The sequence below is a fragment of the Flavobacterium anhuiense genome (genome assembly GCF_050990855.1).
GTDB classification, from domain to species: domain Bacteria; phylum Bacteroidota; class Bacteroidia; order Flavobacteriales; family Flavobacteriaceae; genus Flavobacterium; species Flavobacterium anhuiense_C.
The window spans coordinates 2,674,013-2,731,683 of record NZ_CP158861.1; the positions used below are offsets into that span (position 1 = coordinate 2,674,013).

General features: G+C 33.4%; 53 protein-coding genes (2 of these 53 running past the window's edge). 13 read left to right on the plus strand and 40 right to left on the minus strand.

Annotated elements, in window-relative coordinates:
- The 5 genes from ABTV69_RS11880 to ABTV69_RS11900 all read left to right on the plus strand — a co-directional run.
- A protein-coding gene (locus ABTV69_RS11880) for a PDZ domain-containing protein (RefSeq protein WP_433836608.1) crosses the window boundary here: on the plus strand, positions 1-462 show its 3' portion. Its footprint begins 864 nt before the window's first position; 462 of the gene's 1,326 nt are visible here — the last part of the coding sequence; the start codon falls outside the window, past its left edge; it ends in the stop codon at positions 460-462.
- A 152-nt stretch (positions 463-614) separates the two neighbouring features.
- Positions 615-3,251 carry a gliding motility-associated C-terminal domain-containing protein gene (locus tag ABTV69_RS11885; protein WP_433836610.1) on the plus strand — a complete coding sequence of 879 codons (2,637 nt, stop codon included), beginning with the start codon at positions 615-617 and terminating at the stop codon, positions 3,249-3,251.
- 31 nt (positions 3,252-3,282) lie between these two features.
- A complete protein-coding gene (locus tag ABTV69_RS11890) occupies positions 3,283-4,209 on the plus strand; it encodes a PorP/SprF family type IX secretion system membrane protein (protein ID WP_433836612.1) in 927 nt (308 codons plus the stop codon).
- Between the two features lies 1 nt (position 4,210).
- Complete coding sequence (locus ABTV69_RS11895; RefSeq protein WP_433836614.1) at positions 4,211-6,349, plus strand: OmpA family protein; 2,139 nt, start codon at positions 4,211-4,213, stop codon at positions 6,347-6,349.
- A 66-nt stretch (positions 6,350-6,415) separates the two neighbouring features.
- Positions 6,416-6,901 carry a hypothetical protein gene (locus ABTV69_RS11900; RefSeq protein WP_433836616.1) on the plus strand — a complete coding sequence of 162 codons (486 nt, stop codon included), beginning with the start codon at positions 6,416-6,418 and terminating at the stop codon, positions 6,899-6,901.
- 96 nt (positions 6,902-6,997) lie between these two features.
- Here the strand turns inward: ABTV69_RS11900 and ABTV69_RS11905 are convergent, their stop codons facing one another.
- The gene (locus ABTV69_RS11905; protein ID WP_111377961.1) at positions 6,998-7,378 is read right to left on the minus strand and encodes a DUF1573 domain-containing protein; all 381 of its coding nucleotides are present in this window, start codon (positions 7,376-7,378) and stop codon (positions 6,998-7,000) included.
- Positions 7,379-7,664: 286 nt separating this feature from the next.
- Between ABTV69_RS11905 and ABTV69_RS11910 the strand changes: the two genes are divergently transcribed.
- On the plus strand, positions 7,665-10,298 hold the full coding sequence (locus tag ABTV69_RS11910; RefSeq protein ID WP_433836619.1) for a valine--tRNA ligase: 2,634 nt from the start codon (positions 7,665-7,667) through the stop codon (positions 10,296-10,298).
- 90 nt (positions 10,299-10,388) lie between these two features.
- Here ABTV69_RS11910 and ABTV69_RS11915 read toward each other — a convergent pair whose 3' ends face one another.
- The 7 genes from ABTV69_RS11915 to ABTV69_RS11945 all read right to left on the minus strand — a co-directional run bounded on the left by ABTV69_RS11915 (position 10,389) and on the right by ABTV69_RS11945 (position 20,190).
- Positions 10,389-11,357, minus strand: coding sequence for a GLUG motif-containing protein (locus tag ABTV69_RS11915; protein ID WP_433836621.1), 969 nt, complete (start codon positions 11,355-11,357; stop codon positions 10,389-10,391).
- A 13-nt stretch (positions 11,358-11,370) separates the two neighbouring features.
- Entirely contained in the window at positions 11,371-11,646 is a 276-nt protein-coding gene (locus ABTV69_RS11920) for a hypothetical protein (RefSeq protein WP_433836623.1), read from the minus strand.
- 147 nt (positions 11,647-11,793) lie between these two features.
- Complete coding sequence (locus ABTV69_RS11925) at positions 11,794-13,119, minus strand: APC family permease (protein ID WP_433836625.1); 1,326 nt, start codon at positions 13,117-13,119, stop codon at positions 11,794-11,796.
- A gap of 140 nt (positions 13,120-13,259) precedes the next feature.
- Positions 13,260-15,563, minus strand: coding sequence for a TonB-dependent siderophore receptor (locus ABTV69_RS11930; protein ID WP_433836627.1), 2,304 nt, complete (start codon positions 15,561-15,563; stop codon positions 13,260-13,262).
- A gap of 235 nt (positions 15,564-15,798) precedes the next feature.
- A complete protein-coding gene (locus tag ABTV69_RS11935; RefSeq protein WP_433836629.1) occupies positions 15,799-16,524 on the minus strand; it encodes a hypothetical protein in 726 nt (241 codons plus the stop codon).
- A gap of 108 nt (positions 16,525-16,632) precedes the next feature.
- Complete coding sequence (locus tag ABTV69_RS11940) at positions 16,633-17,787, minus strand: PepSY-associated TM helix domain-containing protein (RefSeq protein ID WP_433836631.1); 1,155 nt, start codon at positions 17,785-17,787, stop codon at positions 16,633-16,635.
- A gap of 78 nt (positions 17,788-17,865) precedes the next feature.
- Positions 17,866-20,190, minus strand: a complete 2,325-nt coding sequence (locus tag ABTV69_RS11945; protein WP_433836633.1) for a TonB-dependent siderophore receptor — start codon at positions 20,188-20,190, stop codon at positions 17,866-17,868.
- Positions 20,191-20,407: 217 nt separating this feature from the next.
- On the opposite strand from ABTV69_RS11945, the gene ABTV69_RS11950 reads away from it, so the two are divergent.
- Positions 20,408-21,568, plus strand: coding sequence for an MFS transporter (locus tag ABTV69_RS11950; RefSeq protein ID WP_433836635.1), 1,161 nt, complete (start codon positions 20,408-20,410; stop codon positions 21,566-21,568).
- Positions 21,569-22,122: 554 nt separating this feature from the next.
- On the opposite strand, the gene ABTV69_RS11955 is transcribed toward ABTV69_RS11950, so the two are convergent.
- From ABTV69_RS11955 to ABTV69_RS11995, 9 genes are all read right to left on the minus strand, one after another.
- Positions 22,123-22,578, minus strand: coding sequence for a hypothetical protein (locus tag ABTV69_RS11955; RefSeq protein WP_433836637.1), 456 nt, complete (start codon positions 22,576-22,578; stop codon positions 22,123-22,125).
- A gap of 25 nt (positions 22,579-22,603) precedes the next feature.
- Positions 22,604-22,969 (minus strand): hypothetical protein, encoded by a 366-nt coding sequence (locus ABTV69_RS11960; RefSeq protein ID WP_433836639.1) that lies wholly within the window; start codon positions 22,967-22,969, stop codon positions 22,604-22,606.
- A gap of 329 nt (positions 22,970-23,298) precedes the next feature.
- The gene (locus ABTV69_RS11965; RefSeq protein ID WP_433836641.1) at positions 23,299-23,802 is read right to left on the minus strand and encodes a DUF6265 family protein; all 504 of its coding nucleotides are present in this window, start codon (positions 23,800-23,802) and stop codon (positions 23,299-23,301) included.
- Between the two features lie 99 nt (positions 23,803-23,901).
- Complete coding sequence (locus ABTV69_RS11970; RefSeq protein ID WP_433836643.1) at positions 23,902-24,378, minus strand: DUF6265 family protein; 477 nt, start codon at positions 24,376-24,378, stop codon at positions 23,902-23,904.
- A gap of 319 nt (positions 24,379-24,697) precedes the next feature.
- A complete protein-coding gene (locus ABTV69_RS11975) occupies positions 24,698-27,007 on the minus strand; it encodes a DNA topoisomerase 3 (protein WP_433836645.1) in 2,310 nt (769 codons plus the stop codon).
- A 172-nt stretch (positions 27,008-27,179) separates the two neighbouring features.
- The gene (locus ABTV69_RS11980) at positions 27,180-27,983 is read right to left on the minus strand and encodes a helix-turn-helix domain-containing protein (protein WP_433829034.1); all 804 of its coding nucleotides are present in this window, start codon (positions 27,981-27,983) and stop codon (positions 27,180-27,182) included.
- 12 nt (positions 27,984-27,995) lie between these two features.
- Positions 27,996-28,643, minus strand: a complete 648-nt coding sequence (locus ABTV69_RS11985; protein ID WP_433829036.1) for an NAD-dependent epimerase/dehydratase family protein — start codon at positions 28,641-28,643, stop codon at positions 27,996-27,998.
- A 4-nt stretch (positions 28,644-28,647) separates the two neighbouring features.
- Complete coding sequence (locus ABTV69_RS11990; protein WP_433829038.1) at positions 28,648-29,688, minus strand: SDR family oxidoreductase; 1,041 nt, start codon at positions 29,686-29,688, stop codon at positions 28,648-28,650.
- Between the two features lie 363 nt (positions 29,689-30,051).
- On the minus strand, positions 30,052-30,546 hold the full coding sequence (locus tag ABTV69_RS11995) for an SRPBCC family protein (protein WP_433829040.1): 495 nt from the start codon (positions 30,544-30,546) through the stop codon (positions 30,052-30,054).
- Between the two features lie 433 nt (positions 30,547-30,979).
- Here ABTV69_RS11995 and ABTV69_RS12000 point away from each other — a divergent pair, with 433 nt between their 5' ends.
- A complete protein-coding gene (locus ABTV69_RS12000) occupies positions 30,980-31,354 on the plus strand; it encodes a GreA/GreB family elongation factor (RefSeq protein WP_433829042.1) in 375 nt (124 codons plus the stop codon).
- Between the two features lie 63 nt (positions 31,355-31,417).
- Here the strand turns inward: ABTV69_RS12000 and ABTV69_RS12005 are convergent, their stop codons facing one another.
- The 6 genes from ABTV69_RS12005 to ABTV69_RS12030 form a co-directional block, all read right to left on the minus strand.
- Positions 31,418-31,894 carry a hypothetical protein gene (locus ABTV69_RS12005; protein WP_433829044.1) on the minus strand — a complete coding sequence of 159 codons (477 nt, stop codon included), beginning with the start codon at positions 31,892-31,894 and terminating at the stop codon, positions 31,418-31,420.
- An 85-nt stretch (positions 31,895-31,979) separates the two neighbouring features.
- Positions 31,980-32,324 carry a hypothetical protein gene (locus tag ABTV69_RS12010; RefSeq protein ID WP_433829045.1) on the minus strand — a complete coding sequence of 115 codons (345 nt, stop codon included), beginning with the start codon at positions 32,322-32,324 and terminating at the stop codon, positions 31,980-31,982.
- A gap of 13 nt (positions 32,325-32,337) precedes the next feature.
- Positions 32,338-32,661, minus strand: a complete 324-nt coding sequence (locus tag ABTV69_RS12015) for a hypothetical protein (protein ID WP_433829047.1) — start codon at positions 32,659-32,661, stop codon at positions 32,338-32,340.
- A 35-nt stretch (positions 32,662-32,696) separates the two neighbouring features.
- On the minus strand, positions 32,697-33,296 hold the full coding sequence (locus tag ABTV69_RS12020; protein WP_433829049.1) for a hypothetical protein: 600 nt from the start codon (positions 33,294-33,296) through the stop codon (positions 32,697-32,699).
- A gap of 202 nt (positions 33,297-33,498) precedes the next feature.
- A complete protein-coding gene (locus ABTV69_RS12025; RefSeq protein WP_433829051.1) occupies positions 33,499-34,371 on the minus strand; it encodes a hypothetical protein in 873 nt (290 codons plus the stop codon).
- Between the two features lie 13 nt (positions 34,372-34,384).
- Positions 34,385-36,271: a phospholipase D-like domain-containing protein gene (locus ABTV69_RS12030; protein ID WP_433829053.1), complete on the minus strand. Its 1,887-nt coding sequence runs from the start codon at positions 36,269-36,271 to the stop codon at positions 34,385-34,387.
- A 391-nt stretch (positions 36,272-36,662) separates the two neighbouring features.
- On the opposite strand from ABTV69_RS12030, the gene prfA reads away from it, so the two are divergent.
- Positions 36,663-37,739, plus strand: coding sequence for a peptide chain release factor 1 (prfA, locus tag ABTV69_RS12035; RefSeq protein WP_125719152.1), 1,077 nt, complete (start codon positions 36,663-36,665; stop codon positions 37,737-37,739).
- A 360-nt stretch (positions 37,740-38,099) separates the two neighbouring features.
- On the plus strand, positions 38,100-39,431 hold the full coding sequence (locus ABTV69_RS12040; protein WP_433829055.1) for a DUF5723 family protein: 1,332 nt from the start codon (positions 38,100-38,102) through the stop codon (positions 39,429-39,431).
- A gap of 345 nt (positions 39,432-39,776) precedes the next feature.
- Here the strand turns inward: ABTV69_RS12040 and ABTV69_RS12045 are convergent, their stop codons facing one another.
- From ABTV69_RS12045 to ABTV69_RS12095, 11 genes are all read right to left on the minus strand, one after another.
- On the minus strand, positions 39,777-40,157 hold the full coding sequence (locus tag ABTV69_RS12045) for a hypothetical protein (RefSeq protein ID WP_433829057.1): 381 nt from the start codon (positions 40,155-40,157) through the stop codon (positions 39,777-39,779).
- A 30-nt stretch (positions 40,158-40,187) separates the two neighbouring features.
- Entirely contained in the window at positions 40,188-40,547 is a 360-nt protein-coding gene (locus ABTV69_RS12050) for a hypothetical protein (protein ID WP_433829059.1), read from the minus strand.
- A 47-nt stretch (positions 40,548-40,594) separates the two neighbouring features.
- Positions 40,595-40,879, minus strand: coding sequence for a YtxH domain-containing protein (locus ABTV69_RS12055; protein WP_263525164.1), 285 nt, complete (start codon positions 40,877-40,879; stop codon positions 40,595-40,597).
- A 59-nt stretch (positions 40,880-40,938) separates the two neighbouring features.
- On the minus strand, positions 40,939-41,091 hold the full coding sequence (locus ABTV69_RS12060) for a lmo0937 family membrane protein (protein WP_290970650.1): 153 nt from the start codon (positions 41,089-41,091) through the stop codon (positions 40,939-40,941).
- Positions 41,092-41,126: 35 nt separating this feature from the next.
- Entirely contained in the window at positions 41,127-41,774 is a 648-nt protein-coding gene (locus ABTV69_RS12065; RefSeq protein WP_433829061.1) for a porin family protein, read from the minus strand.
- A 36-nt stretch (positions 41,775-41,810) separates the two neighbouring features.
- Positions 41,811-42,380, minus strand: coding sequence for a DUF4142 domain-containing protein (locus ABTV69_RS12070; protein WP_433829063.1), 570 nt, complete (start codon positions 42,378-42,380; stop codon positions 41,811-41,813).
- 292 nt (positions 42,381-42,672) lie between these two features.
- Positions 42,673-44,457 carry a CHASE3 domain-containing protein gene (locus tag ABTV69_RS12075; protein ID WP_433829065.1) on the minus strand — a complete coding sequence of 595 codons (1,785 nt, stop codon included), beginning with the start codon at positions 44,455-44,457 and terminating at the stop codon, positions 42,673-42,675.
- 9 nt (positions 44,458-44,466) lie between these two features.
- Positions 44,467-44,916, minus strand: a complete 450-nt coding sequence (locus tag ABTV69_RS12080; protein WP_125719171.1) for a response regulator — start codon at positions 44,914-44,916, stop codon at positions 44,467-44,469.
- Between the two features lie 21 nt (positions 44,917-44,937).
- Positions 44,938-45,489: a helix-turn-helix domain-containing protein gene (locus ABTV69_RS12085; RefSeq protein ID WP_433829067.1), complete on the minus strand. Its 552-nt coding sequence runs from the start codon at positions 45,487-45,489 to the stop codon at positions 44,938-44,940.
- 158 nt (positions 45,490-45,647) lie between these two features.
- Positions 45,648-45,833, minus strand: a complete 186-nt coding sequence (locus ABTV69_RS12090; RefSeq protein WP_111365179.1) for a CsbD family protein — start codon at positions 45,831-45,833, stop codon at positions 45,648-45,650.
- A gap of 111 nt (positions 45,834-45,944) precedes the next feature.
- A complete protein-coding gene (locus tag ABTV69_RS12095; protein WP_433829069.1) occupies positions 45,945-46,418 on the minus strand; it encodes a Dps family protein in 474 nt (157 codons plus the stop codon).
- 270 nt (positions 46,419-46,688) lie between these two features.
- Between ABTV69_RS12095 and pyrF the strand changes: the two genes are divergently transcribed.
- A complete protein-coding gene (gene pyrF / locus ABTV69_RS12100) occupies positions 46,689-47,516 on the plus strand; it encodes an orotidine-5'-phosphate decarboxylase (RefSeq protein ID WP_433829071.1) in 828 nt (275 codons plus the stop codon).
- 153 nt (positions 47,517-47,669) lie between these two features.
- Positions 47,670-48,470 (plus strand): ABC transporter substrate-binding protein, encoded by an 801-nt coding sequence (locus tag ABTV69_RS12105; RefSeq protein WP_433829073.1) that lies wholly within the window; start codon positions 47,670-47,672, stop codon positions 48,468-48,470.
- 1,054 nt (positions 48,471-49,524) lie between these two features.
- Here ABTV69_RS12105 and purU read toward each other — a convergent pair.
- The 6 genes from purU to ABTV69_RS12135 all read right to left on the minus strand — a co-directional run bounded on the left by purU (position 49,525) and on the right by ABTV69_RS12135 (position 54,523).
- Entirely contained in the window at positions 49,525-50,379 is an 855-nt protein-coding gene (purU, locus tag ABTV69_RS12110; protein ID WP_433829074.1) for a formyltetrahydrofolate deformylase, read from the minus strand.
- Between the two features lie 104 nt (positions 50,380-50,483).
- The gene (locus tag ABTV69_RS12115; RefSeq protein WP_433829076.1) at positions 50,484-51,203 is read right to left on the minus strand and encodes a DUF4197 domain-containing protein; all 720 of its coding nucleotides are present in this window, start codon (positions 51,201-51,203) and stop codon (positions 50,484-50,486) included.
- A gap of 147 nt (positions 51,204-51,350) precedes the next feature.
- Positions 51,351-51,677 carry a hypothetical protein gene (locus tag ABTV69_RS12120; RefSeq protein ID WP_433829078.1) on the minus strand — a complete coding sequence of 109 codons (327 nt, stop codon included), beginning with the start codon at positions 51,675-51,677 and terminating at the stop codon, positions 51,351-51,353.
- 115 nt (positions 51,678-51,792) lie between these two features.
- Positions 51,793-52,215, minus strand: coding sequence for a cytochrome c oxidase assembly factor Coa1 family protein (locus tag ABTV69_RS12125; RefSeq protein WP_433829080.1), 423 nt, complete (start codon positions 52,213-52,215; stop codon positions 51,793-51,795).
- A gap of 196 nt (positions 52,216-52,411) precedes the next feature.
- Positions 52,412-52,759 (minus strand): hypothetical protein, encoded by a 348-nt coding sequence (locus ABTV69_RS12130; RefSeq protein ID WP_433829082.1) that lies wholly within the window; start codon positions 52,757-52,759, stop codon positions 52,412-52,414.
- A gap of 198 nt (positions 52,760-52,957) precedes the next feature.
- Entirely contained in the window at positions 52,958-54,523 is a 1,566-nt protein-coding gene (locus ABTV69_RS12135) for a L,D-transpeptidase family protein (RefSeq protein ID WP_433829084.1), read from the minus strand.
- 292 nt (positions 54,524-54,815) lie between these two features.
- Between ABTV69_RS12135 and ABTV69_RS12140 the strand changes: the two genes are divergently transcribed.
- Positions 54,816-57,671, plus strand: partial view of a methylmalonyl-CoA mutase family protein gene (locus ABTV69_RS12140; protein ID WP_433829086.1) — the 5' portion only. The gene runs 585 nt beyond the window's last position; 2,856 of the gene's 3,441 nt are visible here — the first part of the coding sequence; it begins with the start codon at positions 54,816-54,818; its stop codon lies beyond the right edge, outside the window.

Sequence of the window (57,671 nt, forward strand, 5' to 3'; positions counted from 1 at the left end):
TTGAAACGATTCACTGTGGTTTTGGATTATCAAGGAAAGAAGCTATACTTAAAAAGAAATAGCAAATATACAGAACCGTTTACCTATAATAAAAGTGGAATCACAGTGCAGCACAATGGGCTTCAGTGGGTTCAGGAGACCGTGCACTTGGAAACCGTACGAGTAGCTTCTACAATGGATGAATTGCAAGATAAAGATAAAAATGATAATAATTTCAAATACAAATTTGCTCTTAAACCAGTATATGAAATTGTAAATGTACGCCAGAATTCTGCTGCCGAAAAATGTGGACTTCGTAAAGGAGATATTATTGTGAGTATTAATAAAAATCAGCCTTATAAATATAGTCTTCAGCAAATAAACAATCTTTTAAAGTCGGAAGATGATATTTGGATAAATATGGAAGTGGAACGAAACAGTTTGGTGCTTAAATTTAGATTTATGTTGGAAGATGAATTGTAAAAAAAATATTGATTTACAATTTTATCTGAGTTATTGTAAAACTGCGTTTTAGGGTGCTGTATTACAATAATATTGTTTTTTTGTGAAAATAAGGTTGTTAAAAATTAGTTTTTTAGTTAAATATTTTCTTATGTTTAGCAAAAATTTAATCTATGGCAAAAAACTACACTGGCTTTCTACATATTGTATTGTTTTTTATTTTTTTTACTCTACTTCCTTCAAAACTATCTGCGCAATGCGCTGGTGACGACAATGTAAACGAAGTAATTTGCGATGTATCGGATCCAATTTATCAAACTGTAAATTTGTTTTCATTATTAGGAGGTTCTCCAGTGCCTGGTGGAACATGGTCGGATAATAATAATTTAAGAGGATTGGATGTTTCAACTGGGGTTTTGAATGCACAGCTTATTCGTTCTGGAGGAACTTATCTATATACTTATACAGCCCCTGCGACCTCAGGATGTACGGATAATAAAGCTGTTGTTACCATTACCATAGGAGCATACGTTGGAGTTGGATCAGAAGCAACGGTTTGTAACGAGGACAAAACTTTTAATCTTTTTACGGCTTTTGATAGTAAGGTTATGGGGCCGCATACAAATGGTCGATTTACTTACGATACAGGAGAGCCTGTAGAAAATCCTATAAAAATTGGGGAAATAAAAACCAAAACTACGCTTCGTTTTGTTTATACTGTGCCGGCTGTGCTAGACTGTTCTCCAAACGACAAATCGACAAATCTTGAAGTAACGGTTTTAATCGGTCCAAAAGCAGGAGATCCTTCAGATTTGATTCTATGCGGAACGACTGATTTGGCCGCATACACCAATTTAGATTTAAATGATCAACTCGCTGATGAAGATAGTGGCGGTAAGTGGACAGGAATTGGAATAACTTCTAACACCGATCATAATATTAATCTTCAAGAATTGTTTGATACGAATGGTCCTGGAGTATATAGTTATACTTATAAAGTTTTAGCAATTCCTGATAACAATATTTGTGCTGATGATGAGGCAACTGTAAAAATTACTCTGGAAAAAAGGCTCGATTTTACAGGATCAAAAATTGTAGTTAACAGTGATATTTGCGAATCTGAAATTTCGACAGCGATATATTCTGCAAAAATTACGCAAGGACAGGATACTATACCTGATGGAATTTACGATGTTAGTTATAGTATTGCTGGGCCAGGTGTATCGGTAAGTGCAAATGAAAGAAGAAGTTTTTTCAATGGAGAATTTACTTTTCCTATTCCATCGACTTATTTTAGACAAGTAGGACAGTATACCATAACGGTTACGCGAATAGTATCGATTTCTAGTAAGGGAAAATGCGTAAACATTTTCAGTCCGTTTTCTACTATTTTGACAATTTATCCTTTGCCTCGTTTAACTAATGCAGCATTGACGTCGCTTCCCGTTTGTCAAAACGATGCGGCAACGATTCAAGTTACCGCACCTCAATTGCTAGACGGAACATATCGAATTACGTACAATATAAACGGGGATAATCTAGCGCTAGGCGAAACAGCAGAAATGCTGTCTGTTGGCGGTAAAGCTTCTTTTATAATTCCTGGAAATCTAAACACAAGAAGCGGATTGTCTGTAATAACTATTACTAATATAACGAATATTACAAATCCAGCACCGCAATGTAGTAATATTGCAAATGTAGCAGGAAATCTTAACATTAATCCATTGCCAAACGCCGTTACCGTAACTGCGACAGTTAATGATTATTGTTTGAATGCGAATGTTACCGTGGCAGTTTCTGGATTAGGAACTTTAACTAATGCCAGTATTTCTTATGCACTTTCAGAAAGCAATGCTTCTGCTGTGCAAACCATCAGTAAGTTAGTGACAAACGGTAAATTGGATTTTGTTGTTCCTGCCGAATTGCTTCTAAATTCAGGTTCGACAAAAATTACTTTACTGAATCTAACCAATACAGTTACCAATTGTGATGTAAATCTAATTAATGTAACAGATGATTTTGTAATAAATCCGATTCCGCTCGCGCCAATTGTTGCAGATCAGCAGTTTTGTAAAGTGGATGAAGCGGTAATTGCCAATTTGGAGCCAAAAGGAGCGCAATACAAATGGTACAATTCAGCAACAGCAACAACGCCACTTGCAGTTGATTTTGTTTTAAAAACGGAAGATTATTTCGTTAGACAAACATCTGCTGCGGGCTGTACGTCAGAACCTGCGAAAGTTTCGGTAGTTATAAACGACACACCGGCGCCAGAAATGAATGAAACGGCAGATTTTTGCGGATTGGCAAATCCAAAAATAAGTGATTTGTCTAATAAAACTAATGTTCCGTTAACGGTAGCTTGGTACGATGCAGTAGATGGAAATTTATTGCCGTCAACGACATTATTGGTTCATAATGCAATCTATTACGGATATGATTTAAATGAAACCACAAGATGTCTGTCGGAAAATTATAAAGAAGTAAAAGTCTCGCTTCAAGATTGTGAAGTAGCGCAATACGAATTCTTTATTCCAGACGGATTTTCGCCAAATGGAGACGGGGTAAACGATTCGTTTGTGATAAAAGATATTGAATTTTTATATCCAAATTATACGCTTGAAATTTATAACAGATATGGAAATGGAATGTATAAAGGAGATAATAGTAAACCAGCTTGGGATGGCAAAAATTACGAGAAAAGCGGTATCGCTGGCGGAATTGCACCCAACGGAGTTTATTTTTATGTACTGCATTTTAATAAAGACAATAAACCTCCAAAACAAGGCCGTCTTTATTTAAATCGATAAATCTCTTTTTACATTTTAATATAATTTTCACATGAAAAAAATAATACTCTTTATAAATTTCCTTTTCTGTTTATCCGTTTCTGCACAGCAGGATCCAGAATACACACATTATATGTACAATATGAGTATTGTAAATCCCGCTTATGCAACTGGAGTTCCTGCCATGATGAATTTTGGCGGATTGTACAGAACGCAGTGGGTAGGGGCCTATGGCGCTCCTAAAACATTTACATTTTTTGGACATACAGCCATTAATGACAAAATAGAAGCGGGAATTTCTTTCGTTTCGGATGATATTGGAGATGGCGCGAAAAAAGAAAATAATGTTTATGCTGATTTTGCGTATGTTTTAAAATTAGGCGGAAAAAATAAACTGTCGTTGGGTTTAAAAGCTGGATTTTCATCTATGCAAAGCAATTTTAACGGTTTCAAATTTACAGACCCTCAGACCGATTATGCTTTTTCAGAAAACATAAACGCGACTAAGCCTAATATTGGAGTCGGAGCTTACTATTTTAGAGATAATCTCTATGTTGGATTATCTGCACCTAATTTGCTAAAGTCAAAATATATCGAAGAGAAGTCGGGAGTAAATGCTTTTGGTTCCGAAGAAATACACACTTTTTTGACAGCTGGTTATGTTTTTCAAGTCAATGATAAGTGGAAAGTAAAACCTGCCTTTATGACAAAATTTGTAAAAGGTGCCCCAATTACGTTAGATGTTACAGCCAATGTTTTGTATAATGAAAAGTTCGAATTTGGAGCTGCTTACCGAATTGATGATTCAGTTAGTGCGCTTTTCAATATCAATGTGACCTCTACATTGAGAGTAGGCTACGCTTACGATTACACCCTTACAAACTTTGGTCAGTTTAATTCTGGAACACACGAAATTATGCTGTTGTTTGATTTGGACTTGTTAGGAAAAGGATTTGATAAATCTCCAAGATTCTTCTAAAATGAAAAATAGGAAAAAATTACTCGTTATTATATTCGTATTTTTAATACAGTTTATAAATGCACAAGATCAGGAACTAGCGAGAGCTAAACGCTTTTTTGATAAAACATATTACAGCGAAGCTATTATTTTATACCAAAAATTAGCTGATGAAAGACCTTCTCAAGAAGTAATTAAAAATCTAGCCGATTCTTATTTTTACACGAATGATTTGATCAAAGCCCAGCGCTATTACCGTCTGTTGGTTTCAAGTTACAGTAATAATTTAGATCGAGAATATTATTTTAGATATGCACAGACTCTAAAAGCAACAAATAGCTATGATGATGCAAATGTCAATTTAAAAAAATATTATGCTAAATCGGCCAATGCAGCAGATAGTGTCAATTTTGAAAAAGAACTAAAAACATTAGAAAATGTTACTGCAATTGGTAAACGTTTCGAGATTAAAAATCTTGCTATCAATACGCCAAATTCTGAATTTGGTGCTGTGAAATACAAAGAAGACCTAGTTTTTGCAGGAGTTAAATTGAAACCAGGCTTGTTTGATAAAAAATACAAATGGGACAATGAAACCTATTTGAACTTGGTTTCGATTCCGCTAAAAAACATAAATTCAGCAGATTCGACAGTGCATTATTTTGCTAAAGAATTAAAAACCGGAATGCACGAGTCAAACGCTGTGTTTACAAAAGATGGTAAAACCATGTATTTTACAAGAAACAATTCTAAAAACGGAAGAAAGAAAAAAGACGATAAAAAAATCTCCAATCTTCAGATTTTTAAAGCAGAATTGGTAGAAGGAAAATGGACGAATATTGCGTCGTTGCCATTCAATAGTCCGAATTATTCTGTAGAACATCCCGCTTTGAGTGCAGATGAAAAGGTATTGTATTTCGCTTCGGATATGCCAGGATCTTTGGGTTCTTTTGATATTTATTCGGTAAACATTAATAAAGGAGCTTTTGATACACCAAAAAATTTAGGTCCGCAAATTAATACTGATAAAAGAGAGCAGTTTCCTTATGCTTCAGCAGATAATAAACTTTATTTCTCATCAGACGGACTTTTAGGTTACGGATCATTAGATGTTTTTGTTTCTGAAATAAATGGAAGCGAATATTCAAAACCAGTAAATATTGGACTTCCGCTAAATTCTAATTTGGATGATTTTGCTTTTAATATTGATTCAAATACTAAAGAAGGATTTTTTGCTTCCAATAGAGAAGGAGGAAAGGGAAGCGACGATATATATCAATTCAAAGAAATAAAAGATTTAATTGTTGAAGATTGCAAACAGTTTATTGCGGGAACAATTACAGATATTGATACGCAACTGGTTTTAGAAAATGCAACGGTATTATTACAAGATTCAGAAAATAAAACTTTAAATACCATTACAACTTCAGCTGACGGGAAATTCAGTTTTACGGTTGCTTGTGAGGCTTCGTATAAAATTGCTGCTTTCAAGGAAAATTATACCAATGCGTCTAAAATATTGACTTTAGACAAAACAAGAGATAAGGTAAACGATGGTTCGTTGGCATTACGATCTTTAGAAGCAATCAAAAAAGAAGAGAAACAGATTGCCGAAAACAAGAGAAAGCAAGAAATCATTATTGAAGAAGAAAATAAGAAAAAAGAAGCTTTGGCAGCAATTGAGCTGAAAGAAAAAGAGAAGAAAGCCAAAGAAGCTGCAATTGTAGCAGCCGAAGTGAGAAAGAACGAAAAAGTAAAAGAGATTTTAGCGCAAGAAAAAGATGTTGTAAAAGACAAGGACCGTTTAATCATTAAAACAGATCCGATTTATTTTGATTACGATTTGTGGTACATTCGGAAAGAATCAAAAGTGATTTTAGGAAGAGTGGTCGAGTTGATGAAGAAATATCCTGAAATGAAAATCGAAATAGGATCGCATACCGATTCGCGTGGAAATGAAAAGTACAATGCTGATTTATCTCAAAAGAGAGCCAACTCAACTAGAGAATTTATCATCCAATCGGGAATCGACTCTAAACGAGTTTCTGCAAAAGGTTATGGAGAATCGGTTCCGATTATAAAATGCAAAACGGATGAATCCTGTTCGGAAGAAGAACACGAATTGAATAGAAGGTCAGAATTTGTAATTAAAAATCTATAAAATTATGGTAAGAAGAAGTCTTTTTTTCTTTAATTTTATAGTAATATCAACGAAATAGAAAAAAATATGAGAAATCTAACCTTGTCTTGTTTGCTTTTATCCTTCATTGGATTGCAAAGCTGTAAAAATGAAGAAAAACAAAAAGCGGCTGAAGCTGTAAAAGCAGACGGTGAAACAATAGTAAGTACGGAATGCTACAAAGCCATTTACGAAAAGGATACAATAGATTTAAAATTGAATACTTTGAAAAACGGCAAATTAGCTGGAGGTATGATTATGAGAGTTGCGCCTTCAACTGTTAGAACAGGAGAAGTTGCAGGCGAGTTTCATGGTGATACGCTGTTTGTAGATTACACTTTTAAAGACAATGTGAACGGAGATAAAACCTTCAAAAACCCAATGGCACTTTTAAAACGTAATAATCAGTTGATTTTAGGAAACGGAACGATGCAAACTACAATGGGGGTTACTTATTTAGTAAAAGACAAACCTATTGATTTTGAAAGTGTAAAATATAAATTCGATACGGCAGAATGTGCTGAGAAGAAGTAAAGAAGAAAGATTTAAGAAGCAAGATGCTTCTTGTTATATAAAGCAAAGCCGTTTCTAAATTTAGAAACGGCTTTTTATTTTAGAAGTTTTTAATTTTTATTGAACTTCACCCTTAATTTTAAGAGCTACTCTTCCGTCAGGATAATTTACTGCATTTGTTTCAACAGTAATGGTTTTACGAATAGGTCCTGCGACCATATTATATTTTACATCGATTTTTCCTTTTTTACCAGGCAAAATTGCTGCCGCAGGTTTGGTTACAATGATAGAACTTACTGTAGATTCTGCACCTGTAATTAATAAAGGAGCATCTCCTGTATTTGTAAATTCAAAGGAACGAAGCCCATTGTCACTTTTAGAAATTTTTCCATAATCAATTGTATTGTCTGGGGCTGCAAATTCAATTTTTGGGCCATTTTGTGCATAACTTATTGCGCTAAACAATAAGACTGCAATAAAAGAGGCTGCATTTTTCATATGAAATCTTTTTTTAATTGTAAGTAAATATACATTCTTTTAATTAACACACAAATTATTATTTCTCTTTTTATAGTCTACTTAATTATTTACTTTTGCTGTCAGTTATAATTACAAAAATTGAACCATTTTTTTGTTTAACTGTTTAATCGTTTATTTGTTTAATCGTATGATTGATTGTAAATGATAGTATTAAGGCAGAAACAATTAGATGAGCAATTAGCATTCCAAGTAATCGAAAACGATTAAACAGTTAAACAAATAAACGATTAAACAACCTAAGTAAATGACAATTCCAGCACAATTTGACGCTAAGACGATTGAGAGTAAATGGTATGATTACTGGATGAAAAACAACTATTTTCATTCAGAACCAGATCATAGAACGCCGTACACCATTGTAATCCCGCCGCCAAACGTCACTGGAGTCCTTCACATGGGACATATGTTGAACAATACAATTCAAGATGTTTTAATTCGTAGAGCACGTCTTAAAGGATTCAATGCTTGTTGGGTTCCCGGAACAGATCACGCTTCTATTGCAACTGAGGCAAAAGTGGTGGCGAAATTAAAAGCAGAAGGAATCAATAAAAACGATTTAACTCGCGAAGAATTCCTAAAACATGCTTGGGAATGGACAGATAAATACGGAGGAACAATCTTAGAACAGCTTAAGAAATTAGGCGCTTCTTGCGATTGGGAACGTACTAAATTTACGATGGATCCAGATATGTCTGCTTCTGTAATTCGTTCTTTTGTTGATTTGTACAACAAAGGATTAATCTACAGAGGATACCGAATGGTAAACTGGGATCCAGAAGCAAAAACGACTCTTTCTGACGAAGAAGTTATTTACGAAGAACAACAAGGAAAATTATTTTTCTTAAAATATAAAATCGAAGGTTCAGAAGATTTCTTGACCATTGCAACAACACGTCCTGAAACTATTTTTGGAGATACTGCCATCTGTATCAATCCGAACGATGAGCGTTTTACACATTTAAAAGGTAAAAAAGCGATCGTTCCAATTTGCGGAAGAGTAATCCCAATTATCGAAGACGAATACGTAGATGTAGAATTCGGAACAGGATGTTTGAAAGTAACGCCTGCACACGATATGAACGATAAAACGTTGGGTGAAAAACACAACCTTGAAATCGTTGATATTTTTAATGAAGATGCAACTTTAAATAGTTTCGGATTACACTATCAAGGAAAAGACCGTTTTGTAGTTCGTAAAGAAATTGAAAAAGAATTAGAAGAAATTGGTGCTTTGGCTAAAACAGAAATCCACTTAAATAAAGTGGGAACTTCTGAAAGAACAAAAGCGGTAATCGAGCCAAGATTATCTGACCAATGGTTCTTGAAAATGGAAGAATTGGTAAAACCAGCGATTAAGTCGGTTTTAGAAACTGGAGATATTAAATTACATCCAAAACGTTTCGAAAACACTTATGCGCACTGGTTAAACAATATTCGCGATTGGAATATTTCTCGTCAGTTATGGTGGGGACAACAAATTCCAGCATATTATTATGGAGACGGAAAAGAAGATTTCGTAGTAGCAGAAAACATCGAAGATGCATTAGCATTAGCAAAAGAAAAAACATCTAACAACTCACTTACAACATCTGACTTAACTCAAGATGTTGACGCGTTAGATACATGGTTTTCTTCTTGGTTATGGCCAATGTCTGTTTTTGGTGGAATTATGGATCCAGAAAGTTCAGATTATAAATATTATTATCCAACAAATGATTTAGTAACCGGTCCAGATATTTTATTTTTCTGGGTTGCGAGAATGATCATTGCAGGTTACGAATATGCGGGTGAAAAACCATTTACAAATGTATATTTGACTGGTTTGGTTCGTGATAAACAACGTCGTAAAATGTCTAAATCATTAGGAAACTCTCCTGATCCTTTAGACTTGATCGATAAATTTAGTGCAGACGGTGTTCGTGTAGGATTGCTTTTAAGTGCTTCTGCAGGAAACGATATCATGTTTGACGAAGAATTGTGCAGCCAAGGAAAAGCGTTTTCAAACAAAATTTGGAATGCCTTCAAATTGATTAAAGGATGGGAAGTTTCAGAAACGATTCCGCAGCCAGAATCATCAAAAGTGGCAATTGAATGGTACGAAGCAAAATTACAGCAGACTTTAGTTGATATTGAAGATAATTTTGAGAAATACAGAATTTCAGATTCCCTTATGGCGATTTATAAATTGGTTTGGGATGATTTCTGTTCTTGGTTCTTGGAAATGATCAAACCAGCGTATCAACAGCCAATTGACAGCGTAACTTTCGCGAAAGCGATCGAAATGTTAGAAAACAACTTGAAGTTATTGCATCCGTTCATGCCTTTCTTGACAGAGGAAATTTGGCAGTTAATTGCTGAAAGAACTCCAGAAGAAGCTTTAATTGTTTCGACTTGGCCAGAAGTAAAACCGTTTGACGCAAAATTAATTGCTGATTTTGAAAACTCAATTGAAGTAATTTCTGGAATTAGAACGATTCGTAAAGACAAAAATATTCCGTTTAAAGATGCAATCGAATTAAAAGGAATCAACAGCGAAAATGTTTCTACTTATTTTGATTCAATCATAACGAAATTAGGAAACGTTTCTGCTTTCGAATATGTTTCTGAAAAAGTAGACGGCGCATTGTCTTTCCGTGTAAAATCAAATGAATATTTCATTCCGATTACAGGAAACATCGACGTTGAAGCTGAAATCGCAAAACTGACAGAAGAATTGAATTACACTAAAGGATTCTTGAAATCTGTAGAAGCAAAACTTTCTAACGAGAAATTCGTAAACGGAGCTCCAGAGAAAGTTCTTAATTTAGAAAAACAAAAACAAGCCGATGCTTTAGCAAAAATTGCTACAATCGAGCAAAGTTTGGCTGGTTTGAAATAAGAAATCAGACTAGTTTTAATTATAAAATTAAACCCGATAGTTTTTTAAGCTGTCGGGTTTTTAGTTATAATATAGATTAATTTTTAAGTTTTATTGCCATGACAAGATCGGATAACCATCATTTATATTGGGTGTTTTGTCTTGTTTCCATGCTTTTGGTAAATTGTTTTTATTTAAGTCATTTACAAATGAAACTGTTGACATATAGTTTTGGTCTTTACTGATGCCTCTAATCAGAACAATCTTCGGGTCTAAGATTATTGAAGAATTTAAGTAATAACAATTATCAACTAAATTAAATTCATAGTCATATCCTTTAGCAATTGGATTACTGTATTCTTCAGACAATTTTGAAATTTCACCTGTGTTGTAACAGTTGTATACTTGTCCGGAATCTTGACTGCCTATTATACCAGCAGAATATTTTTGAGCAAGGATTTTTCCTTTATTATAACAATTGCTTGTATAATTTGGAATATTTAAGTTGCTGCCTCCTGTGCTCCATCCAATTATTCCTCCTGCAATTTGTGCGCTTGCCGTAATATTGCCAATATTGTAACACTCTTCTATAGCACAATCGCTTTTATATCCTACTATGCCTCCCACAGTTGAGATTCCTTTGATGGTTCCTTTATTAAAACATTTTTTTATTTGACTTGTTGTACCATAGATTGATCCTATTATGCCGCCAATTTCGCCTTCTCCTTGTATGTTTCCGTTGAAAGAACAGTTAGTTATAGTAACAGCACCATATCCAACAATACCGCCAATATAATTTTTTCCTGTAATTGTTCCCTCAAAGGAACAATTTTCTATTCTTACAGTTGCTTCACCAGCGAAGCCTCCTACAAAATTTGTCCCCTCAATAGAGCCATTTATAATACTTAAGTTCTTTATGGAAGCCTGTAAGTTTCCAAATAAACCAGCAGGATCATTGGTAGTTTTTATTTTTAAATTAGATATTTTTTTAAAATTTCCATCCAGGTTGCCAAAAAATGGTAATTCTCTATTTTTGCCAATTGGAGCAAATAGCACATTATTTAAATCAAGATCGTTCATAATCTTGAAATTTTTATTTAAAAAGACTTCTGATTCTGGAGTTTTTCGGAACTGCTTCATTTACTATTTTTGATAAATAGAAAAGATGTTCCGGTATTTCAATTTGATAAGGATCTTCAATTGTGCCAGTTCCTTTAGTCCATTTAGTTGGTGTGAAAACGGTTGGTTTCGTTTCTGGAATAACTTCTTTTTCTGGAGTAATTTCTTTTTCTGGAATAACTTCTTCATTACTATCGCATGAAAACAAAAAAACAAAAAAAGGTAGGATGAAAAAAACTCTGTGCCTCATACAATTATGTTGTTAGATTGGGGTAATAATCGTGTTAAATGTATGCTAATTATTTGGAATTTTTATCTCAATGTCAATAAGTTTTTAGAATCAAATAATCTTGTGTTATTTGTTTCGAATAGACTAAGTAATTCGAGGCTATTTATTTTAAGATTTGTGGCTATTTTTTTTCTTTAAAACCAAAAACAAAGGATAAGAAACAATCGCAATCGCAACAATAATTATAAAGCTTTTTGGGTCACTGTAAATAAATCCGCCAAGTAATGCGATCGAAAATATAATTGCGATTATGGTCGTCCAAGGATACCAAAATGAATGGTAAGGTCTTGGTAAATCTGGTTCTTTTGTTCTTAATTTTAGAAGCGAATAATACGCCAATCCCCAAACGATTATGGAGATAAAAGCGGCGAATGAAAACAAAACTTCGAAAGAACCAATACAGATTAAAAACAAGCTGAAAAATGATGAAACCAGAAGCGCGACAATTGGCGTTCCACCTTTGTTTACGTTTGTTCCTTGCTTGATAAAGAATCCGTCCCGACTTAATCCGTAAAGGATTCTGGGCGGAATCATCATAAAGGCATTCAAAATGCTTATTAAAGAAAAGATCGAAATTACGGTTACGATTTTAGCACCATTTTCTCCGAAAAGAATCTTGGCAACATCGGCAGCAGCTAGATTTGATTTGGCTAATGTTTCGATTGGCAGCACATGAAAAAATGCGGCATTTACCAAAATATAAATGGCTACCACAAGTAAAACGCCACTGTATAAAGATTTCGGAATGTTTTTGCTTGGATCGTCATTTTCTTCTGCAAAAAAGCAAACAGCATTCCAGCCGTTGTAAGTTCCAATAATCAGTTGTAACGATTTAAAAAATCCAAAAACGAGTCCGATTTGAAAAATGGAACTGTTTGTTTTAATCGACGGAACTTCAACTCCAGAATACATAAAACAAGCCACAACCAGAGCCACAAAACAAATGACTTTTAATAAACTCGTAATTTGCTGAATCAAACTTCCGTTTTTGACTCCGCTTAAATGAAGCAGAACAAATGCAATCAATAAAGAAATGGATAAAACGGTAAAATAATGGGCTAATTGCGGAAATAAAATAATCGTGTATTCGCTAATTACAATGCAGTAAAAGGCAGGTGGAATCGCATTGACAATATAATCGTACCAGCCAGAAAGAAATCCAGCATAATCTCCCAAAGCTCTTTTGATGTAATTGTAAGATCCACCGGCTTTTGGCAGCATTGTCGCTAATTCTGAATACGAATTGGCTCCCAATAAAACATACAAACCTCCAAATAGCCAAGAAGCCAAAATAAGCCAATAATTTTCTAGCATTTCAGCAATAGTTCCTGGTGTTCTTAAAATTCCGACACCTATTGTTCCTCCAATTAAAACGGCGATATTAAAACTAAGGCCTAAACTTTTTTGCAATTGGTTTTTCTTGGAATCTGACATTTTTGAATTGTATTTTACGGATTATAATTTCAAACAAAAATAAGGTTAATTGAATTAGTATTGAGCATAAAATAAAAATCCCAAGATTTTCAGTTTTACTTGAAAATCTTGGGATAAAATCAAAACTCTAATTCAATATTTTAGAACTTGTAACGCAAGCTTGTCATCACCTGACGAGGAGCGATTGGGTTCACACTATAGTTCTCGTGAACAGTATAATTTAATGTATTTGTAATATTTGATAGTTTGCAAAGAATCGAGAATTTTTGCCAAGTATATCCAACAGATGCATCAACTGTGACATAACCGTCTAATGGGATATCACGATCTCTAATGGTTACCGTATAGGTTTTCGGAGTAGTAGAAGGTTTGTTTTCTGTCCATACATAATCATCATTCCATCCTCCAAGGCGGTCTCCAATGTAATTTCCGATTGCTCCGAAAGAAACGTTTTTAAATATTCCTGACTGTAAAGTATAAAAGAAACTTAAGTTAGCAGTATTTAATGGTGTTCTCGCTACACGGTCTCCTTCAACAAAGCTTCCATTTAATCCTGACGTTTTAGTGTAGCGCATGTCATTATAACTATAACCTGCAATAACATTTAAACCGTCTGCTGGTCTTGCTGTAACATCAACTTCAACACCTTTACTTTTAGTTTCTCCGCTTAACATTTTAATGTTTGCGTCAAAATTGTCGCTTCCGTCTGCTTTTGTTGGTGCCATTTGCGCTAAGTTGCTGTTTGTAATTTGGTAGACGGTAACATTTGTGCTTAATAAACCTTTGAAGAAATCTGTTTTTACACCCACTTCATATTGATCGATAATAGAAGCTTCGATCGGTTGTAAATCAACAGTTGTTCCTGTGTTTGGTGTAAAAGAAGTAGAATAACTTCCAAAGATAGAAACATCTTTTGTGGGCTGATACACTAATCCCGCTTTTGGAGAAAATGCATTGTCTAAACGTTTTGGCGTAATCGTAGGAATTGCATCTTGCGGATTTCCAGCGCCAGTTTTGGTTTCTTTGTATGTGCTTACTTCAGCTTCTTGCCAAGACCATCTTATACCTGCCAATACTTTGAATTTGTCTGTGATCGAAATGAAATCTTGAAAATAAACTCCAAAACGATTCGTATCTGTTTTTGTAATTTGAGTAGCTCTGTCTGTTGTCGGAATATCCATTCTTTGATCTGCTGGATCAAAAGTGAATAAGTTTATAGTGTCATAAAGTGTTGGACCGAAAATAGGTGTTCCATCTGGTTTTGTTCCAGTTTGTACATATTTTTCGTCAAATGTAAAAGTATACGCTGTGGCAAACGAGTTTTCCCAATCTACACCAGTGAAAATTTGGTGTTTTACAGAACCTGTATTGAAATTTCCTTGTATACTTAATTGGTCTCCTAAGATTTGCTCTAAGTTTTTATTTTTTGTTAAACCTCTGTTCCAATCTCCTGGAGTAGGGTAAGTGTCTAATCCTGATAATTGTGCTGTTGAATAACTTCCTCTATCATAATTTTGGAATGAAGAATTAAAGTTTAGTTTCCAGTTTTTATTGAAATCATGATTTAACAATACAGATGCGCTTGAAGATTTGGTTGTACCATTTGACCAAAGCGATCCGTAGAATGCGCTACGTGGAAGATCTAAGATTTCTTTTCCAATAATTCCAGTTCCAAAATCAGGTGTCCAATCGGCACTTAAATAATCTCCTTGTACTGTAATTTGCGTTTTTGGATTAATGATGAAAAGTAAAGACGGGTTAATGTAAAAACGTTTGTTTTTCACCACATCTCTAAAGCTTTCTGAGTTCTCGTAAGAACCATTAATTCTGAAAGCGATCGATTTATTTAAGCCTCCGTAGAAATCAAATGCTGGTTTATAGTAAGCGTAGCTTCCGAACTGCATAGAGATTTCTCCGCCGCTTTTAAATTGAGGTGTTTTAGTTACTAAGTTTAAAATTCCTCCAGGTGCTACGTTTCCAAATAATAAAGCCGCACTACCTTTTAAGAATTCGACTTTGTCAAGACCAGAAACATCAGGAATAGAACCTGAATTGTAACGGAATCCGTTTTTAAACATATTATTTGCAGACATGTCATAACCTCTAGAGAAGAAAGACTCTTGAGCGCCACCACGAGCAGAACCTACGTAAACACCATTAGCGTTTTTAAGTACTTCGCTTAAACGGATTGCCTGTTGCTGTTCGATAACTTCAGAACCGATAATTTGTACACTTTGTGGGTTGTCCATTGGTTTTAATCCAGAGCGAACAGCCGTTACTGGTTTTGGTTCTTTTGTTTTAGAGACAACTACTTCATTTAATATTTCGCCTTTTTTATTCTTAACTGTATCGGTTACTGAAGAAGTAGATTCATTACTTGAATAGTCTTGCGCATAAGAAGCAAAACTTAATAATCCTAATGCAAATAGTAAATTATATTTCATGGTATTTATTTAGATTCAATAAAAATAGATCGGCGCAAATATACAATGCCATCAATGTGTTAACGAAATTTTAAGAAGCTTTTCTTTCTTAAATCTTGATTATTGTTTTCTTAAGATTGTCTTAAGAATTTTCTAATGTTATTTTAATTTAGTATAAATAATAACAAAAAAAACCTTGCCGCGAAGCAAGGTTTTTTAAATTGAAATTAAAATCTAAGAATGAAATTTTCTGAGATTATTTTACTGCAATTTGGTAAGTAGCCATTTTCCAGATTTCGTCATATTTTTTACCGTTGTGTTCTCCTGCAGATTTTTCTGTATAGGCAAACTCAACCATATAGTTTCCAGACCAGATAGGAGTAAAAGAAATTTCGCCTTTGTCATTTGTCCATAATTCTTTTTCCCATCCGTTTGGAGCGATTACTTTAATTTTTTGAGATTTTGCAATAGCACCTTCATACAAAGCAGAAACATTGATTACCGCATTTTTTTTAGCTACATCTGCATTTTCAGAGAAAACACTGATTTTATTGTTGTTAGCCGTAGCTACATTTCCTGCCGATTTGTTTCCAACCACAACAGTGGCACTTGAGTTATAATCTAATTTCATTGTTCCGTAAACATCACCAACCGTATGGTGCATTACGATCGTATAAACTCCGTCTTCGTCTGGTGTAAAGAAAGCTTGGTATTTATTGTCTAAAGCTTTTGAAGTCAATTTTGTTTCTTTTTTTGAAGGAGAAATTACCACCAGAGAAAAATCTTTTAAATCAGAAAACCATTTATCAGCTTTTGTAATATCGTTATCAGAGAATTCTCCAAAGTAAACAGAAATTTCCTGAGCTTTTCCTTTTGTTCCTGTTGCTTTTGTATCAATCCAAAGTGCATGAGCAAAAAGTTGAGGTGCTGCAAAAAGCATTAGAAATAAAAAGCTTACTATTTTTAAAGTATTTGATTTCATAAGATCAAGTTTAAATTATTAGAATGATATTTTTTACAAACATAAGTCTTATTTAGAATAATTAAAAATTAAAACCGTAAAAAAGACCAATAAATTAGGACGAAAACGTTAAGAACTCTTTTTTTTCTTTTTCTTATTTCGTCCCCACCAAATTAAGAAGCCTGTTACAGGTAGACTTGCAGCAACCAGACTAGCAAAAAATGCAAGCACTTTTCCTGGAAATCCGAGAATGCTGCCAACGTGTAAATCGTAATTTATAAATCTAAATTTCTCGCCATTATTTTTGTCTTTATAAGCAGTAGTTTTAAGATTCTTACCTGTGTACTGGTCAAATAGCATTGATACGTCATTAAAACGATTTTCGTATCGAATAAAGGTTTGAAGAGTCGCCAAAGAATCATTTTCTTTTGGAGTAAATAAGAAGTAGCTTTTTGCTTTAGGATGCGCCTTTAGAGTGGCATTATATATCTTATCTGCAGCGCTGATTTTGGTATATTGGGTTGTATCTGAAACAATTTTTTCTTTTTTAGCAAATGTTTTTCCTCCGTTAAAGAGCCATTGTACTCCTTTGTCGTAGGATTCAAAAGCCCATACTAATCCAGTTAAGGCAATTAATAAAGTGAAAATCAACATATAAAATCCTAAAATATTATGCAAATCATAGTTTTTACGCTTCCATTTCGTGGTGTTTTTCCATTGAAACCAAAAACGCTGTTTTGCTGCACTTTTATTTTTTGGCCACCACAAAATTAAACCTGTAATTAATGAAATAATAAAGATGATGGTTGCAGTTCCTGTGATTGGATCGCCAATTTTGCTATTGAAACAAAGTGTTTGATGCAGCATTCGAACAAAAGCAAAAAACTCAAAATTATAATTCTCTATTTTTTTTACATTTCCCGTATAAGGATCTAAGTAAACATAGTTGGTCTGATACTGATTCCAATACCAAACAGCATCTTTGTTTAGTTCTTCATAAAACCAAAAAACAGCAGTACGTCTGGGATCATTAAATGTTCGGCATCCAGAAAATGCCTGTTGTGGCCGAATCTTTTTATTTGTTTCTTCTGCAATTTTTATTAAAGAGCTGATAGGGAGTTTTTTATTTTTGACCTGCTCGACAAAATAGTAATCATGAATCATCGGCCGAAGTTCTTCTTCAAAGGAGTACAAACAGCCTGTAATTCCGAGTATAATAACAATTAAGCCAGAAGATAATCCGAGCCATAAGTGCGTTTTCTTTATAAAATTCTTAAATGTCATATCGCTGTAAACGATTTTATTAAAAAAGCACCTCAAAACTTATGGAGAGGTGCTTTTTTTTTAAATTTTAATTTGGTTCTAAAACTTAAGGGTCAAACTAGCCAAAATATTTGTTGGAGCTTGAGAAGTTCCCCAGAAATCCCAGTATTTTTCGTTTGTTATATTGTTAAATTTCAATCCAACTCGCCATGACGAACGATCGTAGTATACAGATGCATTGTATGTTGTGTAAGAAGGCATATAGAAAGTATTATCGGCAGTAAAGTAATTTTTGTCTACATAATTCGCCCCCAATCCTAAACCAAGACCTTTAAGTTTATTTTGGAAAGTATATGAAGTCCAGAAGTTCACTACATTTTCAGGAGAGCCAGTTGCTTTGTTTCCTTCAATTGAAGCATCAGAAGCTTTTACGATTCGGTTGTCATTATAACCGTATCCCGCCACAATATTTAATCCGTTTATAGGAGTTGCCATTACTTCAAAATCAAAACCTTTACTTACTTGTTTTCCATCTTGTTCTGTAAAGCCAGAAGCGTTAACACGAGTTGCGTTGTCGATTGTAATATTGTAATAACTAGCAGAAGCCGTCAATTTTTTATTGAATGCCTCAGCTTTAATTCCTCCTTCATACTGTACGGCATAAATAGGATCTAAAACCAGTTGGGTTGCATCTGGCTGTGTTACTGGCTGCATATTTTGAAAACCATTCATATAATTTCCGAAAACAGAAACTTGGTCTTTCAGTACTTCATAAACCAATCCTAATTTTGGAGCTAAAGCGGTTTGATTATATCCTTCAACTGTACCGACTTTTTCGCGGTCAAAATTATCCAAACGTAAACTCAACATAGCCGAAAGGCGATCTGTAAAATTGATTACATCACAAGCATAAACGCTAAACGTTTTTTGATCTGCAACTGGCGATGTGGTCAGAACAAGACCGGCATCAACTGCTTTTCTTCTAATAGGAGAGAATGGAGTGGTAACATCGATATTATCAAGTGTAAAAGTAGTACCTCCAGAAAACGCACCACTGTACAGTCTGTAATTGATACCTGCAAGGAATTTGTGTTTAATGCTTCCTGTTGAGAACTTTCCGTTTAAGTTTTCTTGAATATTTGTGTAGTTGTTATAAATTGGTCCCCAAAGTCCAACTCTTCTTGCTGCCTGAGTAGGAGAGCTCCACACGGCGTAACTTTGATAACTGCGCTCTACATCTTCGCCAACAAACGAAAATACAGTGGTAGATTTCCAGTTTTCTGATATTTCATATTCTGCTTGAGCAAAAATTTTAGTTGCTTTGGTTTTTGCATCATTATCATCATGAAACATAGATTTTCTATAATCTATTTTTAAATCTGTCGGATTTGTAATTCCAGAAGTTGCAGCATAAGTATTGTACGTACGTCTGGTGTTGTTTACGTTGTAAAGTTCCGCATCAATATTGAAAGTTAATTTTTCAGATGCTTTGTAAGTAAGACTTGGTGCAAAAAGCAAAGCATTATTGAAACCATAATCTAGAAAACTTTTTTCTCTATTAACCGCCATATTAATTCTGAATAAAACACTTTTGTCTTTATTTAATGGAGTATTGACATCAGCGGTAAGTCGGTTTAAGCCAAAACTTCCTGTCGTGTATGAGATTTCGGCAGCAGTTGTTTCATGAGGTTTTTTAGTCACTAAATTGACCACTCCACCAAAAGAAGATACTGTAGAGCCAAACAAAGTTCCTGACGGTCCTTTGAGTACTTCAATACGTTCAACGTTTCCAAGATCGACAGAGGAACGTCCAGAAACCGTTTCCATTCCGTTACGGGCATTTATTCCTGTCGAAAATCCTCTAAAAATTACGCCAACACCTCCGGAGGGATAACTTATAGAAACTACACCAGGAGAGTTTTGTACGGCAGTTCTTATATCTACAGCAACTTGCTCTTGCAATAATTCTTTATGAATGACACTATAAACTTGTGGATTTTCTAAATTTTTAAGAGGCATTCTCGCAACGTAATCGGTTTTTTTAGATACAATACTTTTCGGACTGCTGATAATAACTTCTTTTAATTCTTTATTCGAAACTTTCAGCTGAAGATTAACCGTTGTAGTCTCGTTTTCTGTTACTGCAACTTCAGTTTCTGCGGTTTCGTAACCTGCTAAAGATACCTGAAGAGTATAGGAATTGGTTCTTACTTTATTAAAATCAAAAGTACCGTCATCATTAGAAACAGTACCATATTTAGAATTTTTAAGAATAATGTTTACTCCAGCGGCAGCATCGCCGTCTGAGGTAGTGATGGTTCCTTTAATTTTTCCGTGATTTTGTTGCGCAAAAACAGATAAGAACGAAAATAAAAAACTGATTGAAAATAGAAGACGTGAAGCCTTCAAACTGACATAATTCATTGCTACTTTTATTTGGTTTATAAAATAGTTTTTATTTAGAATTAATAAAAACAGTGCAAATGTAAAAATTAAAATAACTTTAACAATTTTTATTTTTACCATTTGTGCACTAAATTGTTAAATGTTGATTTTGGAGCGATTAATCAAAATTCTTATTTGGAATTGTAGTGCGATAAACTTTAAAAAGCCTTAATTTTGCGGTCTGAAAAATGACTTCATGATTTTACCATTCTTTAAAAAGATCCAAAATACCCCTAGAGGATATCGTATTGCCAACACTGTTTTTTTCTTTCTGTCAGGTTTTGGTTATTCTTCTTGGGTTTCAAGAATTCCGCATATACAAGCCCAATTGCATTTGTCTGAAGCCGAATTTGGAGCGGTTTTATTCGCTTTTCCAATTGGTTTAATGCTAACAATGCCATTTACAGGAAAGTTATTAAATAAGTACAGCAGCCGTTATATTATGCTTCTTGGAGCAGTTATGTTCAATGTAGCGTTGTCTCTTCCTGGTTTGGCGGCATTTGTTTGGCAGTTGGTTATTATCCTTTTATTCTTTGGAGCTTCTCGTAATATTTTCAATTTATCGATAAATGCACAGTCTCTCGAAGTACAGAAATTGTACCCAAAGTCTATTATAACGCGTTTTCATGCCGTTTGGAGTATTGCCGTTTTCTCTGGAGCCGGTTTAGGCTATGTAATGGTAACACAGCATATTGCACCATCGCACCATTTATTGGGAGTGAGTATTTTTATGTTGGCCTTAACGGCTTGTTTTTACCCGATGAGTATTCATAATGAGCCTGTTCCGGTTAAGAAGAAGTTCTTCTCTATGCCTGAAAAAAATCTGGTGAAATTCTCCTTGATTTGTTTCGTTTCTATGGCTTGCGAAAACACGATGTACGATTGGAGCGGAATTTATTTCGAAAATATATTAAAAGCTTCTCCAAAATTAACCAGCGCCGCTTTTGTGTTTTTTGCTTCGGCAGTAACGTTAGGACGTATTTTTGGTGATTATGGCGTAATGAAATTTGGGACTAAAAAAATCTTGCTTTACAGCGGAATATTAATCACAGCTGGTTTCGGACTTTGTTTTGTATTGCCTTATGCGTACCCAACTATTTTCGGTTATGTTTTAATCGGGTTTGGGGTTTCTTGCGTAGTGCCGCTAGTATTTAGTATTGCCGGAAGATCTTCAAATCTTAGCAGTGGTTCTGCCTTAACTTCTATATCAACAATTGGTTATTTAGGATTTTTATTGGTTCCGCCAATGGTTGGTTTTATTTCTGAATATTTAAGCATGAAATGGGCTTTCTTAATTATGGCGCTTTTAGGTATTCTAATGATCTTTATGGTGAATAAGATCGGGGAGAATGAGTGATTTTTTTTTAGAGTTGCTAAGATTCTAAGATGCTAAGGTTCTGAGTTTTTCTTATTGTGACGTTTTTTACCGCAAAGGCGCAAAGATTTACGCAAAGCACGCTATTTTTTTCTAATTGGCTATTTAAAAAAAGAACGCAAAGCTTAGAAATTCCGTAGGAATGAAGCATATTGTAGAGACGGATTTCAATCCGTCAGAGGTTTTTAAGGTTCTGAGGTTTTCTTTTTTACCGCAAAGGCGCAAAGATTTACGCAATGAACGCTATGTTTTATTTGCTATCTGAAAAAGCACGCAACGCTTAAAAATTCCGTAGGAATGCAACATATTGTAGAGACGGATTTCAATCCGTCAGAGGTTTTTAAGGTTCTGAGGTTTTCTTTTTTACCGCAAAGGCGCAAAGATTTACGCAAAGTGCGCTATTTTTTTCTAATTTGCTATCTGAAAAAGCACACAACGCTTAAAAATTCCGTAGGAATGTAACATATTGTAGAGACGGATTTCAATCCGTTGAGATTTACGATCGCATATTTGGAAGTTCCTTGAAGCGAATGATTTTATTTTATCTCATTTAAATAATCTTTCCATTTTTGTTTTTCAATAATGTATGAATATTGATAGCTCTGTTCGCAAATTCGTACTTTATCTTTAAATTCAAGAGTATCAACATAAAAGAAGTCTATTTCCTTTTTGTTGTTAAAAAAATGAATGGAAAAGGAGCTTTTCGGACAACAGCAATAACCTGTCTTTTCTGAATTTATAAAAATGGCTTCAAAATCTTTAAGTTGTTGTTTTGAATTTGTCTTGTATTCTTTAATTGGATTATATGATTCAACATTTACGGTTTTATTTGTTATTGTTGAATCATACTGTTTTATAATAATTTGAGTACTATTTGATAATGTAGAGTTAAATGAAAAATTATCCCAAATATCATCAATATAATTTTGGGACTTCATGTCGCAACTTAATGTTAGAATTGAAAATAGAATTAATAAAAAAAACTTTTTCATCGGATTGGTTTATATATTCTAAAAATTACGGATAGATATATCGCACAATTTCTTGCTTTTTACTATCATAAAAATAACCATCGTTTGCGAATTCATTTACTAAATCAATTTCATAGTTTTCAGTAATGTATTTAAGAATTGATAAAAAAGAAAGCAAAGTTGTTCGGGTATGTTTGCAATTAAGGTAGAATAACTCTTTTTCAATCCCATTTTCTATACAATAAAACCTAAAATCGAACATGGTCATTGATTGTTCTATTCGATTGTGTTTAAAAATAAAAGAAGTAATGCCGCTTTGGATTAGATTTATTAAGAAAGTTCGAATCTCATTGTTCTTGTCATAGCCTCTCCATATTTCACTCCCAATAGTTTTTAACTTTATGTCTGACATCAGATGTTTTTTTGGGATTAATGTATAATACTATTTTGCGATTGAAATTATAAGTTTCAAACCTTATAGGAAACTGTCCCTGATAGGTATGTTTTTCGCCATTAAAAGTATATTCTATAATTGGCGTATAATATGTTTCTGCTACTTTTGGATTGCCTGCATCTATAGCATCTCGCCATTTTATCCTTTCTTCAAAACAAACTATTTTGCTTTCAAGAGGTATGAATGATTTCGGAATAAAAGAATACTTTAAATACCGTATACTTCTTATTAGAACAATAAGACAAAAAAAAGATAGAGCAAGTATAATAAACCACATTTAAAAATACTTATCTCTTCGCCATTAAAAACTTCTCAGAAGCCGCTTTTCCTTTTTTCAAACCGAAAATCTCTGCAACTAAAGAATCATTTCCAACTTTATAATATACAATTTTAGACGGATAATCGTGTTTTGGGTTTTCAAAAACAATCTGATTATCTGTAGATGAAGTCATCATAAAAGTAACAGGAAGTTCGTCATTTTGTCCTGGAACAGTAACTGTAAAAGATAATTTGCCATTTTTATCTTCGAGTTTTACGTGCTCTGCAAAAACGGTATCTTTTTCTCCCACTACAAAATAAGATTCACCAAAATAAACCGAATCATTTTCTTTTTTCCAGCGTTCTGTAAGTTCGCCTTCTTTAGATTTATTTCCCCATTCGCCAATAAACCATGCTGCTTTTTCGAGATTATCATATGATTTAACAATAGGAGTTTCTGTTTTGATTTCCTTTTTGCAAGAAGTTATCATAATCAATCCAAGTAACAAGAAAAAAGAAAAGTTTAGTTTCATAATCATTCTTTTATAGTTAATTTTTTGAATAACATTTTTAAAATGAAAAGCGAATTAATAGAAAACTTTGCGACTCAGCGTCTTTACGAGATTAAAAAACTATTTCTTCGTCATCACAAATTTCTCAGAACCCGGTTTTCCATTCAAATTCCCTGAAATTTCAGTAGTTAAAGTATTGTTGGCACCTCTTGTATACGTTATTTTTTGAGGATAATCGTGTTTTGCGTTTTCAAAAACCAATTGTTGATCTGATTCTAACGTAGAAGGGAAGAAGACCGGTTTGTCATCATTTTGTCCTTTTACAGTTGCTTTGTAAGTCAATGTTTCGCCCAATTGCGCTAGAATAATAGTTTCGAAATGCAAAGTGTCTTTTCCTTTAATATAGTACGATGATGCGCTGAAAGTACTGTCGTTTAGTTTTTGCCAATTTTCAGATAAAACACCTTCTGGAGTAGTGTTTTCCCAATTTCCAATTAACCAATCTGCTTTTTTGATTTTGTCTTTTTCAACGGTTTCTTTTTTCTGGCAAGATGCAAAAGCTATAATAAAAGCGATAAGAGTAATTTTCTGAAACATATTTATGGTTTTTTGGTGTTAAATGGAAGTACTAAAGTATGAAAAAAAAGTTAGCCACAAATTACACTGATTTTTACGAATTAATTTTTTGAAAAAATGCATGTTTGCTACAGATTGAAAGGATTAGTAGGATTAATTTCACGCAGATTTATAAAGATTTAAGCAGATAAGCCCAGATTTTATATTATTAAAATCTAATTAAATCTGCAGAATCAGCGTGAAACAAAAAATCATTTTAATAATTTTAATCTGTGGCAAAATAAATTCGTGCAAATTGGTGAAATTCGTGGCTGAAAAAAATAATTTGTGGCTAAAAACACTAAACACTAGCACTTAAAATCGAGTAAACCAATTCCTTTGTTGGTTTTTGATCTTTTAACTTTTCGCGAACTTCGTCGAAAGTTACTTTAAAATCGCAACCCGATTTATATTCGGCGCAGCCATAAGCAGTTTTGCCTTTTAAAATTGTTCCTTTCTTGCATTTCGGACAAACTAAAGCATCTGGGTTTTCTTTTGATTCCGCTTTTTTGTCTGTTTTCTTTGGTTCTAATTTTAGCTTGTAATTTTCTTCAAAACGAATCAAACCTTCAACAGTTCCAGAATCAGTTTTGAAGCCTTTTATGTTTACGGTAGAACCTTTCTGAACCAATCGTAAATATTGGCTTTCTGTGATTTTTTTATCATGAAAAACAAAAGGCAATACAAAATCGCAACCCGATTTGTATTCGCTGCATCCAAAAGCCGATTTTCCTTTTATCAGATTTCCTTTTTGACATTTCGGACATGTTTCTGCCGAAATTCCAGAGGATTTCTTTTTTTCTTTTTCTGCTTTTACAACAGGTTTCTGAATCGTTGCGGCATGTGAAATATTAGCATGTTTGGTTTCGCTTCTCACTTCGTAAACCAATGCTTCAACCATGCGTTTCATGTTTCTGATGAATGCTGCAGCAGTAAAAGTTCCTTTTTCAATATCTTTTAGCTGTTTTTCCCATGTTCCCGTAAGTTCGGCCGATTTTACCAATTCGTTCTGAATTGTATCAATCAATTGAATTCCAGTTAAAGTCGGTAAAACTTGTTTTTTGTTTCGAACAATATATTGGCGTTTGAAAAGCGTTTCGATAATATTGGCACGTGTTGACGGACGCCCGATTCCGTTTTCTTTCATCAATTCGCGTAAATCTTCATCGTCAACTTGTTTTCCAGCGGTTTCCATTGCACGCAATAAAGTCGCTTCAGTAAACTGATTGGGCGGTTTAGTTTCTTTTTGAAGAAAAGAAGGTTCATGTGGCCCTTTTTCGCCTACAGTAAAACTTGGCAATAAATCGGGTTCTTTTTCCTTTGCATTTGGATCTTCAAAAACCACACGGAAACCTTTCTTCAAGATTTCTTTTCCTGTTGCTTTAAAAGTTACATCAGCCGCTTTTCCGATTACTGTGGTATTGGCAACCAAACAATCATCATAAAAAACAGCAATAAAACGTCTTGTAATAATATCATAAACTTGCTGCTGATTGTGAGGCAGATTATTCTGAATTCCTGTTGGAATAATCGCGTGGTGATCGGTTACTTTTTTATCGTTAAAAACCTTTGGCGATTTCTTGATTTTTTTACCTAAAAGCGGTTCAGTCAATTCAGCATAGTGGGTTAATTTCTGCAGAATTCCGGGTACTTTTGGGTAAATATCTCCAGGCAAAAAAGTCGTATCCACTCTGGGATAGGTGATAACTTTCTGCTCGTACAAAGTCTGCGCAATTTTCAATGTTTCTTCCGCAGAAAATCCAAATTTCTGATTGCAATACACTTGTAAACCAGTCAAGTCAAAAAGTTTTGGAGCATATTCGTTTCCGTTCTTTTTGTCAACAGAAACAATTTCGAAATCACTTTCTTTAACTTTTGCGGCAATACTTTCACCGTCTTCTTTGTTCAGAAATCGCCCTTCTTCATAACTAAAAAGGGTTTCTCTATACAAAGTTTGCAATTCCCAGTAAGGCTGAGGTTTAAAGTTTTCGATTTCTCTAAAACGTTCTACAACCATTGCCAAAGTTGGTGTCTGTACACGTCCGATAGACAAAACTTGTTTATAGCCGCCATGTTTTACGGTGTACAAACGCGTGGCATTCATTCCTAAAAGCCAATCTCCGATCGCTCTAGAAAATCCAGCGTAGAATAAATTATCGTAATTTGAAGAGGGTTTTAAGTTTTCAAAACCTTCTTTAATGGCTTCTGTGGTAAGAGATGAAATCCATAAACGCTGAATTTCGCCTTTGTAATGCGCTTCGTTCATCACCCAACGCTGAATCAATTCTCCTTCTTGTCCAGCATCCCCGCAGTTTATAACAACATCGGCTTTCTCAAAAAGGCTTTTAATGATTTTAAACTGTTTCTGGATTCCCGAATTCTGAACGACTTTGGTTTCAAATTTTTCAGGAAGCATCGGTAGATTGTTCAAATCCCAGCTTTTCCAATGCGGTTTATAATCGTTAGGTTCTTTTAAAGTGCATAAATGCCCAAAAGTGTAGGTCACCGCATAACCGTTGCCTTCATAATAGCCATCGTGCTTGGTATTGGCACCTAATACGGATGCGATTTCACGTGCTACACTTGGTTTCTCGGCAATACAGACCTTCATTTTCTCCTTTCTTGATTAATAGGCGAAATTAGGGAATTTTTTATAAAAAAAGTTGCTAAGGTTTTAAGATGCTAAGATTCTAAGTTTTTTAATATACTATTTGTTCTCTAAGGCAAAAGAACGAAAAGTGTAAAATCATTATATTTATAATGAAAAAGCTAATCGTTGAGATTTAATCCCTATTTTTTTTTCCATCTATAAGCGCTCTCGGCGAATGTCCGAACAATTTTTTAAACGCAAACGAAAAATGTGAAAAGTTCTCAAAACCTAAGTCCAAATAAATGTCAGAAGGTTTTTTATTCTTTTTATCAATTAAATGATACGCTTCTTCGAGGCGTTTTTGTACTAACCAATGACTTGGAGTGGCGTTGAATATCTTTTCGAAATCTCTTTTAAAAGCAGATAAACTTCTTCCTGTCAAATAGGCAAAACGTTCGATGCTGACATTAAATCTGAAATTACGAACCATAAAAGCTTCTAAATCTATCTTTTCTGGATTACTAAAATCAAACATAATATTGGCAAGTTCGGGATTGACTTTCAATAAGATTAAAAGCAATTCGGTTCGTTTTACATTCAGAAACTGTTCTTCGATAGTTCCTTTTTCAGTGAAATAGGGCGTAAGCGACTGAATGAAGTTTTTAACCAATACATTTTTATTCAATTCAATAATACCGCCTGTTGTTTTTTTATTTTCTATTTTAAATTGATACGTTTCATTAAAAGTCCTTAAAAAATCCTGTTCAAATAAAATATAGATTTTTTTAAATTCGCCGTTTTCAGGTTGTTTGGTATATTTTGCCAAATGATTTCGTCTCGCAATGCCATAATCTCCAGGTTTAATTTTATATTCTTTATTCCCATCATACCCCAACATTGAACCTTTAATTAAATACATAAAACAATGGTCTGGCACGAATTGTTCCGCATTAAGCGAAGGCGTTACATAACAGGCAGATATAGCAGTTTCTTTCATTTTATGAGTGCATTATTGTTTTGCCAATTCTTCAATATCATCTACTTCCAGAATTTGTTTTGGATAACCTTTCAAAACAGCATTAATCATCGCAAGTCCGACTTGTTTGAGTGTTAATGTTTTTTGAGGAAAAAAAGGAGCAATCAGCGGACCTAATATTTTATAAATCGTTTTTACATTCACTTGTCCTTTAGTTGCTTTCATGATTGCCGGACGAAAATTGTATTGGTTTTTACCAAATAATTTAATCAAAGCATTTTCTGTTCGGCCTTTTACTCTCGCCCACATCACTTTTCCGTTTTCCGAACTATCGGTTCTGTTTCCCGAAACAAAATTGAAAACCAAATCAGGATTCAACTGCAATAATTTTTCTGCAAAAGCGATTGTTGTATCGTAAGTTATAAACGAATACTGCTCTTCTTTCATGCCAACAGAACTAATTCCGGCGCAATAAAAACAAGCGTCGTAACCTTTTAGCTGTTCGGTGAAATTTTCTAATTGCATAAAATCTCGAACAAGAAGTTCTTTCAATTTCGCGTGAGTCAGTTCGTAATGTTTACGATTTACAATCAGGACTTCGGTTACATTTTTGTTTTCTAAACATTCCAATAAAACGCCTTCGCCAACCATTCCTGTAGCTCCTGTTATAATAATTTTCATGTTTTTATTTTTTGATTAGACCTAATTTGAATAAACTTTCTGCCGTTGCCACAATCGAATCTTCATTAGAACGAGGATACCAATTTAATGATTTTTTTGCTTTTTCTCCGCTTGCCTGCATGTATTGTCCAATCAAAGTAGCAATCATTCTAAGCGATGGATTTTTTAAAGCACTCAATTTTAAGATCCAGTTTGGCAGTTCTTTAGTGGGTACTTTAAGTGCTTTGTCGCCTAATCTTCGTCTTAAAATTTTAGCTACATCCAGCATCGATAAAACATTTCCTGTTGTTGCTAAAAATCGTTCTCCGTTTGCATTTGGATGTGTCATGGCCAATAGATGTAAATCGGCTACATCGCGTACGTCTACATAGCAGGAATAGATTTTCGGACAAGCTTTGATTTCGCCTTCCAGCATCTGCTTTACCATTCTGTGGGAATGCGAAAAATCTGCACCTAAAATTGGTCCCATAACGGCTACCGGATTTATTGCTGAAAGCTCAAGATGACCGCCTTCGTTTTTGATAAAATCCCAAGCGGCTTGCTCTGCAATGGTTTTCGATTTTTGATACGCATGAATGTTGCTGTCAATATTGGTCCAATCTTCTTCTGTATAAGGTGTTTTACGATTTTTATGCCCCATGCCTACTGCGCCGAAAGCAGAAGTCAAAACGACTCTTTTTACATTTGCATCTCTAGAAGCTTTTAAAACACGTAAAACTCCTTCTTTAGCAGGATTAATCAATTCATCTTCATGTGTAAACTGAATCGCTGGAGTAGGCGAGGCCACATGCAATACATATTCGCAACCTTTAACGGCTTCATCCCAATTGTTGTCGCTGGAAAGATTGGCTTCGATAAACGAAAGTTTTTCAAAAGAATTAAAGCCGCCTACTTTAAGCATTTGCTGGACTTCTTCTTTTCTGCTTAACGAACGAAGTGTTGTTCGAACCGAATAGCCTTCTTGTAATAATTTTAAAATACAATGCACGGCAATAAAACCTGAACCTCCTGTAACTAAAACTGTTTTGTCTTTTGAATTTGTCATTTTTTTTAAATTTTAATACTGCAAAGTTCAGTTTAAAAGCAATGACTCATTTTGTTGTAAAGTCCAAATTTATTGTGTTGAAAAGTCCAGATTTTAGATCAGAAATAAATGGCGTGTTCTAAAAGATCAATAACGAAATAAGCTGTTAAAGCCAAGCAACTGTACGATTTACCTTTCTAATAAAATTCGGACACTAAATTTTGTATGGTTTGTCAAATTTCATTTGAAAGAATTTTATTTTTGAATTTTTGATTCAATTCTAAAATTAAAGTATCAGTGATAATAGGCTGAGTCCAGCCAATATTTTCGCCAGGATTTCTTTCTTCAATAATTAATTTTATTTGGAAGATTTTCAAATCGCATCTAATTATTAATCATCGGGTTCAAATTGCCATCCTTATTTCTCAAATCCAATCCGCCTTCGTAAACCGATTTAAGATTTGTCAGATAAAAATGCCAGCCGTTTGAACAGCCCAATCTGATGTATTGTTTGGAATAATCGTCTGTTGGAATATTAAAATGGCGAAGCTCTACAATCGTGTAATCTTCTTTTTCGCTTAGATTGATTTCTACAAGGCAGTTTCCTTCAAACGTAAATTGCAATTGATCTTTTCCGTTGGCCGAAACGATTTTTCCTTTCATAGCATCTTCATACAAATACCAAAGCCATTCGTACGTAATGCCTTCTTCTGCGTTTTTATCTTTATCTATAGCTTCTTGATTGGCACCGAAAAAAGACACTTTTTCCAGAAACCATTTTTCTAACTCATTGGCTTTTGTCCAAGCATTATAAATGTCTGAAAGCTCAGCTCTGATGGCTATTTTTTTTGTGAATGAAGTCCAATCGAAATTTTCCATGAGAATTATATTTTTTGAGTTAGAAAGTAAGTATCAATTAAAACAAATATAAGATATTTCATCCAGCTTTTATTTCAGGAATAAGTATAGTGATGGAGATTGATTTTTTTGTAAGAAATAAAAGCTGTATCTTGCTGAAATAATTTAGTGTTATAATGGTCACTGCAAATTTTTATTTAATAAATAGTTCTTTAATGTGCTTAGTGTGCACGTTGTTGTATTTGCATGACGATACTTTCTTAAAAAGCTCAAAAGAGTTTATTTCTTTTGCCCTGTCACAACTCTAGGCAGGGAGAATCTTTTCCGATTTAATTTTACTTATTTAATCTTCATTTTTATTCAGGATAGGATATCGCTGAATGACTCGATTTTGCATTACATTTAGCGAAGAGTTGTGTCATGTTTGAGATAAAATGAAGCAAACAAGAAAGTCATGTCACAAAATATTATAGTAACAACAGGAACATACGATTTAATTAAAGACCATATCAGAAGAAAAAAAGTGACCATTCAGGAAGAAGAGTTGCTATTGAATCAATTAAAAAATGCTTCTCAAGTATTGCGAAAAAACTTGCCTGAAGATATTGTTTCGATAAACCGCAGAGTTACTTATAAAGACCACACAAAAAACGAAGAAAAAACAATTCTTCTAGTTGGACCAGAAAATGTGAAAGTAAGCAAAAACAAAATTTCAATTCTTTCAGACGAAGGCATTGCAATGGTGGGATGCAAAGAAGGCGATATTATCGAATGGCCTGCTAAAAAAGGCAATTTAAAGTTAGAAATTTTGAAGGTAGAGGAGGTGTAATTTCTTTTCTGTTTTAGATTTAAAACATCCCAAAAAGAAGATTTCTTTGCGGGATGTTTTTTATTATAATCCTCTTGTTAATATAAAAACAAGCAATAAAATCATAAGGAATATAAGAAGTACATTAAGATTTTTCTCTTTTTTCTTTGTTTCAACATAATATTTAAACAAGAAAGGAATATTATATTTCTGAGAGATAGTTTTTAGAATTTCGTTTGCAAATTCATACGATTTGGTCTGACTGCTTAATTTTGTCTCTTCTTCAATGACACAAAATCTAAAAAACTCAATCGGCATTGTTTCGTTTTTCTTCAAATAAAATATAACTGCTTCTTGAGTTAAGAAACCTTTATGGCTTACGTCGGCAATCTCAAATTGAAATTCAGCAATTTCTTCTGGAACGAGAATAATTTTTTGAAACTGTAATTTTTCATTCAAAAATATTTCCCAACGAATAGTTTTATTGGCGAGATAGAGATATTCGCATTCAATTTTATCAGAAGTTATTTCAATCTGGCAGTTTTTGTGCGATAAAGTCATTTTTATAATTTTTAGCTTTCTGCGGAGAAATTTCTCTTATTTTTTTGCTTAGTTCTTGATAAGAAAAATGTTGCATAGTAGCTCGCTACTCAACTTCTACATACTCAGATTTTCCTTTTTCATTTCCGTTGTTGAGCCATTCCCAATTTAGCGACAATTTTATTTTTCCGTTTTCTGTTAGCGAAATTTGTGCTATTGCTTTTCCTGCTTTCAGTTCATTATCTGTTGTTAAGCATTGATAGAGCATATTTAATTTATCGTCTTTCAAATCGGCAATAATTTTTCCGTATTTAATGGTTCCTCCAAAATAATCGGCTGTTACTAGATTATCGTCTTGTTTGTAATTAAAAACAGTTTCTGTATTCACTTGTCCGCTTTCTGAATTCTGAATAAGTGCAAATCGTTTATTGTTGAAGTTGAATTTTGACATTGTGGTTTTGGGTTTAGCTGTGTTTTTTTACTATTCTATATCGTATTTTCTCAAATTCTTCTTTCAACTCATGTGCTTCGTAAATTTTAACGATTTCAAGTTTTCCTTGTTTTACCAAAATATCGAAGTCAGCGCTTTCAAGATTATTGGCCGAAAAATTTATAGATTTATCACCGACCATGATAAACCAAGGTGTCCACATTACGCCCCACATTTCCCAAGAATATTCAAATTCATCACTGTTGAGTGCCGCGCATTGTTTTTCTAATTCTGACCAAAGTAGATTTATTCTCTCAGTCAGTTCGCTTTCTGTAAAAGTTCTTTTGTAATCTATCATTTCTACTATTTTAAGTTCATGATTTGTATTGTGTTTCAGTGTCCTAGTTTTTTCTGAATCAATGAAAATAGTAATCCAACCGTCAAAACAATGATAAAGATAAGCCATCCATAACCTTGGAAGTTTTTTATATTTTTAGTTCCTGTATGTAATTTAAAATAGGACTTCGTGACGTTTTTTAGATTTTGTGCCAGTATTTCGTAATTCGTGACTTCAAGTGAAGTAATGGTCAATTTCTTTAACTCAAAAAATTCGATCTTAATTTGTCGCCCATTGTACACTTCAATTGTTTTAAAATCATGTGAAGATTTTACATTGTAATCGCTTTCTGTAACCTTTTTTATATCGTCTAGTGAGATTTTTTTAGCTTTAAAAAGTAAAGGATATTCAATTGATAAAAAATCATCTGTTAGTTCTACTTTTTTCGAGCTTAATAACATATAAAAAGACGCTATTGCGAAAAGGCAAAAGAGTAAAATTATAACCCACATTGCTCTATAATCTGCTTTCTGATAAGATTCGACTTCAGGATTATATACCAAATAAGCCATGGATAAAAAAAATAGCATTCCAAATATGCTGAATCCAATTTGAAGTAAACTTGGATTTGCAATTATTTTGTTGTCATTATTCATGTTTAAGTGGGGCGTCTGATTTTATCAAAGCTACATAATTTATTGCAGCTTTTGTATTTGATGATTTGGATTGTGTCTTATTGTTGCGGGCACGGATTGCAAATCCGCGCTATCTGGTCTTTTCTTAGAACGATCAAAAAGCTGTTTTTCCCTTGCTAAAGCTAGCGTTTAGCTCTTGAACATAAAGTAAGGCTGTCGGTAATTAATATTTTTTCCACTCAAAGCTTTTAAAACCACTTTCTGAAGTCCATTTTTTCCAAACTGCTTGAAGGATTTCATTATCTCTTTGTCCTTTAGGATATTTATAAGTTTGTAGTTTATCATCTTTATCACGCTCGTGTGTTTCAAATATATGGAGATTAATATGGTGATTTTTATTATTTTTCTCAGAGGGAAGACCTAATGAACTTTTCGCTTCAAGTGCTTTTGATACATCTATATTGTTGGTTTTAGAAAACTGTCTTACTTTGTCAATTTCAGAGTTACTAAAATAAAATTGATTATTTCTATTTCTATTGTTATATTCTAAATAGCCATCTGTGAAGATGTATATATGATTATCGTACTTTATAAAAGTTGTATCTATACCATTGATAAAAGTTGTATCACTTTTAATAATATTTTCATTTTCGATTTTTTCAATTAAAATACTTATGAGATCTAATCCTTGATTTCTAGTATTTGAATAAGCGCTTTCTACCTTGTTCTTAAAAATGTTTATTTGCTGCGCTAATCCATTATTTCTGTATTTTCCTGTTGAATTTATGAAACTCTGTTTTTCACTTAAGTTCTTATATTTTTCTAAATCAATTGAAGTGATTGTTTTTTGAGAAAAAGGAGAAAAAGAAATAGACGATCGATCTCCAATTTTTTTACCAGGTTTGACACATTCAGTTTTAAAAAAATTAACGATTTTATTTATTTCATCGATGTCTTTTGGAGGCTTATTGTTTAAACGACTTGACATATCTGAAATAATAATGATGTTTTGGTATGTAAGATTTTTATTTTGAGGTTCGGGATTGCAAGAGACAAACAGAAATATTGCTGAGCAAAATGTCACTAAAATTTTCATTTGTTTGTTAATTTTAAATTGTTGATTCTTCTATTTCTTTTACTCGGCTTGAAACTTCATCTGTTGCATAATACTTTGGCAAATGCTCCACAAATCCTGATTTGTAAGCTGAAACAACACTATCTAGAATTACATCAGTGAAAATTTTACCGCTTATTATTTTGGCATTAAATTCATCGAATATTGTTTTAATTTGTTTTTGTAGTTCCGAGTATTTATTATCTATTTGATTCTCATTGCCATTAATTTCAATTTCTAGATTTAGAATTTTAGAATTGTTATCACTTATTAAGTCTTCTTTTTCTTTAATTCTATTAGTAAGAGACTCTTTTTCTACATTTAAATCCAACATTTCTTCATCTAAAATCTGAATGTTTTTATTTTTTTCGGCATCAACCATTTCTTTTTTTGATTTTTTATATGCATTTATTATATAATCAATTAAAAAATGAGTAAGAATTAATGGAAACATACCAAATGTAAAAATTAGATAAAATTCGCCTTGTTTAACAACTTCCCATATTTGCATTGTAGATTGCTTTCCAACTAGTAAGCATTTTATTTCGTCAGTATTTATTGCAACCATTGTAGAAACTAAGATATCAAATATTAATAGACCAACTAAGAACATGGTATTATTTAAAAATTTATTTTCGCTTCCAAGGATTTTTAAATTGGATAATAAAACTGGAATGAGGAAGAAAAGCGAAGCTATAAAACCAAATAATACACCTTGCTGTTTAAATATTTTTATGATGGCATTTGCATCAACAAGTTGTGGAATTCCGGGGTTCATACCTGATTCTAAAGAAGTACGTATTATATTACCTTCAAAAAATACTTTATAAATTGCTGAAGCGAAGAAAACGGATAGATAAAAAATGAAAGTTCCTAGAGCAAGTAATATCAAAATAGTTCCGATAGTCCAAAACTTTTTTATGACAAAAGATTGTTCTAGACTTCTTCTTTCAATTTTGTTTTTCTCTATTTCTTTATTAATTTGAAGTAATCCTTTTTCAGCAGTATTTTGGTTGCCAGATTCAAGAATGGATTTCTCTTCCTTTAATTCGGATATTCGATCTTTGATCTGTCTCTTTTCTAATTCATTATTTCTTTTTTCAGTTGTTAATTTATCCTGTCTTTCTGCTTCTAGATTTGTTTTTGTACTCTCGTATGCATTAGAAATATTAGATGTTAATATATTCTTTTTACTGCTCAATCCTTCATCTGTTGCATAGGTTTTGATTTCTTCTTTTATATTATTGTACTCAACTCTGAAAATATCAATGCTACCTTGATTCTCTTTAGAATGTTCGTAACCTTTCTTTCTGTATTCTTCGGTATTAATTTGTGCAGAAGAATAGACAAGATTATTTAATTGTTGTGAAAATGTATCAATAATGTTTACAGGTTGTGTCGTTTGATTTTGTTGAGAGGGAGGAGTAGAAGTATTATTTACACCTATATTATGATCTATATTATATCTTAGGCGTTCAAATTCTGTTAAGAATTGGGAATATATTCTAGTGTCATCTGAAACTTGAATATTTTCGACATTGTTATTGCTTGCATTTATTGAATAATTGTATGATCCATTAATTGAAATTTTATTGTCTATAAGACAAAACTTGTGATGCATTATCCCTCGAACATCACCTGTTTCAAAGGCATGAACTTTAATACCAGCTCCTTTTAGCATTAATTTTACAGTTTCATTTTGAGCATTTGAAGAAAGAATAATATCAATCGTTATATTTCTATTTTTTGCTTCAATGATTGCCATTGCAATATCTCTGTCTGTAAACCACGCCATTGCAACATATATAACTTGGTTTGCATTGTTTATTTCAGAAATAATTCGTTGCTTAATTTCCGTTCCGTTTGTAATTAGATCGTTCATAGGATTATTATTGATTTGTTTTTGGTAAACTTCAATTTTTCTTCTTAATGTTTTTTACAGATTTACTTTTGAACATACGAAGAATTGTGTTTTCAAAACTAACTTCTTTCATATCAATCGTTTTACGGAAATCCGTAATTCATATATTATAAAAGAATGATATAGCCCTGATAGAAGCGGCATCCTTTTTAGGCAAACCCAAACTTCTTAATTAAAACCGAAGACTTTCTGCCTAAAAAGATAGTAGTCCCGATAGCTATCGGGACAGGAAACAGCTCCTAAAAACAATCCTAATCCCACTAAATTTTCCCTTCAAAAACCACAAAAAAACAACACTAGAATTTTCCACAAAAATTTTGTAATTTTGCAGTCCAAATAAAGGAAAAAGAAAATGTTAGATAGACTTCAATATGTAAAGCAGCGATTTGATGAGATTTCGGATTTGATTATTCAGCCGGATGTTATTTCTGATCAAAAGCGTTATAAGCAGCTGAACCAAGAATATAAAAGTATTAAGGCTTTGGTTGAAAAGAGAGAAGAATACATTATAGTTTTGGCAAATATCGATGAGGCTAACGAAATTATTGCTGATGGTAGTGATGCCGAAATGGTAGAAATGGCCAAAATGCAGTTGGATGAAGCTAAAGACCGTTTGCCAGAATTGGAAGACGAGATCAAATTTATGTTGATTCCGAAAGATCCTGAAGATGCTAAAAACGTTATGGTGGAGATTCGCGCGGGTACGGGTGGAGACGAAGCGAGTATTTTTGCAGGTGACTTGTTTAGAATGTATACTAAATATTGCGAAAGCATGGGGTGGAGAACCTCTGTTGTAGATATGAACGAAGGTACTTCGGGTGGTTTCAAAGAGGTTATTTTTGAAGTTACTGGAGAAGACGTTTACGGAACTTTGAAGTTTGAAGCGGGTGTTCACCGTGTTCAGCGTGTTCCTCAGACAGAAACTCAAGGTCGTGTGCATACATCGGCTGCTACGGTTATGGTTTTGCCAGAAGCTGAGGAGTTTGATGTTCAGGTAGATATGAACGATGTTCGTGTAGATTTCTTCTGTTCGTCTGGTCCTGGAGGTCAGTCGGTAAATACCACGAAATCGGCTGTACGTTTAACGCACATTCCAACAGGATTGGTGGCGCAATGTCAGGATGAGAAATCGCAACACAAGAATAAAGATAAAGCCTTGATGGTATTACGTTCTCGTTTGTACGAAATGGAATTGGCCAAAAAGCAGGAGGAAGATGCTAAAAAACGTAGTTCTCAAGTAAGTTCTGGAGACCGTTCGGCAAAAATCCGTACGTACAACTACGCTCAAGGTCGTGTAACCGATCATAGAGTTGGTTTGACACTTTACGATCTAGGAAACATCATGAATGGTGATATTCAGAAAATCGTTGCCGAGCTTCAGTTGGTAAACAATATGGAGAAATTGAAAGAAGCTTCGGAGGTTTACTAAATTTCTGAGGTTCAAAGGGACAAAGCAACAAAGGTTCAGAGGTTTCTCTCTAAACGTATAAATAAAAAAGGCCGAACTTGTGTTCGGCTTTTTTTATGGAAAAACCTTAGCGCCCCAGAACCTTACTCCTTAGCCTAAGTAATTTTCTAATGAAAATTTAATGTTGAGAATTTTGATAAAAAGCATTCTAACTTAAGATAAATACTATAGCATAATCTTGCGAAGTAAGATTTGTAATACCAGTTTGTAAAACTTAGTGACTTAGAACCTTAGCCTCTTAGAACCTCAAAAAAATCCTATTTTTTTGCTGACTTTTTTATCTCATATTTGCCCCACCAACCAATCAATTAACTTTAATCTATGAAGAGAACTTTACTATTATTTTGCTTCTTTGGAAGCTTTTTTTATGCGCGATCGCAATCGTATTTCGGATTTAGGGATGATAATTTTGCTGGAATTCAGTCGGCATTGTTTAATCCGTCTAATATTGTGGATTCGAAATACAAATATGATATTACGTTTGCCTCTGCAAGCGGTACGGGTCAAAATGATTTGTACGGAGTCAATTTTATGAATGTTTTAGATGGCGGTTACGATCTGAGTACCGATGCAAGTAAAAACTTCAAATCGAACAATAGGGGAAATTTTAATATAGACATTATGGGGCCTTCTGTAATGTTGAATATTACGCCTATTCACAGTGTGGCGCTTTTTACGCGTGTGCGAAGTGTTACCAATCTAGTTGGAATAAACGGACAGCTGATTGATGAGGCCAATAAAGAGGTCAATGTTTCGGATAGTTTTTTTATTAATGGCGGAAATCCGAATGCGGTTTCGAATTCTTGGGCTGAGATAGGAGCGAGCTATGCTACAGTTTTATTCGATCGTGATGATCATTTTGTGAAAGGTGGAATCACTTTAAAATACTTGATGGCAGGCGTAAACGGCTATATCAACGGAAATGATGTAAGCGTAGCTTTCAACAAAAACGATGTCAACCCTTTGCTGAGCGAATATTATTCGACTGGAACGATAAAAACGGCTGCAAGTTATGATTACGCTAACGGAAACGATCCTAAGTTTGATGCGGCATCGGCTGGAGTAGGAGTAGATCTAGGTTTTACGTATGAATATCGCACAAACTGCCATACTTGCGAAGGAAACCGTTATAAGTTTAAAGCTGCGGCTTCTATTACGGATATTGGAAAACTGAACTACAAAAATAGTGTTGAGAATACATACGACATAACAGGAAGAGTAACACAGCAAGATATCGAGGATGCAGATGATATTTTTGAGTTTTTTGATGCGAATTATACTAAAATAGCATCTAAAAAAGGAGCAAAAGCGAATCTTCCCACAGCTCTACACACCAATTTTGACTGGAACATCAATCAAAGATTTTATTTGAATTTAAGCGGTGATTTCAGTTTGGTCGATGCTAAAAAAATAAATGGAACAGCCGTTGCCAATTCCGTAACGTTTACGCCAAGATACGAAACCAGACAATTTAGCTTTTATGTTCCTGTTACATATATGGAATACAGCGGCACTCAAGTTGGCGCAGGTTTTAGAGCTGGTCCGTTATTTATCGGTTCTGGAACGTTGGTATCTAATTTGTTTTCAAACAATTCTAAAGGCTGTAATATTTATGCAGGTCTAAAGTTGCCGATTTATCAGGATTATCGATAGGAGGGACAAAGTAAGTGACAGAGTTTCAAAGTAACAAAGTAACAAAGATACAAAGTAACAAAGTGGCAAAGCTTATGCAGCTGCATTACTTTGTTACTTTGTATCTTTGAAACTTTAAAAAAAAAAAAACAGCTTCCCCAAAAGTTGGTTTTGCTTTTTTGTAAAAATATATAGTGAAGGTCTTCACTTCATCAACCGTTTCCCCAAAAACGTATGATGAAGTTAGACACCTAGAAATACTCTTGTATATTCTAAACATTTATATAGATTCGAGTAAACGTATACACCATTTTTTATCATTATTTCGCTAAACTTTTCCATAATAATTAAATTAAGTTTGACAAATTACTCTCTTGATGATTCATATTGTAATGGATCTTCTTCGTTTTCTTCAGAAGATTCATGATGAGGTTTCGAAACCAGATTTGTTACGATAAGCTGAACGATTGAGCCCATAATACCTTTAAACATCGAGTCACCTTTTCCGACAATAAATCTTTTGGCAAGATATCCAATTCCGATACTGATGGCAGATTGTGCAATATGGCTTTTAAAACCAACTGTTTCGTTGATTTCTTCCACTGTGTTTCGAATCAGGTTAATCGGTTTCAGGTTTTCCTTAATGTCATCGATATGATCTTTTATGGCACACCATTCTGCATCCTGGCGAACTTCTAATTCCTCAATTTTTCGATTTAACTGATCAATATTGTAAATAGCCTCCATAGTCTTTTTATGTTTATTAATGAATTAAATCTAGTTTTTTGTTTCTTTTAGAATACTTGAAATAATAGTATTGCCGATTGGCGTTTTAATCAATTTATGATGTGATTTTACTACCACAATCACTACAATAAGATAAAATAGTGCCATGATAAAAAAGCCATAGTAATACTCTCCAAGTTCTTTTCCAATCCATAAGCTAATTCCAATATTGAGGAACAAAGTAAAAAATGCAACAACAATACCAATCGCTATCTTTGACGCCAATGATGCAGCACCATCGGCAACTGAACACACCGTTTTTAGTTTTAATAATTCTAAACTTGTTTTAGCATAGTTTTCAGCTTTTTCATAAAGATTTAAGTCCTCGTTTGTTGTTGCATTTGGTTCCATGATATAGGGTTTTATGGTTTGAAAATTTCACTAATTAATACTGACGATTAATAGTTTGATTTTACTGTTTTAACATCGTCTTTCAGCGTATTGTAATCTTCTTTAACTTGGTTAAGTTTAGATTTTCCTTCTTCGATAATTTCTTTACCGTTTGAAGTGATTGTGTTTACAATACCATCAAATTTTGTTTTAAGATTATCGCTGTAATCTTTTGATTTATCTTTGATTTTTTTTCTTGTGTTTGACCCTTTGTCTGGTGCAAATAAAACACCTATGAATGCTCCCGCCGCTGCGGCTCCTAAAATTCCTAAAATTGTGCTACTAGTTTTCATAATAAATTAATTTTAAAATGGATTAATATTTAATAATTTGTTGATTTAATAAAGTGATTTTATACTTCTCGACCTTTAATTAGTCGAAGCAATACTGCAACAATGGCAATTACCAATAAAATATGGATAATGCTTCCGAAACTGTAAACAAAGAACCCAAGAGCCCAAAGTATTACCAGAATCACTGCGATTGTATATAATAAGTTTGACATGGTTTTTATTTTAATGGTTAATAATCAATTTCTCGTTAGTTTAACTTATACGAAAGGTATAAAGTCAAGTTGCTATTTTTTGCGTCTGGCACTGTGTATGTTGTACCAGCAACAGTTCTTTCTTTACCCACAGTGGTTAAACCGTAGTTGTAACGTAAACCTACACTGATTGGGTTAAAATCTACTCCAATACCTGCAGCAATACCTGCATCAAATCGTGCTAAATCGTCTGCATCGATATCTTCGTCAAAATCAAAGGTTCCGTTTCCAGTTACTTTAGAACTTACTAAGTAAGATGCGTAACCACCGGCATGAATATTAAAATTCTTTGTTACGTTTACTCTCACTAATAAAGGAACTTCAATATAGTTTAGTTTAAATTTTGTGCTTCCGCTTGCAAAAGCATTGCTATATTCTAATTCTGCTCCTTTTGTAGTGAACAAAATCTCTGGCTGAATGGCTACCATGTCTGAAACTGGAAGTGTAGCATAAACCCCGGCATTAAATCCGTACAAAATATTGTTGTCATCTACATCTTCTCCTGTACCATAAAGGTTAGACATATTGAATCCTCCTTTTACCCCGAATTCGGTAGTTACATTAGTGTCTTGAGCGTGCAGCATTCCAAATGATGCTGATAAAAAAAGTGTTAAGGCGCATAAAAAATTGGCTTGTAATTTCATAGTAAAAAATTTAGTTAATAGATAGATAATAGGCGTTTATTTATTTTGTTTTTTTATTCGTTCAGTCTCTCTTAAGAGCTTGTATTGTTCGGGCAAAAATCTAAGAACGAGTTCGAGAATTTGTTTGTCATTTGTTTCTCTAGAAATAGTCTCAAGTAACTCAATCTGATCGCATATAGCCTCTGTCATTGCATCTAGATAAATGGTGTTAAAATCGTTACTGCTGGCATCGATGAGGTTGTACAGGTCTCGCTTGTGCGTAGCATTTATTTCAGTAATGACAATGAGCTTTGATGTGGCCATTTTGGTTATTTCTTCCAGCAATTGGCTTTCTTGAACTTCTATTCTTTTTCCTAATTCCTGAACAATAACATCTGAACTTTTTTGTTGTGCAATTTGACTTTTAGAAATAATAGTTTTGCTAATGTTCGCCGTTGAAATAAAAAAGAAGACTTCTGTTTCTTCTCTGTCATTTTTTGCAAAAGCTTGGTTTTTAAAAGTATTTTCAATCGGATTAATTTTTCTGCATGACGTCATGCAAACAACTAATATCAATAAGAAAAAGACTTTAAAATAAGTAGCCTTTAAAAAGGGAATTGCTTTCATTATTACTTCTTGAAGTATTACATTACAAAGATGCTAACGAATGAAAGATTTTCCTTTACAGCATAAAAATGAATCGTTATATAATTCCCATAACGATAGAATTTATAAGGTTTATCTTTTTAAAATCAATGGTTTGTGAGGTTTTGGCGTAGCGCAAAAAAAAAAGAAATTATAGTTTTTTCTATAATTTCTTTTTCTATTCTTGTTATAATGTCGTGATTTTTTTTCTTACAAAAAAAGGAAGGAACAATCTCCTTTACGATTTTTTAAATTTTCAAAGTAAAATGAAATTTTAATCGGGTAGAAAAACGGTAAAAACGGAGCCTTTGCCTAAGGTGCTGTCGGCTGTGATGTAGCCTTTGTGGTTTTCAACAATCTTCTTGCAAATTGCCAATCCGATTCCGGTTCCAGGATAATCTGTTTTGGAATGCAGTCGTTGGAAAAGAATAAAAATGGTTTCTTTAAACTGCGGGTCGAAACCCATTCCGTTATCAGTAAAAGTAATTTTATGAAATTTCTTTACCGACTGTTCCAAAATTTGTGGATACTCGCTCGCATTTACTTTTTCGCTCGTAATAGAAATTTCAGGTTCCAGATCCGGCTGACTGTATTTTAAAGAATTTCCAATTAAATTAATAAACAGTTGTTCGATCTGATACGGAATGACAGACAGTTTCGGAAGTTTAGAGGTCTTAATGACTGCTTTCTTTTCTTCGATCATTTCAGCCAATTCAGATTCTGCATTGCCTAAAAGTTCACTCAGGTTTACTTTAATAAATTCTTTTTTGGTTGTATTTGTTCTTGAAAACAGCAGAAGGTCGTCAATTAAAACACGCATCCTTTTTGCTGAACTTTCAATTTTAGTGATGTAATTTTTACCGCTTTCAGACATAACCTCTTTATCGGCGTCAGAAACTCTAGAAATAAAAGTCTGTATTTTTCTAAGTGGTTCTTGCAAATCGTGACTTGCCACGTGGTTAAAAGAAGCCAGCTCTTTATTGCTTTTTTCCAATTCTTTATTTCGTTCCTGCAATTCGATATTAAGCAGATGTTCGTCGGTAATGTCAAAATTAATTCCGAGCAAGATTTTGCTGCCTTGCTGGTCGGTTACTAATTTTCCTGTTGTTTTAAAATAGCGGACTTCAAAATCAGGACGTACAATTTTATAGTACACAAACGGAAGGTCTTTTTTATAAATAATTCCATCGATGGCCTTGGCAACAGCTTCTTTGTCATCTGGATGAACATATTTTATAAGTGTTGCTTTGTTGGGAGCAAAAGATTTTGGCTCAAGACCTAAAAGACGAAATTGATTGTCTGAAAAATCTATTTTATCCGAATCTAAGTCCCATTGCCAAGTGCTAAATTTCCCGATATTTTCCGATTCAGAAATTAAGCCGCTGGAGATTAAAAGCTTTTTATTGAACACTTTCAAACGTTCGAAATCTCGACTTATTTGTCTGTACGATAGTAAGATAAAACTCAAAGCAACCAAAAATAACGAAATAGAAAAAAGTGGACTTAATGAGATTTCGGCATCGTAGATTTTAAGTCTCTTTTTGAGATATGTCTTTTCGATATCGTTCATTTCATCAACCTTAAAACGGATGTTCTCCATTAAGATTCTGCCGCCAAACATATGGTTGTCTAATTTTCTTTTGTCGTATGTTTTGGGATCGCTATATTTTAAGCAATTTTCAAAAGAAACAAAACGTTGCGTGATGAGTTTAAAAAGTTTCTGAAGATTTTCCTGTTGCGGTTTATTATCGGCTGTTAGTTTTTTTAAGGTAATAAAAGAAGTGTTAACCTTATCGCGAGAATAAATATAAGGAGTTAAAAAACGGGCATTGCGAGTGATAATATATCCTCGCTGGCCCGTTTCTGCATCTTTAATAGCTGACATTAATCGTTCGAGCTGGATGTTGATTTCGTATGTGTGCATAACCAGTTTGCTCGATTCATTCAAGTCCTGATTATGTTTGTAAGCAATTGAAGAAAGAAATAACAGAATGAAAACTGCGATTACAAAAATAACTCTCAAAGAGTTTGAAGAATTAAAATTTGGTATCCATTTCATTGGTTTGCTCTATTTTAGTCGCAGCAAGAAATTATCACGGTTTAACCCAGAGGTATGATAGTGCCAGTTTACAGTCACGACTTCATTAATTATTTTTTTCAAAGTATTGAAATCGCTTGGCTTTTTGATGTAAATATTAGCGCCTTGGATAAAGGTATCTTCAATGTCTTCTTCAGAAGAAGAAGTGGAATAAATGGCAATAATTATATCTTTTAAGTGGTCCGTTTTTTTGATTTCAATCAAACATTCTTTACCTGTTTTTTTAGGCATGTTCAAATCTAGAAACAAAATATCTGGAAGTTTATTGTCTGGGTTCATCAAATGATCCATTAACTGCATTCCGTCATGAACAAAATTTACATTTGTCTGTATTTTTATTTCTTCAAAGGCATCTTTAAAGAAAAGACGGTCATCTTCATCATCATCGGCCAATAAAATGTGTAATGCGTTTTTTTGCATTTTAATTTGGTATTTGGGTTTTTATTTTAAATTTTCTCTTCGTTTCTTAATAATTCGCTGAAAAGCAGACGGCGTGATTCCGGTTGTGTTTTTAAACTGCGTACTCAAATGGGCAACACTTGAATAATTTAGTAAAAAAGCAATTTCGGTCAAACTCATTTCGTTGATAATAATCAGCTGTTTTGCTCTTTCAATTTTCTGTAAAATAATAAAATTTTCAATAGAAGAATAGGTTACTTCTGAGAAAACATTAGATAGATAACCGTAACTGTGATTTAGCTTTTCTGCCAAAAATACAGAACTTTTGTAATTATTACTATCATCCATAAATACAAGTTCGATAATGGCATCTTTAATTTTTTGCACCAAAACACTTTTTTGATTTTCAACCACTTCAAAACCGCATGGAGACAATTTAGTTTTTAAATTCTCCAATGCTTCGGCATCAAGATTGTCTTCAATCTCAATTTCACCAAATCCTAGAGTTGTAAAATTAATATTATTTTGTTCCAGGTTTTGTTTTAAATAAAGAGAGCATATAGTGTTAATGTCGAACTTTATAAATAGTTTCATTTTATAGAAATTTGGTTAAAGATACTTATTTTATTTGGTGTTTTTGCTTTTAAATGATATAGAATTACACGAAAATGTGATTTTAAAATAAAATTTTCAAAAAAATACCGTCTAATATTTTTTACTAGACGGTATTTCCCTGATTGAGTTGCAAGGATTTACAATTCTGACAGGATTTGATGAAATTCCTCTTTTGTTTTTCCCAGTTTTTGCTGAAGTTTTCCGTACATTTCGTCTTCTTTTCCTTCAGCAAACATCAAATCGTCATCTGTTAATTCAGCATATTTTTGCTTCAATTTTCCTTTCAACTCGTTCCAGTTTCCTTTTATTTCAGTAGTATTCATAATATCTCTTTTTTTCGGCTTTTATTAATATTGTAAAATTGCAAAAAATCAGTCGGGCTTTTGTTACATTTATTTTTCTGACTGTTGCATAATTTTCATTTTTTAAATCTTTTATTCCTGATATCTTCTCAGAATCCACGCCATTTTTTCGTGTTCTTGCAGTAATCCTGTTACAAAGTCTGCAGAACCTGCATCATTGGTTTCGTTCTCAAAAACAGGAATATAGTCTCTAAATTCAGTGATTAATTGTTCATGATTCTCTAAAAGTTCAGACAACATGCTTTTCTGAGAGGCATATTCTTTTGGAGATTCTTTTAAAGTAGAATTATCGATGAACTCTTTCATAGTTCCAATTGTTTTTTCTCCCAGTTGGTTAATGCGTTCTGCAACTTCATCAATTTTGGCTTCAAGAACGCGATATTGCTCTTCAAACAATTTATGCAGTTCCATAAAACTGTTTCCGGAAATATTCCAGTGAAATTTTCGAGTTTTTACATATAAGGTCATCTCGTTCGATAAAATCGTAGCTAAGATAGAAGCGCTTTTTTTTAAATTCTTTGGTGTGATTCCAATATTAGGGCTCATAATTGTCTTTTTTTAAGGGTTTATTTCAAAGTTACTTTCCAGTGCCTTTTTCCTGTTACAGAATTTTTAGAAGATGTTGTATGAATTCAATGTCAATTAGATAATGAGATAATGTGTCAATTAGATAATGTAAAAAATAGTTTAACGCATCGATTATTAATTATTTAATTGTCACATTTTCTAATTGACTAATTATCTAATTGTCACATTATCTCCATTATCTCATTATCAATTATAATTTGTAATTTTGCCGCACAAGCAAAATACAATATGACAACACAGCAACTACACGAACAAATTCTTCAAAAAAAATCATTTTTATGCGTTGGGTTAGATCCTGATTTAACTAAAATTCCGCAACATTTATTAGAAACAGAAGATCCTATTTTCGAATTTAATAAAGCAATAATTGATGCTACACATGATTTGACAGTTGGATACAAGCCAAATACGGCGTTTTTTGAAGCATACGGAATAAAAGGATGGATGTCTTTGCAGAAAACAATCAATTATATCAACGAAAATTATCCTGAGATTTTTACGATTGCAGATGCAAAACGAGGAGATATCGGAAATACTTCTAGTATGTATGCCAAAGCTTTTTTTGAAGATTTAAATTTTGATAGTGTAACCGTTGCTCCTTATATGGGAAAAGATTCTGTGGAGCCTTTTCTGGCATTCGAAAATAAACACACCATCATGTTAGCTTTAACATCGAATGAAGGTGCTTTCGATTTTCAGACTTTAGATGCAGGTGGAAAAGAATTGTACAAACAAGTTCTAGAAACTTCTAAAACATGGAAAAACATTGAAAACTTAATGTACGTTGTAGGTGCAACTAAAGCCGAATATTTTACAGAAATCAGAAAAATTGTTCCAGACAGTTTCTTGTTGGTTCCAGGTATTGGTGCCCAAGGCGGAAGTTTGTCTGAAGTATGCAAATACGGAATGAACGATACAGTTGGTTTATTGGTAAATTCTGCAAGAGCGATTATTTACGCTTCAAAAGGAACTGATTTCGCAGAAAAAGCAAGAGAAGAAGCTTTGAAGGTGCAACAGGAAATGGAGGCTATTATTAGTTCAAAGTTTCAGGTTTAAAGTTTCAAGTTTTACTTTGAACATAATTTTACCGCAAAGTTCGCAATGGTTTTTCGCAAGGTCCGCAAAGGGAAAATAACTTTGCGTTCATAGCGCAAACCTTTGCGAACTTTGCGGTTAAGCTCACATTCTAAAACTTGAAACTTGAAACAAATGAAACAACTAACAGATCAACTAGGAACAACTCACTCCTTTGAAAATACTCCAAAACGTATTATTTCGCTTGTGCCTTCGCAAACTGAATTGTTATATGATTTAGGTTTGGAAGATAAGATTGTCGGAATAACAAAGTTCTGTGTTCATCCATTTCATTTTAAATCGACTAAAAAGAGTGTTGGCGGAACGAAAAAGATTCATTTCGAAAAAATAAAACTTCTTGAACCTGATATTATTATTTGCAATAAAGAAGAAAATACTCAAGAGATTGTAACACAATTAAGCGCAATTTGTCCTGTTTGGGTTACAAATATCGTTTCTATTGAAGACAATTTTCAAATGATTTCAGATTTTGGGCAATTATTCAATTGTAGAACGGAAGCGCAAAAATGGAACAACAAATTGGCTTTCGCTTTAAGCGATTTTAAAAATTATATTCAGGATATAAAAGAAAAGAAAGCGGCATATTTTATATGGAAAAATCCTTATATGGTCGCAGGGAAAGATACTTATATAAACGAATTGCTAAAATTGAATCATTTTAAAAACATCTACGAAGAAAAAGGACGTTATCCAGAAATTGAGTTGAAAAAAATGCGTTTAGAAGGCGATCCAGATCTGGTTTTTCTTTCATCAGAACCATATCCTTTCAAAGAAGAAGATGCTTTTGAAATCGGAAGATTTACGCATCACGCCAAAACCATTTTCGTAGACGGTGAAATGTTTTCATGGCACGGCAGCAGGTTGTTAAAGGCTTTCTCTTATTTTAAGTTACTTCATGAAAGGTTGAAAAGTTAGTTTTCTTTTGTTTCAAGTTTCAAGTTTCAGATTGCTTCACGGTGCGTTGATTTAACCGCAAGGAGCGCAAAGATTTACGCAAAGTTCGCAAAGTTTATATTGATATAGCTTTGCGAACTTTGCGTCTTATGTAAGTCTTGAATATAAAAAAACTTGCGAACTTTGCGGTTAAATTATGTTCAAAGTAAAGTAACTTGAAACTAAAATAGATATAAAAAAGAATGCCGGAATCTCGAAGACGCCGGCATTATTTAACTAACCAAAACCAAAATAATAAATAACCAGTTTATTACATTACAAATGTCCTAAATATATTCATCTTAAGCTGTTAAGATCTTGTTATTACTTTGTTGGATATAAGTTAATGTTATAGTTTTAAAAGTTTCAAGTTTCAGGTTTCAAGTTACTAAGTGGTGTTTAACCGCAAAGGCTGCAAAGATATACGCAAAGTTCGCAAAGTTTTTTTATAAAGCTTTGCGAACTTTGCGTTTTATGTGAATCTAATAAATATAAAACTTGCGAACTTTGCGGTTAAAATTATGCTCAAAGCTACGCCAACTTGAAACAATTAAAACTTGAAACCTGAAACGAAAAAATCATAAAAAAGAATGCCGGCATCTCGAAGAAGCCGGCATCATTTAACTAACCAAAACCAAAATAATAAATAACCAGTTTATTACATTACAAATGTCCGACATATATCAATCTTATGCTGTTAAGGTTTTGTTATTACTTTGTTGGTCATACGTTAAGATTTTTCCAGTCCTGATTTTGAGCTTTTTACAGCATTACATACGCTTTGATTGACAAAATGCAATAACAATCTGTTTTGGTTGTAAAAATCTTAAAGATAGCCTTATTTGTTTGCTAAAGCATTAGAATTCATTGCGTTGTGTTTAAGTGAGAAATTAAGATTTCTAATAGAAATGCTGTTTTAAAATTACTTTTTGGTTTCTATATTGTATATTTTAAAAGTTCTTTAAAATAAGAAACCCGATAGGTTTTTACCTGTCGGGTTTGTATTTAGTTTCAAGGATAGAAAGCTTTAAAAACTTTAAGAAAAAACCACCGTTTTATTGCTATATACCATAGTTTTTCTTTCTGCATGTAATTTAATTGCTCTTGCTAGAACGATGCGCTCCAGATCACGTCCTTTCATGATGAAATCTTCTACAGAATGAATGTGAGAAACTCTCGCAATATCTTGTTCGATAATCGGACCTTCATCTAGTTCTTCTGTAACATAATGGCTTGTTGCGCCAATAATTTTCACACCGCGTTTAAAAGCCGAATGATACGGTTTTGCACCTGGAAAAGCCGGTAAGAACGAATGATGAATATTGATAATTTTATTTTCGTAAAGCGAAATCACTTTTGGAGTAACAATCTGCATGTAACGCGCCAAAACGATAAAATTGATTTGGTATCTTTTTAAAAGTTCAATTTGTCTTGCTTCTCCTTCCTCTTTGTTGTCTTTTGTAAAAGGTACATAGTGAAACGGAATGTCAAAACGTTCTGCAATCGAACGCAAATCATTGTGATTACTAATAATCATCGGGATTTCAACACCTAATTCGTCAGCACTGTAACGCCCTAAAATATCAAATAAGCAATGGTCGTATTTAGAAACAAATAAAGCCATTTTAGGTTTTTGTTCCTGATTGTACAAATCCCAAGACATATTAAAATCGGCAGCAATGGTCTTACTGAATTGTTCTTTAATACTGTCAATGCTATTGCTTTGGTTTGCAAATTCACATTCTAAACGCATAAAAAATACATTTTGCTCTACATCAACATGCTGGTCAATGTATGTAATGTTTCCTTCTACCTTAGCAATAAAAGTAGTCACAGCAGCTATAATCCCTTTTTGGTCTTTACAGTGAATGAGTATGGTAATTTTTTGCATTTTGGTCTTTTTTGTTTTTGGTTAGTAACAAAGTGACAAAGTATAAAAGTGACGAGGACTGCTTTGTATCTCTGTCACTTTGTAACTCTGTACCTCGTAAAAAATTATTTTCCGTCTTGCATTGCAAAAACACTTTTTAATAAAGGAGTAGTTCTTGCAGAAATGTCATTTCTGATTTCTTTTTCTTCAACAGCAATCATTTTAAAAACACCAGACAAAGCTTGATTTGTTGTATAATCAGTCAAATCTGGATTTATCTTTTTTACTAAAGGAATGGTGTTGTATTTAGTTATAATTTTTGTCCAGACTGCGTCTGCGCCCACTTTTTCAAAAGAGCTTTTGATTACTGGATTAAATTTGGCATATAAGGCAGTTGTGGTGCTGCTTTGCAAATAATTTGTTGCCGCGTTATCGCTTCCTAAAAGAATATTTTTAGCATCGGTGAACGTCATATTTTTTACAGCAGAAACAAAAATTGGGGTTGCTTCTTTTACAGCATCTTCTGCAGCACGATTCAACATTTTGATTCCTTCGTCTGCAAGAGAGCTTAAGCCCACTTTACGAAGCGTCGCATCTACTTTTTGTAATTCTTCTGGCATTAAAATTTTTACAGCTTCATTTTTATAAAAGCCATCTACAGCGGTTAATTTGCTCACTTGCTGTGTAATTCCTTTGTTTAACGCTTCTTTTAAACCTGCCGCAATATCAACGCCGCCAACTCCTGGAATTTGAGAAGATATTTGTGGTAATTGATTTAAAGTCTGTTGAACCTGTGCGCAAGAGGTAAGTGAAAATGTAACGGCTAATAGTAAAATCTTTTTCATTATGGGGTTTTATTTAAGTTTCAAAAATACTACTTATTCAAAAACAACGCCACAATTTTATTAAGAGAGAAGAAAGATTTTGTTTGATAACTAACAGAAATTACAATTGTTTAAGAACGAGAGAAAATTATGGGACTGAGATATATTTTAAATGCTTTTTGCGTTCTTTTTCCATTCAAAAAGTAAATCTTCAAAAAAGGATTTTATATCCTGTTCGCTGCCATCAACGAAAACTTCAAATTTGGTATTATCTTTTTTAGTTATCAATGCGTAAGGACAATAAGTTGCTCCAGCTCGTTTTCTGGTTTCAATTTTAATGATGTCTTTATAAAATGCATATTTAAGCTGATTATTTTTAGAGTCTCTTTTGTCAATCCAATACGTAGCAACTCGTTTATTCGTAAAAAAATTACCAGCGGTTTCGTTGGTGTTTTCACTATAAAATTTGTAGATAATTTCGTTTTTATCTAGCAATTTCAAGCTTTTTATATAATTCAGATCATTTTGATTTAAAGTCTTTTGAGTTTCTATTTTATTGCAAGAAATAAAGCAGATTAAAAAAATAATGGAAAAATATTTTGACATAAAATTATTTCTTCAAAAGATCGATTTTCTCTTTTGTACTTTCAATATAAACAGACATTTCACTGTATTTCCATGTTCCTCTTTTTTCGCCTACAACAAACAAAGTTCCTTTGCCTTTAGGGCCTTTTAAGGGAACTTGTACATCGCAAGTTCGTACATCATTGGTCGAAGTGACAGTTCCAGAAACTATTCCATCTGTTTCTATAGGAGACCCGAGTTTTTCAGTAACCGTTTTATTATTTTGGATCGCTACCATTGATTCCTTATAAGCTTCGGAATCTTTTATTATCGAAGTAACTTCATAAAAAATTCCACCAATAAATAAACCAACTATTACTAAAAGAGTTAAGCATCCGCTAGGAACAAACCATTTCCAGTTTCTGCTCAACCAGCTTTGTTTTTGTACTAACTCGTTTGAATCTTCCATAAATTTTAGTTTTTTAGGTGATAATAACAAAGCTAAAATAAGGATAAATTTCTTATGTATTACGTTATTTTTTTAGGTAAATCTACTGATTTTTAGATTTTTAAATTTCCTTTATTTTTCCAGTAGTTGGAACAAAAAAAAAAATCATCTCACAAGTTGTATAAGATGATTTCAAGAAAGCATTTGGGAATAGGTATTAATATAATAAGTTGGATTGAGGCTTGTATATTGAATTATTAGTATTTAAATCTTTTAATATAGTTTCGGTATAATCTTTACCTCCTTTTACAAGATAAAACAATGATTTTAGTACATCAATTGGCGTGTACGGAAAATTACGCCAGCTCAGCGACAAATTCAAAAAAAAGTGTTTCCAGGCATATTTAAAGGTGCCTTCGTTTGGGCGTATAAAATAGATATTCGATTCTTTAATCTTTTTTACCATTTTAGAAATAATAAAAGGGAACATTATAAATTTGCCTCCCTGCTGAATTAAAACGTTTATTTCAAATGGCGTAAGGCCTTCTATATTATTTGTTTTCATAATAGTTTAGATTTTAAACATTTATAAAAAGAAAGAACTAAGTAAAAGTGTAAAATAAAGAAAATTTGAAAGGTTTTTTAGCCTTTAAAAAGTTTAATGATGACACTTTAGGGTATGCCTTTTTCTTCTGATTCACGAAATAAAAAGAGAGAATCTATCAAAAAGATGACAAATTCTCTCTAAAAATATTGGCGTAAATTATTGATTTACAATTGCATTTTCTGGAAGCGATTCTCCATTTGGAGCAGTATCTTTTTCATAAACATCTTGAAAGAAACCAACTTCCCCTTTATCATTTACCAATGTGGTAAAATAAGTAATGTAAATCGGTACTTTTTTAGACAGTTTAAAACTGTTTTCTACTTTACCCGCCATAGCTTTATCAATTTTTGCTTGAGTCCATTCTGGATAATCTTTCAACATAGCAACAGCTAATTCTTTTGCCATTTTCACATTAATACATCCGTGGCTGAAAGTTCTTTTTTCAAAATCGAATAAAGTTTTAGATGGCGTATCGTGCATATATATATCCTCTTTATTTGGAAACATGAATTTTACCAATCCTAAAGAGTTGTCTGGTCCTGGTTTTTGTCTTACTTGGCCGTTAATCATTTCCATGTTTTTCTCCGCAAGATAATTTGGATCTGAAGCGATTTTAGATCTTAACTCGTTTTGCACAATACTTTGCGGTACTGTCCAATACGGACTAAAAACGATTCTGTCAATTTCTCCATTAAAAATGGTTGTTTTAGTTAAAGGTGCTCCAACGAATACAGGTGACGTCAATTGAACTTTTCCGTCCTTCACATAAATCAATTCGTAAGAAGGAACATTTACCAAAACATACTCATCGCTGGCAGCAATTGAAGCCGAAATTTCGCGGCATCTTTCCATGTTAAGTTTTAAACTCGCAACTTTATCTTCTAGCGGAACATTCATTTCATTAATATGTTCTTCTGCCAAAATATAATTAGGTTTAAAACCATTACGAACTTTATATTTCATTACGGCATCCATCAATTCACGATCGTAAACATCACTTTTAGAATCGGTTTTTAAATCTCCTAATAAATATAAACGAGTTCTTACTTGCGCAATCGTGTTTGAAACCGCATCTGGGCGTAAATCTTTATACGGAGTTTCTGCTGGAACGATTGGTTTCCATTTGCTTGATTTTTCTAATCTTTTATATTTTTTTAGAACATCTTGCAATTTATAATATTGGTCATATTCCACTTTTGCATCAGCATCAACAGTAGCAGTCTCTTCGATAGTACTATAGTTTAAGAAATCTTTCAGCATGGCATCATATGCAATTCTTTTCTTGTCTGCGTTACTTTTTTTAGTGTATAAGACATATAAAGAACTTAAAAGCATATCTGCATCCGTTTGAGACAACGTGCTTTTGTCTGATGAAGAACTAAACAATTGATCAATTTCTTTTTGATAAGGAATTACCAAATCATTTGTTTTTTTTGCTTTTTCGTACAAAACAGATCCAAATTCGCTGATTTCGTCTTCATCAAACCAAATCGTTCCAAGTGTTCTTGTTTTATACAACGACATCACATCAGATTTGTATTTTTTCAAATCCGAATATCTTTTAAAGAAGTCGTTTGAAATTTTGTCTACATCATTTTGGTTGTTGTAAACAGTTACATGATTTGAAGCTTTATATGTATGATTCTTGTTTTCAATTTTGTTAAAAGAAAATACAAAAAAACTCAAACCTAAAATTACGGTGAATGAATAAAATGTTCTCATTTTTTTAATTTTTACGTTACTACTTTTCTGTGGTAAGTTGCTGGTAAAAATTTGGGGCTTTTCTACAATGCTAAATTAATTTAGGAGTGCTCAAAACACGTTTTCATATTTTATTTAAATGTTGCGAAATTGCCATGTCATTAAGCTTTCTTTAACTATATCAATTAATTACGTAAATTGTTACCCATTCGATTTACGAAATCGATTTATTTTTGTTAACATAAAGCTATTGCGTTGATCAAATATTAAAATATTTTGTACATTGGTCGCATAAAATTATCATATTCATAAAATGGAACAACAAATACCATATATTCCTAAAAATAAAGTAAGAATTGTTACTGCTGCTTCGCTTTTTGACGGACATGACGCTGCCATTAATATCATGCGTCGTATAATACAGTCTACGGGCGTTGAGGTGATTCACTTAGGCCATGATCGTAGTGTTGAAGAAGTGGTAAATACCGCCATTCAAGAAGATGCTAATGCAATTGCCATGACCTCTTATCAAGGCGGACACAACGAATACTTTAAATATATGTATGATTTGCTTCGCGAAAAAGGAGCAGGACACATTAAGATCTTTGGTGGAGGAGGCGGAGTGATTTTGCCAAGTGAAATCGAAGAATTGCATGAGTATGGTATTACTAGAATTTATTCTCCAGACGACGGCCGTTCTTTAGGACTTCAGGGAATGATTAATGATTTGGTTGAACGTGCGGATTTTCCGATCGGAGATCAATTGAACGGAGAAATCGATCATATCGAAAATAAAGTTCCAACAGCAATTGCACGCTTGATTTCGGCTGCAGAGAATTTTCCTGAAATTGCAAAACCTGTTTTTGATAAAATTCACGATAGCAACGCTACTTCTAAAATTCCAGTTTTAGGAATTACAGGAACGGGTGGAGCAGGAAAATCTTCTTTGGTGGACGAATTGGTTCGCCGTTTCTTAATTGATTTTCCAGAAAAAACAATCGGATTGGTTTCTGTCGATCCTTCGAAAAGAAAAACAGGTGGAGCGCTTTTAGGAGACAGAATCCGTATGAATGCGATTAATAACCCGAGAGTTTATATGCGCTCGCTGGCGACACGTCAGTCGAATTTGGCTTTATCTAAATATGTAGCCGAAGCAATTCAGGTTTTAAAAGCAGCAAAATACGATTTGATTATTTTGGAAACTTCAGGAATCGGACAGTCTGATACCGAAATTATGGATCATTCCGATGTATCCTTATATGTAATGACGCCAGAATTTGGAGCGGCAACGCAATTGGAGAAAATCGACATGCTTGATTTTGCCGATTTGGTGGCTTTAAACAAATTTGATAAACGTGGCGCGCTTGATGCTTTACGCGATGTAAAAAAACAATACCAACGCAATCATAATCTTTGGGATAAAAATCCTGATGAAATGCCAGTTTTCGGAACTATTGCTTCTCAATTCAATGATCCGGGGATGAACACGCTTTATAAAGCGATCATGGATAAAGTTGCTGAAAAGACGAATTCAGACTTGAAATCGACTTTCCAAATCACTAAAGAAATGAGCGAGAAAATATTCGTTATTCCGCCAGGAAGAACACGTTATTTGTCTGAAATTGCTGAGAATAATAGAAATTATGATGAGACTGCAATTGCACAGCAAAAAGTAGCTCAGAAATTATACGGAATCTTTAAAGCGATAGAATCTGTTTCTGGAAAAATTCCTCAAATTACAAAAGCAGGAATCGACGATTCAACCGTTTTGCCAAGCGGAATTGCAGAACACGACGAAAACAGAATCTTCCTAAACCTTTTACTAAATCAATTTGATAAAGTAAAAATGGATTTAGATCCGTACAATTGGGAAATTATCCTGAATTGGGCAGATAAAGTAGCGAAATACAAAAATCCAGTTTACAGCTTTAAGGTTCGTGATAAAGAAATTAAAATCGCGACACATTCTGAAAGTTTATCGCATTTGCAAATCCCAAAAATTGCTTTGCCTAAATATGAAGGTTGGGGCGATATTTTGCGTTGGAATTTACAGGAAAATGTTCCTGGAGAATTTCCTTTCGCTTCTGGATTGTATCCGTTTAAACGTGAAGGCGAAGATCCGTCGAGAATGTTTGCGGGCGAGGGCGGACCAGAAAGAACCAACAAACGTTTTCACTATGTAAGTGCGGGAATGCCTGCAAAACGTCTTTCTACAGCTTTTGACAGTGTAACTTTGTACGGAAACGATCCAGATTTGCGTCCGGATATTTACGGAAAAATTGGAAATGCAGGAGTTTCAATCTGCTGTTTAGACGATGCTAAAAAACTATATTCAGGTTTCGATTTGGTTCATGCTTTGACTTCAGTGAGTATGACCATCAACGGACCTGCACCAATGCTTTTAGGTTTCTTTATGAATGCCGCAATCGATCAGCAATGTGAGATTTACATTAAAGAAAATGGTTTAGAAAAAGAAGTTGAGGCTAAAATAGTCAAATTATATAAAGAAAAAGGAATCGAAAGACCGAAATACCAGGGCGAACTTCCAGCAGGAAACAATGGTTTGGGATTAATGCTTTTGGGCGTTACGGGAGATCAGGTTCTACCTTTGGATATTTATAACGAAATAAAAGTAAAAACGTTAGCTCAAGTTCGTGGAACGGTTCAGGCTGATATTTTAAAAGAAGATCAGGCACAGAATACCTGTATTTTCTCAACTGAATTTGCACTGCGATTAATGGGAGACGTTCAGGAATATTTTATTACTAAAAACGTTCGTAATTTCTATTCGGTTTCGATTTCAGGATATCATATTGCCGAGGCGGGAGCGAACCCAATTACACAATTGGCATTTACGCTTTCAAATGGTTTCACTTACGTGGAATATTATTTGAGCCGAGGCATGAACATCAATGATTTTGGACCAAATTTATCGTTCTTCTTCTCGAATGGAGTAGATCCAGAATATTCGGTTATTGGTCGTGTGGCGCGTAAGATTTGGGCAAAAGCGATGAAACTGAAATACGGAGCCAACGAAAGAGCCCAAATGTTGAAATACCATATTCAGACTTCTGGACGTTCGTTACACGCACAAGAAATTGATTTCAATGATATCAGAACAACTTTGCAAGCTTTGTATGCGATTTACGACAACTGTAATTCATTGCAC

Bases quoted from the DNA above. Each gene is read 5' to 3' on its own strand.
- ABTV69_RS11960 (WP_433836639.1), bottom strand. From the start codon at position 22,969: ATGTCAGACATAAAGTTAAAAACTATTGGGAGTGAAATATGGAGAGGC.
- ABTV69_RS11935 (WP_433836629.1), bottom strand. From the start codon at position 16,524: ATGAAATCAAATACTTTAAAAATAGTAAGCTTTTTATTTCTAATGCTT.
- ABTV69_RS11940 (WP_433836631.1), bottom strand. From the start codon at position 17,787: ATGACATTTAAGAATTTTATAAAGAAAACGCACTTATGGCTCGGATTA.
- ABTV69_RS12080 (WP_125719171.1), bottom strand. From the start codon at position 44,916: ATGCAAAAAAACGCATTACACATTTTATTGGCCGATGATGATGAAGAT.
- ABTV69_RS11930 (WP_433836627.1), bottom strand. From the start codon at position 15,563: ATGAAATATAATTTACTATTTGCATTAGGATTATTAAGTTTTGCTTCT.
- ABTV69_RS12020 (WP_433829049.1), bottom strand. From the start codon at position 33,296: ATGAATAATGACAACAAAATAATTGCAAATCCAAGTTTACTTCAAATT.
- ABTV69_RS12025 (WP_433829051.1), bottom strand. From the start codon at position 34,371: ATGAAAATTTTAGTGACATTTTGCTCAGCAATATTTCTGTTTGTCTCT.
- ABTV69_RS12130 (WP_433829082.1), bottom strand. From the start codon at position 52,759: ATGAAAACAAATAATATAGAAGGCCTTACGCCATTTGAAATAAACGTT.
- ABTV69_RS12095 (WP_433829069.1), bottom strand. From the start codon at position 46,418: ATGAGCCCTAATATTGGAATCACACCAAAGAATTTAAAAAAAAGCGCT.
- ABTV69_RS12045 (WP_433829057.1), bottom strand. From the start codon at position 40,157: ATGGAGGCTATTTACAATATTGATCAGTTAAATCGAAAAATTGAGGAA.
- ABTV69_RS12010 (WP_433829045.1), bottom strand. From the start codon at position 32,324: ATGTCAAAATTCAACTTCAACAATAAACGATTTGCACTTATTCAGAAT.
- ABTV69_RS12085 (WP_433829067.1), bottom strand. From the start codon at position 45,489: ATGAAACTATTTATAAAGTTCGACATTAACACTATATGCTCTCTTTAT.
- ABTV69_RS11905 (WP_111377961.1), bottom strand. From the start codon at position 7,378: ATGAAAAATGCAGCCTCTTTTATTGCAGTCTTATTGTTTAGCGCAATA.
- ABTV69_RS11915 (WP_433836621.1), bottom strand. From the start codon at position 11,357: ATGAACGATCTTGATTTAAATAATGTGCTATTTGCTCCAATTGGCAAA.
- ABTV69_RS11985 (WP_433829036.1), bottom strand. From the start codon at position 28,643: ATGAAAATTATTATAACAGGAGCTACAGGAATGGTTGGCGAAGGCGTT.
- ABTV69_RS12125 (WP_433829080.1), bottom strand. From the start codon at position 52,215: ATGGAAGATTCAAACGAGTTAGTACAAAAACAAAGCTGGTTGAGCAGA.
- ABTV69_RS12135 (WP_433829084.1), bottom strand. From the start codon at position 54,523: ATGAGAACATTTTATTCATTCACCGTAATTTTAGGTTTGAGTTTTTTT.
- ABTV69_RS11945 (WP_433836633.1), bottom strand. From the start codon at position 20,190: ATGAATTATGTCAGTTTGAAGGCTTCACGTCTTCTATTTTCAATCAGT.
- ABTV69_RS11990 (WP_433829038.1), bottom strand. From the start codon at position 29,688: ATGACAAATTCAAAAGACAAAACAGTTTTAGTTACAGGAGGTTCAGGT.
- ABTV69_RS12005 (WP_433829044.1), bottom strand. From the start codon at position 31,894: ATGACTTTATCGCACAAAAACTGCCAGATTGAAATAACTTCTGATAAA.
- ABTV69_RS12000 (WP_433829042.1), top strand. From the start codon at position 30,980: ATGTCACAAAATATTATAGTAACAACAGGAACATACGATTTAATTAAA.
- ABTV69_RS12070 (WP_433829063.1), bottom strand. From the start codon at position 42,380: ATGAAAGCAATTCCCTTTTTAAAGGCTACTTATTTTAAAGTCTTTTTC.
- ABTV69_RS12040 (WP_433829055.1), top strand. From the start codon at position 38,100: ATGAAGAGAACTTTACTATTATTTTGCTTCTTTGGAAGCTTTTTTTAT.
- ABTV69_RS11920 (WP_433836623.1), bottom strand. From the start codon at position 11,646: ATGAGGCACAGAGTTTTTTTCATCCTACCTTTTTTTGTTTTTTTGTTT.
- ABTV69_RS11890 (WP_433836612.1), top strand. From the start codon at position 3,283: ATGAAAAAAATAATACTCTTTATAAATTTCCTTTTCTGTTTATCCGTT.
- ABTV69_RS11955 (WP_433836637.1), bottom strand. From the start codon at position 22,578: ATGAAAAAGTTTTTTTTATTAATTCTATTTTCAATTCTAACATTAAGT.
- ABTV69_RS11965 (WP_433836641.1), bottom strand. From the start codon at position 23,802: ATGAAACTAAACTTTTCTTTTTTCTTGTTACTTGGATTGATTATGATA.
- ABTV69_RS12065 (WP_433829061.1), bottom strand. From the start codon at position 41,774: ATGAAATTACAAGCCAATTTTTTATGCGCCTTAACACTTTTTTTATCA.
- ABTV69_RS12090 (WP_111365179.1), bottom strand. From the start codon at position 45,833: ATGAATACTACTGAAATAAAAGGAAACTGGAACGAGTTGAAAGGAAAA.
- ABTV69_RS12030 (WP_433829053.1), bottom strand. From the start codon at position 36,271: ATGAACGATCTAATTACAAACGGAACGGAAATTAAGCAACGAATTATT.
- ABTV69_RS12075 (WP_433829065.1), bottom strand. From the start codon at position 44,457: ATGAAATGGATACCAAATTTTAATTCTTCAAACTCTTTGAGAGTTATT.
- ABTV69_RS11900 (WP_433836616.1), top strand. From the start codon at position 6,416: ATGAGAAATCTAACCTTGTCTTGTTTGCTTTTATCCTTCATTGGATTG.
- ABTV69_RS12015 (WP_433829047.1), bottom strand. From the start codon at position 32,661: ATGATAGATTACAAAAGAACTTTTACAGAAAGCGAACTGACTGAGAGA.
- ABTV69_RS11925 (WP_433836625.1), bottom strand. From the start codon at position 13,119: ATGTCAGATTCCAAGAAAAACCAATTGCAAAAAAGTTTAGGCCTTAGT.
- purU (WP_433829074.1), bottom strand. From the start codon at position 50,379: ATGCAAAAAATTACCATACTCATTCACTGTAAAGACCAAAAAGGGATT.
- ABTV69_RS11950 (WP_433836635.1), top strand. From the start codon at position 20,408: ATGATTTTACCATTCTTTAAAAAGATCCAAAATACCCCTAGAGGATAT.
- ABTV69_RS11975 (WP_433836645.1), bottom strand. From the start codon at position 27,007: ATGAAGGTCTGTATTGCCGAGAAACCAAGTGTAGCACGTGAAATCGCA.
- ABTV69_RS12060 (WP_290970650.1), bottom strand. From the start codon at position 41,091: ATGTCAAACTTATTATATACAATCGCAGTGATTCTGGTAATACTTTGG.
- ABTV69_RS11910 (WP_433836619.1), top strand. From the start codon at position 7,665: ATGACAATTCCAGCACAATTTGACGCTAAGACGATTGAGAGTAAATGG.
- ABTV69_RS12105 (WP_433829073.1), top strand. From the start codon at position 47,670: ATGAAACAACTAACAGATCAACTAGGAACAACTCACTCCTTTGAAAAT.
- ABTV69_RS12115 (WP_433829076.1), bottom strand. From the start codon at position 51,203: ATGAAAAAGATTTTACTATTAGCCGTTACATTTTCACTTACCTCTTGC.
- ABTV69_RS12055 (WP_263525164.1), bottom strand. From the start codon at position 40,879: ATGAAAACTAGTAGCACAATTTTAGGAATTTTAGGAGCCGCAGCGGCG.
- ABTV69_RS11980 (WP_433829034.1), bottom strand. From the start codon at position 27,983: ATGAAAGAAACTGCTATATCTGCCTGTTATGTAACGCCTTCGCTTAAT.
- ABTV69_RS11885 (WP_433836610.1), top strand. From the start codon at position 615: ATGGCAAAAAACTACACTGGCTTTCTACATATTGTATTGTTTTTTATT.
- pyrF (WP_433829071.1), top strand. From the start codon at position 46,689: ATGACAACACAGCAACTACACGAACAAATTCTTCAAAAAAAATCATTT.
- ABTV69_RS11895 (WP_433836614.1), top strand. From the start codon at position 4,211: ATGAAAAATAGGAAAAAATTACTCGTTATTATATTCGTATTTTTAATA.
- prfA (WP_125719152.1), top strand. From the start codon at position 36,663: ATGTTAGATAGACTTCAATATGTAAAGCAGCGATTTGATGAGATTTCG.
- ABTV69_RS11970 (WP_433836643.1), bottom strand. From the start codon at position 24,378: ATGTTTCAGAAAATTACTCTTATCGCTTTTATTATAGCTTTTGCATCT.
- ABTV69_RS11995 (WP_433829040.1), bottom strand. From the start codon at position 30,546: ATGGAAAATTTCGATTGGACTTCATTCACAAAAAAAATAGCCATCAGA.
- ABTV69_RS12050 (WP_433829059.1), bottom strand. From the start codon at position 40,547: ATGGAACCAAATGCAACAACAAACGAGGACTTAAATCTTTATGAAAAA.